Genomic DNA, 57,671 nt, shown 5'->3' on the forward strand with positions numbered 1-57,671 from the left:
GCGGGGCTGGTTGGTGATGGGGCGCGCCCTGGCGCGCGCGGTCTGCCCCGCCCCCCCGCCCCCGCAGCGCCGTACCGAATACCCGCCCGGGGGGCGGCCCTGTCGGGGCCGCACGCCATTGCCCCGGGGGGACACCCGTATGCCCGACACCGCCCGTGCCCGCCTCGCCGACGCCTCGCTGTACCTGTGCACGGACGCCCGCAGGCGCCAGGGCGACCTCCCGGAGTTCCTCGACGCCGTCCTCGCGGGCGGTGTCGACATCGTCCAGCTGCGCGACAAGGGCATGGAGGCCGGTGAGGAGCTGGAGCACCTGAGGGTGTTCGCCGACGCCTGCGCCCGCCACGGCAAGCTGCTCGCGGTCAACGACCGCGCGGACGTCGCCCACGCCGCCGCCTCCGACGTCCTCCACCTCGGCCAGGGCGACCTGCCCGTGCCCGCGGCCCGCGCGATCCTCGGCGAGGGCGTGCTGATCGGCCGCTCCACGCACAGCGAGGCGGAGGCCGCCGCGGCCGCCGTCCAGGAGGGCGTGGACTACTTCTGTACGGGCCCCTGCTGGCCCACCCCCACCAAGCCCGGCCGCCCCGCCCCTGGACTCGGCCTCGTCCGGTACACCGCCTCCCTGGGGACCGACCGCCCCTGGTTCGCCATCGGCGGCATCGACCTGGGCAATCTCGACGAGGTGCTGGAGGCGGGCGCCCGGCGGGTGGTCGTGGTCCGCGCGATCACCGAGGCGGACGACCCGGGAGCGGCGGCGGCGGAGATCGCGAAGCGGCTGCGGACGGCCTGAGCGGGCCGGTCGCCCGTAGCGCTCAGAACGGCCGGTTGTCCGATAGGTGGACAACAAGCGGACAATTCGGTCAAATTTCCGCGCCTTGGTTGGGGGACCGGCACACCCTGACTAACCTGCGGGTATGGCCCTCGGAACCGCATCCACCAGGACGGACCGCGCACGCACCGTGCGCGACATCCTGGCTGCCGGCAAGACGACGTACTCGTTCGAGTTCTACGCGCCGAAGACCCCCAAGGGCGAGCGGAGCCTGTGGAACGCGCTCCGCAGGGTCGAGGCGGTGGCCCCCGACTTCGTCTCGGTGACCTACGGCGCCGGCGGCTCCACCCGGGCGACCACGGTCAAGGAGACCCAGCAGATCGTCGTCGACACCACGCTCACCCCGGTCGCCCACCTCACCGCCGTCGACCACTCCGTCGCCGAGCTGCGCAACATCATCGGCCAGTACGCCGACGCCGGGATCCGCAACATGCTCGCCGTGCGCGGCGATCCGCCCGGCGACCCCATGGGCGACTGGATCCCGCACCCCCGGGGCCTGACCTACGCCGCCGAACTCGTCCGGCTCATCAAGGAGTCGGGCGACTTCTGCGTGGGCGTCGCCGCCTTCCCCGAGATGCACCCGCGCTCCGCCGACTGGGACACGGACGTCGCGCACTTCGTCGACAAGTGCCGGGCCGGCGCCGACTACGCCATCACCCAGATGTTCTTCCAGCCCGAGAGCTATCTGCGGCTGCGCGACCGTGTGGCGGCGGCCGGCTGCGACACCCCGGTGATCCCCGAGGTCCTGCCGGTGACCAGCGTGAAGATGCTGGAGCGACTGCCCAAGCTCAGCAACGCCCACTTCCCGGCCGAGCTGAAAGAGCGGATCCTCACATCCAAAGACGATCCGGCCGCTGTACGCTCCATTGGCATCGAGTTCGCCACGGAGTTCTGCGCGCGGCTGCTGTCCGAGGGAGTGCCCGGGCTGCACTTCATCACGCTCAACAACTCCACGGCGACCCTGGAAATCTACGAGAACCTGGGCCTGCAGCACCCTCCGCGGGCCTAGACCGGTCGCCTCGCGGTACGACACACTGCGTAGCGGCCACTGGGAGAGGGGCGTACATGGGCTGGACGGTCCTCTACATCGCGTTCGGCATCGTCGCGCTGTGGCTGCTGGGCGAGGTGCTGCTGCAGTACAAGGCACGGCTTCGCTGGCGGCTGCTGGCGTTCGCCGGCTTCCTCGGTGTCGTCGTGGGCGTGCTGATCCCGTCCGTCATCGTCATCGCGCTGGGCGCGGCCGCGTTCGCCGTCGGCCAGACCTATGTCACGCTGTCGTTCCGCCGTGGCTTCGCGTCGGGCTGGGCGGTCAAGCGCCCCGACGGCGAGGCGTTCGTGACCAAGCGCCGCCGCGGCAGGTCCGAGGACGCGGACGCCCCGCTGGAGGCACCCGCGACCGCCCCCGGCCGGGACACGGACGGTTACGGCGACGAGGCCCTCGGCTACGACCAGGACCGCACCCCGTCCTACGACGACGACTACGACCGCGACGACGTGTTCACGCCCGCCCCCCGGGCGCAGCAGCCCACCGCCGCCGAGACCACCGCCGTCTACGAGCCGCAGCCCCTCCCGGACGACACCGGCTCCTACGGCATATACGGCGACACCGCCTACGCCGCCACCACGGGCGGGCCCCAGGACCAGTACGCCGGCTCAGGCCAGGGCACCGACCAGAACTACGGCTACGACGGCTACCAGGGCTACGGCCAGCAGAGTTACGACTACGACACCTCCGGCGGGCAGCAGCAGTACGCCGCCTACTCCGACCCGTACATCGGCACGCAGACCTACGGCGGCGCCACCTACGACACCGGCTACGACCAGCAGAACTACGCCGACCAGTACGGCACCGGCGGCTACGGCGAGACGCCGGCCGGCGGCGTCTGGGTCCCGCAGCAGCGCACCACCGACGACCCCCTCGGCGGCGAACTCCCGCCCGAGCAGCAGGAGTACCCCTACCAGGGGGGCGGGCAGCAGGGGAACGGGTACGACGAGCAGTATCGGTTCTGAGTCGGCGACACCGGCGTCGGACGCGGCCCCCGAGCGTCCCGCACCATCGGAGGGCGGGGCCCACCGCTCACTGCGAGCCCCTGAACTGCGGCCCCTCCACGATCAGTCCGGACACCAGCGCGCCCGACATCCCGGCATGCGGCAGACCGCCCCCGGGATGTGACCAGCCGCCGACGGTGAACAGGCCCGACACCCCCGTGGAGTTGGACGGGTGCAGCAGCCGCCCCTCGGCCGCCGCCAGCGCCGGCGCCGGTACCGCCCCGCCCTCCGCACCAGTCGCCTCGGCGATGTCGGCCGGGGTACGCACCTCGTGCCACAGCAGCCGGTCACGCAGGCGGGGTATCGCGCGCTCGGCGGCGGCGAGCATCCCCTCGACGCGGTCCTCGGTCCGGCCGTCCGCGCCCGCGCGGACCACCGCGGACAGCACGACCGCCTCATGACCGGCGTCCGGGGCCAGCGCGGGATCGTCGGGGCGCAGCACGGTGACGGTGGGGGCGAAGGGCGCGTCGGACTCCGTACCGAACACACCGGCCAGCTCGCCCTCACGGTCCGCCGCGTGCACCACCGTCCGATGAGCCACCCCCTCCGGCCGCCCGCCCCGCAGCGCCAGCAGCACCGCGAGTCGGCTGGGCAGCCCCCGCTGGGGCGCGACCTCGTCGGCGGCGCGGACGGGAAGTCCCCTTTCCAGCGCTCCGGGTGCGACACCGGCGACCACGAAATCGGCCTCCGCCACGCTCCCGTCGGCGAGCTCGACACCCGCCGCCCGGCCGTCCTTCTCCACGACCCCCGTGACCTCGGACCCGAAGACGAACTCGACCCGCCGGGCCAGACACCGCTCGTACACCGCGCGGGCCAACTCCCGTATCCCGCCCCGGACATACCACATCCCGAAGGCGTGCTCCATGTACGGCAGCACGGCCGCGCTCGCCGGGGTGACCCGGGGGTCCAGGCCGTACGCGAGCGCGTGGCTCTCCAGCAGGGCGGCCAGCCGGGGGTCACGCAGCTCCCAGGCGCCGACCTCGGCCAGCGTGGCCGCCCGGCGGGTGCGCAGCAGCCTCTTGTGCGGGACCGCCGGATACGGCTCGCGGTCGGCCAGCACCGACCAGTTGGGCCACAGCGGCTCCTCCAGGAGCGGCCGGCGGGTGCGGTCCCAGGACTCGCGGGCGCGGACCAGGAAGTCCCCCCAGCGCCGCCCGACGCCCGCCCCGAGCGCCTCGTCCAGCGCCGAGACGACGCCCGCGCGTGAGGCGTTCGGCAGGGACACCTCGGTGCCGTCCGCGAAGACGTGGTGCGCGCAGGGGTCGACCTGGACCAGCTCGACGCACCGCTCCAGCGGCTCCTTGCCGGTCTTGACGAACAGATCGCGGTACACCGCGGGCAGGGGCAGCAGCCCCGGTCCGGTGTCGAAGACGAAGCCGTCCCGCTCGGCCCGGCGCACCGCCCCGCCGTACGTCCGCGTCCGCTCATGGACCACCACCCGGTGGCCCGCGACGGCCAGCCGGGCAGCAGCCGCCATCGCGCCCATCCCGGCGCCGACCACCACAATCCGTGCCATGCCTGCGACCCTATCCGCCGCCACTGACAACGCGACCGGCGGCCGGTGCCCGGCGGGCGGGCGTCACCCGGGCGTCGCGCCCGCCCCGGCCGCGACGCGGCGCTCCTGCCGGCGCTCGGCCCTGCGGCGCAGGAAGCGGCGGATGCGGGAGACGAGGAAGAACAGGGTCACCACGCCGAGCAGCAGCAGCGAGCCCGCGATGACCGCCGCCGCCGTGGGGTGGAATATCGCGAAGGTGATGAGGCCGCCGACCGCGAGATCCTCGGCGAGACTCACGATCACATTGCTGAACGGCTCCGGCGAGGAGTTGACCGCCATCCGAGTCCCCGCCTTGACCAGATGGCTGACCAGCGCCGTCGAACCGCCGAGCGCGCCCGCCGCCACCTCGGACAGCGAGCCGCTCTGCCCGGCCAGCAGCGCCGCGACCCAGGCGCCGGCCGCCGGCCGGATCAGCGTGTGCGCGGTGTCCCACGCCGAGTCGACGTACGGGATCTTGTCGGCGACCGCCTCGCACAGGAACAGCACCCCGGCGATCGCGAGCACCTCCGGGCGCTGCAGGGTCTCCGGGACGTCGTCGCTCACGCCGGTCGCGCCGAAGACACCGAGCAGCAGCACCACCGCGTACGCGTTGACACCGCTGGCCCAGCCACTGGTGAAGAGCAGAGGGAGTACGGACACGGAGGTGATCGTATCCAGGCGGTGCGCGGCCGTCGTGGGGATGCGCACACAGGTCTGAGTACACATACCTAGGCGGGGAGATGAGTACGCGCGCGGATGGGGGGCCACCTGCGGGAACGGGAGAGTGGAGGCACGGGAAGGGGCCCGGCGCCGGCACCGCCGACACGGGGCGGCGGAACGGCGCCGGTCCTGGACCGCTCCTTCCGCCGACCCGGTCGGCGGGAGCGAGACAACGGGGGAAGTGAAGGGGGGAAGCAAGGAAACGACCGGGCGGGGGAAACGGGGAACGGGGGAGCACCAGGAAGCGCCGGTTCGCGGCGGCCGTGGGGGATGCGGCCACCTCGGACCGGCGTTTTCGTGCGGCACGGCGAGGCTAGGCCCGCCGCGGTCCGCTCACCCGCCCCTGCAGCAGCCGCGACAGCGCCGCGTGGACGTCGTCCAGGGACCGCTCCGGCTGGAACGCCTGCCAGTCCAGCGCGGCCACCAGCACCATGCCGACCAGCGCGGCCGCGGTCAACTGCACATCGATCTCCTCGCTGAACTCCCCGCCCTCGACGCCCCTGCGCAGCACGTCCTCGACGACGGACACCGCCTCCCGCCGGACCACCGTCAGCGTCGACTGCCAGGCCCGGTTGGTCCGCCACAGCTCGGCCACGTACAGCTGGGTGAAGGACGGATAGCGGTCGATGAAGACCAGCCCCGCGCGGATCATCGCGTCCAGGGCGTCCACCTGGGAACCGCCCCCGCGCGCGTTGTCCTCGGCGGCCTGCCGCAGGGAGGCGGTGAGCAGGCCCACGCCGTGCCGCAGCAGCTCCTCGAAGAGGACCGACTTGCTCGCGAAGTTGTAGTAGACCGTGCCCTTCGCGACCCCGGCCCGCTCGGCGATCTCGTCCACCGTGGTGGCGGAGAAACCCTGCTCCGCGATGAGGGTGACGGCCGCCTCGTAGAGCTTCTGTCGGGTGGCCTCGCGGCGGGTGCCGCCGCCCGACGTGGTGCTGCTTTCCATGCGTCTGATTGTGCCCCCGAATGTCACAGCCTCGGCCCGAACCTCCCTTCGGGGGAAAAGCCCAGGTCAGAACGGATTGTCAGTGGTATACCGCACGATGGGCACATACGGCACCACCGGACAGTGCGTGCCGTCACCAGACGACAGGAGGTTCGTCATGGCCAGCTCCCACGCAGCCGCCGCCCGCCGGCGCCGCGCCACCGGCCCTGCCCCCTCACTGACCGGCCCCGCGAGCGATGTGCACCCCGTGCTCCGCCGGACCACGGCCCCGCCCGCCGCCCTCGACCTGCTCACCCAGGCACGCGCCGGACTGGACGAGGCGGCCGCCCTGGAAACCCCCAACGAGCGCTACGCGACGGCCCATCTCGCGGCCCTGCGCACCGCCGCCGCCGTCCTCGCCGCCCGCGCCCGTCCGGAGCCCACGCCCAGGCGCCGGACCCGCATCCGGAGCGCCTGGGAAGTGCTGCCCGAGATCGCGCCCGAACTGACCGAGTGGAGCGCGCTGTTCGCCTCCGGAGCCCGGCGCCGTGCCCGGGCCGAGGCGGGCATCGCGGGCGCGGCGAGCCAGCGCGACGCCGACGACCTGATACGCGACGTGGCGATGTTCATCCGCCTCGTCGAGCGCATGCTGGTCCTCCAGCCGGTCCTGCCCCCGCCACGCCAGGCCGGGGACGACCCGGACGGCCCCGCCGCGCGACCGGACCTGCCGGACGCGGGCTGACCCCGGCGGCGGGGCCGGACCGGGCGACCGGCGATGACCAGGTACGGCGGTCGAGGCAATAGGGTGGAAGGCGCCTGAAGCCTTCCCCCTCCGGCAGCCCGGGGCCGGGGAGGCAGCCCGTTCGCTCCGCCGCACACAAGGCGGTGCCGCGCCGAGGAGTCAACTGCCGTGTCGGACCCGCAGCGCCCCCGCGCCTCCCTCCGTACCGCCGTGGTCTGGGAGGTCCTCCAGGACGCCCTCGACCGCCGCGTCAAGGCCACGGGCCGGGAGTCCCTGGACGTCCTCGACACCGGCGGCGGCAGCGGCAACTTCGCGGTGCCCGTCGCCCGTCTGGGGCACCGCGTCACCGTCGTCGACCCCAGCCCCAACGCGCTGTTCGCCCTGGAGCGCCGCGCCGCCGAGGCCGATGTCGCCGACCGGGTGCGCGGTGTGCAGGGCGACGCCCACGGCCTGTTCGACGTGGTCGAGCGCGGCGGCTACGACGCCGTGCTGTGCCACGGCGTCCTGGAGTACGTCGACGACCCGGCCGAGGGCATCCGCAACGCCGTCGCCGCGCTGCGCCCCGAGGGCGTGCTCAGCCTGCTCGCCGCCGGTCTCGGCGGAGCCGTGCTCGCACGGGCCCTCGCCGGCCACTTCAAGGAGGCCCGCCAGGCTCTCACCGACCCGCACGGCCGCTGGGGCACCGGCGACCCCGTCCCGCGGCGCTTCACCGCCGAGCAGCTCACCGAACTGGTCGAGGGCGCGGGCCTGCGGGTCGGGGCGGTGCACGGCGTGCGGGTCTTCGCCGACCTCGTCCCCGGCGTCCTGGTGGACACCGAGCCCGGCGCCCTGGACGCCCTGCTGAAGCTGGAGGAGGCCGCGGCCGAGCTGCCCGCCTTCCACTCCGTGGCCACACAGATTCATGTGCTCGGTGAGACAGATGGGGCAGAAGAGGGCTGAGTGCCCTCCCGCCTCATGTGGCGTAGCCGCTGATCAGCATCTCCGCAGCGGATGGAGTGCGCCACAGGACCCCCGTTCACGCCTTGGGCGCCGTATGATCGAAGGAGACCGCCCCGGCATGACGGGCCGGCCGCTGGGGAATGGAAGCCTCAGCGAGCCGGGACGGCCATGACGGGTACCGGTTGGCCAATTGGCGTAGAGGGGCGGGTTTCATGGGGGCGATTCCCTGCCTATCCTGAAGGGACCCCCCGGGTCGCCCCGGCGACTGCACGATGAGGAGGACTCCGTGCCGCTCTCGGAGCACGAGCAGCGCATGCTCGAGCAGATGGAGCGAGCGCTGTACGCCGAAGATCCCAAGTTCGCGTCGGCGCTTGAGGGAAGCGGGCTGCGTACGTACACCCGGCGGCGGGTCTACCAGGCGGTCGCTGGCTTCCTCGTAGGTATCGCGCTCCTCATGGCCGGTATGGTCGCCAAGCAGGTCTGGCTCAGTGTGGTGGGCTTCCTCGTCATGCTGGGCTGCGCGGTTCTCGCCGTGACCGGCTGGCGCAAGGCCCCCAAGCCGGGCGAACAGCCCGCCGGTGCCCCGCAAGCCCGCGGTCAGGGACGGCGGCCGAAGCGCTCCATGATGGACCGCATCGAGCAGCGCTGGCAGCGCCGCCGTGACGAGCAGGGTCACTGACCACTTCCTACGGCTCCTGACTGACGCCGCTCAGACGTTTCTGAGGGGGTGACCACCCAGCCGGGCGGTCACCCCCTCAGGCATGCGCGCGAACAGTGCGACACGCAGCCCGTCGACCGCCCGCAGCACTCGGCCCCGGTCCCCTGGGAATCCCAGGGGACCGGGGCCGGTCTGTATGGCGGCGTCAGCCGCCCTGGTGCTGGCCCCACGGGCGTCGGATGAGCTGCGCCCAGCGCACGGCCCAGCTCGACCTGAGGGCCTGCAGGCGGTCCGTGAGGTCCCAGACCGCGCGGACGGCCGAACGCGGTGCGAGCACCGCACGCACCCTCGTGCGCCGGCTCACCCGCGCCCGCAGGGCCGCCTGCACGGTGCGCACCTCGCCCGCCAGCCCCGCCTCGGCCCGCGGCTCGGGCGCGAACAGCACCTGCTCCACGGCGCCCGCGACCCGGTGCACCGACCGCGCCGCCGCCTCGTCCAGCTCCCCGATCCGCACGATGCGCTCGGCAGCCCGGCGCGGGGTCAGTGCCTCGTCCGGCTCGATGCCGTAGTCCCACGCCGTGTCGATCAGCTCGCGCCACACCGCCAGCACATGCCCCACGGCAGCCTCGCTGACCACCTGAGAGGAGCCGTGCACGGCAGGCATCGCACCGGCCGCCCCGCCACCGCGGCCCGGGGACGCCGTGGTCACCGCGGCCGCGGAGTGCTGGGCCGACGCCAGCCGCACCGACCGCCGTCTCAGCCGCCACACCATCGGCAGCAGCGGCAGGACCACAGCCGCCAGCCCGAGCGCGCTCCAGCCGGCGATCTGGTACCAGGGCGGGCCACCGCCGCCCTTCTCCTCCGGGCCCAGCGGCAGCGCCAGGTCGCAGCCACCCTCCCGGCGGTCGGCCACCGCACAGCTGCTGCTCGCCGAGGGCGCGGTCGACGGGGCCGCGTCCGCCGAGCGGGACGCCTGCGGCAGGTCCGGCACCGGCTGGCCGGAGGTGTCCGGCACCGTGTACGTGGGCGTCGTGCCCCGGGTGGGCGTCGGCTCGAAGCGGGTCCAGCCCACGCCCTCGAAGTACAGCTCGGGCCAGGCGTGCGCGTCCTTCAGGCTCACCGCGACCGTGCCGTCCGACTGCGGGGAGCCGGGCGCGAAGCCCACCGCGACCCGGGCCGGTATGCCCAGCGTGCGGGCCATCGCGGCCATGGAGAACGAGAAGTGGACACAGAAGCCCTGCTTGTCCCGCAGGAAGCGGGCGATCGCGTCCCGGCCCTCGCCGACCGCCACCTCGGTGTCGTACTGGAAGCCGCCCGTCGCCGCGAAGTAGTCCTGGAGGGCGACCGCCTTCTCGTAGTCGGTCGTGGCGTCCTTGGTGATGTCCAGGGCCGTGCGGTACACCACCGGCGGCAGCGAGTCCGGGACCCGGGTGTACTCGCCGCGCAGCGAGCCCGGGGCCTCCGGTGCCTTCCTCAGCTGGTCCGCCGTCGGCCGCACCTCAAGGCTGCGCACCTCGTAGGTCTTGCCGCGGGTGGTCTCCCGGTGGTCGCCCACGAGGGTCATGCCGACCGGTTCGTACCGCCAGGCGCCGCTGACGGTGACGGTGCTGGGCGGATACGGCATCGGCAGCCAGTCCTGGGCGTACCAGTCGGCCGCCCGGATGCGGGTGGCGATCTCCGTGCGCCTGATGTCCGGGCCCAGGCCGACGGGCGTGGGCAGCTGCTCGGGGACGGCGACGACGCGCCGCTTCGACGGCTTCCAGGTGGTGCCGTCGAAGTCGTCCAGGGAGACGATCCGCAGATACAGGTCGGAGAGGTTGGTGCTGGTGGTGCGCAGGGTGAGGACCGTGCGGTCCTCCTCCACGTTGAGACTGTCGCGCAGGGACACCAGAGGGTTGACCGCGGAGATCGTGCCCCCGCCGCCGGAGCCCGCGCCGACGCCCGACCCCGTGCCGCCCAGCAGGCCGCCCTGGATGGCGGGCAGCGGCAGGAGCGGCACCGCGAGCGCGACACCCAGGGCGGCCACGCCGATACGCCGGCCGGTGCGCACGGGGGCCACCGGGCCGGACGGCTCGCCGGGCGCGCGCGGGGCGCCGCCGAAGACCCGGCCCCACTGCGAGAGCCGCTCACGGCCCTCGGCCAGCAGCAGCATCAGATAGCCGGCCGCGGCGGCCAGGAACCACAGCCAGTCCCGGTCGCCGGTGGACAGCCCCGCCGCGACCGAGTACAGCGCGAGCAGCGGCAGACCGGCCGGCGCGGCATTGCGGAAGGTGACCGCGATGGTGTCCACCGCCAGACCGATCACCAGCACACCGCCGACCAGCATCAGCCGGATTCCGGGGGACAGCGGGGCCGGGGCCGCGAACCGCGTCACGTCGTCCGCGCCGGCCCGGAGCAGGTCGCCGAAGTGCTGGAACGCCTGCGGGCCGGGGATCAGCCCGGCGATCGCCGACTCGCGGACGAAGGCCACGGTCAGCAGCACGATCATCACCAGCGTCTGCGCGACCACGGTCAGCACACGGGGCAGCGTCATCCGCCGGGCCGCCGCGCCGACCGCGGACTGGATCGCCAGCAGCAGGGCCGCCTGCGGGAACCACGAGTCGGGGTCCACCAGGGGGAACAGGGCGGTGCCCGCCAGCAGTGTGGCCACCGCCGAGCACAGGGTCACGCGTGCCCGTCCGCTGATCATCCGGCCTCCCCCCGGTTCGCGCCGCCCGCCGTCACGACCCCGGTGCGCTCCCGGTCCGCCTGGCGCCACAGCTCCTGCAGCGAGGCACCCCGCGGCACGCTCAGGGCCGTCCAGCCCGCCTCGCGCAGCATCCGCAGCCGCTCCTCCTGCCCGTTCACCGGATCGGGCCCGCCCATCGGTTCACGCGTCCACGTCTCGCTGTCCAGCACGAAGGCGATGGCGCCGCCGCTGCGCCGGCGCATCCTCGCCGCGATCGCCGCCTGCTCCTCGTCGAGGTCGCCGAGGAAGGCCACCAGCAGCCCCTCGCCCCCGCCGCGCAGCACGTCGTGGGCGCGGGACAGGCTCGCGCCGTCGGAGTGGTCGATCACCGCGAGGGTGTCCATCATCAGTCCGGCCGCGTCCGCCGACTCCTGGCCGGACCCGGCGAACCCCTCGGCGCCCTCCCCGGGCACCGAGCTGCCGGTGTCCGTCAGCAGCCGCACCGAGTAGCCCCGCTCCAGCATGTGCACCAGCACCGACGCGCAGCCCGCGACCGCCCACTCGAACGCAGAGTCCGGGCCCGCGCCCAGGAAGGCGACGGCCCGGGTGTCGAGCAGGACCGTGCAGTGGGAGCGCTGCGGCTGCTCCTCGCGGCGCACCATCAGCTCGCCGTGGCGGGCGGTGGAGCGCCAGTGCACCCGGCGCAGGTCGTCGCCGTAGCGGTAGCCGCGCGGGATCACGTCGTCCTCGCCGGCCAGAGCGAGGGAGCGTTGCCGCCCGTCGCCGTACCCCTGGGCCTCGCCGCCGAGGCGCACCGGTGGCAGCGGCTCGACGCGCGGGACCACGGTCAGCGTGTCGTACGTCGAGAAGGAGCGGGTCAGCTCGCACATGCCGAACGGGTCGCTCAGCCGCAGCTGGAGCGGGCCCAGCGGATAGCGGCCGCGCAGGTCGGAGCGGACCCGGTAGGACACCTCGCGGCGGCCGCCCGCCTCGACCCGGTCCAGGACGAAGCGGGGGCGCGGGCCGAGGACGTAGGGCACCCGGTCCTGGAGCATGAGCAGGCCGGTGGGCAGCCGGGAGACGTTGTCCATCCGCAGATGGACGCGGGCCTCGCTGCCGGCCGACACACGCGCCGGGGAGAGCCGGCGGCTGCCGGCCACCCGGTAGCGGGTGCGGTAGAGCACGGCCGCGCAGATCAGGGGCAACGCCGCCAGCAGCAGCCCGACCCGGAGCAGGTCGGGCTGGCCGAGGACGTAGGCGCAGATGGCGGCCGCGACACCGGCGGCCAGGAAGGAGCGCCCGCGGGTGGTCAGACCGGCCAGGGCCGTGCGCACTCCGCCCTTGTCGCCCCGGCCGCTATCGTCCGCCGGCCCGGCCGCGCCGGTGGTCATCCGAGCCTCCCGGGCGGCTGCTGGCCGTAGCCCGATATCCCGCCCGGGACGCCGTAGCCGTGCTGCTGGGGCGTCGTGGGCACCGGGGTGCGCTGCAGGATCTCCTGGACGACCTGCTCGGAGGTGCGGCGGTTGAGCTGGGCCTGGGCGGTGGGCAGCAGACGGTGGGCCAGGACCGGGACCGCGAGGTGCTGGACGTCGTCCGGCAGCGCGTAGTCCCGGCCGCTCAGGGCCGCGGACGCCTTCGCCGCGCGCAGCAGGTGCAGTGTCGCGCGCGGGGAGGCGCCGAGTCTGAGGTCGGGGTGGGTGCGGGTGGCGGCGACCAGGTCGACCGCGTAGCGGCGGACGGTTTCGGCGACGTGCACCCCGCGGACCGCGTCGATCAGCTTCACGATCTCGTGGGCGTGCGCGACCGGCTGGAGGTCGTCTAGGGGGCTCACCCCGCCGTGCACGTCCAGCATCTGCAGCTCGGCCTCGGGGCTCGGGTAGCCCATCGAGACACGGGCCATGAAGCGGTCGCGCTGGGCCTCGGGCAGCGGGTAGGTGCCCTCCATCTCGACCGGGTTCTGCGTGGCCACCACCATGAACGGCGCGGGCAGCTCGTAGGACTGGCCGTCGATGGTGACCTGGCGCTCCTCCATGGACTCCAGCAGTGCCGACTGGGTCTTGGGCGAGGCGCGGTTGATCTCGTCGCCGATCACGATCTGGGCGAAGATCGCGCCCGGCTTGAACTCGAAGTCCCGGCGCTGCTGGTCCCAGATGGACACACCCGTGATGTCCGAGGGCAGCAGGTCGGGAGTGAACTGGATGCGCCGCACCGAGCAGTCGATGGACTGCGCCAGCGTCTTGGCGAGCATCGTCTTGCCCACGCCCGGGACGTCCTCGATCAGAAGATGTCCCTCGGCGAGCAGCACTGTCAGCGAAAGCCGTACGACCTCGGGCTTGCCCTCGATCACTCCCTCCACCGAACTGCGGATCCGCTCCACAGTGGCAGTCAGATCTGTAAGGCTTGCTCGATCGTCATAGGTCGTCACCGGCCCTCCTCGGCCCGTTCTTTCTCCGGGCCGACACTCCGCGCACTCCGCGCCGGGGACGGCCCACCCCGAATCACGAGCACCGCGCGCGAAAAGTTCCGCGGGGCGCCCCACCGGCATTCTTGCCGCCGTTACCGATTCGTGTCACTCGCCTGTGGACAACTGCCCGTGATATGTCCGGCCCTAGGGCCTTTGACCGCACTGATGACAGCTTTCTGACAGCCGGCCGCGTGCGGGGCGGCCGGTTCGTCAGCTGGGGTCGATCTCCCGCAGCAGTCCCGTGCTCACGTCGAAGACGAAGCCGCGCACGTCGTCGGTGTGCAGCAGGAACGGCGAGGTCCGCACGCGCTGCATGGACTGCCGTACGTCCTGTTCGACGTCCCGGAACGCCTCCACGGCCCAGGCCGGGCGCTGGCCGACCTCCATCTCCAGGTCGTGCCGGAACTCCTCGGTGAGGGTCTCCAGACCGCAGCCGGTGTGGTGGATCAGGACCACGCTGCGGGTGCCCAGGGCGCGCTGGCTGATGGTGAGGGAACGGATGACGTCGTCGGTGACGACACCGCCCGCGTTGCGGATGGTGTGACAGTCGCCGAGCTCCAGGCCGAGCGCGGCGTGCAGGTCGAGACGGGCGTCCATACAGGCCACGACGGCGACCTTGAGGACGGGCCGGGCGTCCATGCCCGGGTCGGTGAAGTCGGCGGCGTACCGCTCGTTCGCCTCCACGAGGCGGTCGGTGACGGTGCCGGTGCGAGCTATGGCGTCGCCGGAGCCGGTGGGTACCGATGCGGAAGTCGTCATAGTCATGACGTTACTGGTCACAGTCGGTCGGGTCGCGTTGTGAGAGTGGGAAAAGAGCGGGAAAAGAGAGTCAACGCGCCCCCTGTGACATAACCCACACGAGTGGCGGCAGGACGTCCGTAGGGGTGAAATTCCTGGATTCGCCGCTTCACGCCCACCCTGGGCCGCGACGCGCAGGCCGGTTGATTGACCGCGAGACAGGGTGGACTAAAGTGACGCGAAGCGGGAGGCGAGACGCTCCCTGCACCGAATTCCCCCTGCGAGACCCCGGCGCGGCCGGATGTCTCCCCCGCGTGCGCGGCGCGTACGTACGGCTCGGTCTCCTCCCGGCGGTGCGGACCGCCCGCCGGACCTGAGAGGGCCCCTTGAGCGACAGTCGACACGTCCCGGTGATGCTCCAGCGCTGCCTGGACCTGTTGGCCCCCGCCCTCCAGCAGCCCGGAGCGGTGGTCGTCGACTGCACCCTCGGCCTCGGCGGCCACAGCGAGGCCCTCCTGCACACCTTCCCCGAGGCCCGGCTCATCGCCCTGGACCGCGACAAGGAAGCCCTGCGCCTGTCCGCCGAGCGCCTCGCACCCTACGGCGAGCGCGCCACCCTCGTGCACGCCGTCTACGACGAACTGCCCCGCGTCCTCGAACGGCTCGGCATCGCGCGCGTGCAGGGCGTCCTGTTCGACCTCGGGGTCTCCTCCATGCAGCTCGACGAGGCCGACCGCGGCTTCGCCTACGCCCAGGACGCCCCGCTCGACATGCGCATGGACCAGACGACCGGCATCAGCGCCGCCGAGGTCCTCAACACCTACCCGCCCGGCGAACTGGTGCGCATCCTGCGCGCGTACGGCGAGGAGAAGCAGGCCAAGCGGATCGTCTCCGCCATCGTGCGCGAGCGTGAGAAGGAGCCGTTCACGAACAGCGCGCGGCTCGTGGAGCTGATCCGCGGCGCGCTGCCGCAGGCCGCCAAGCGCACCGGCGGCAACCCGGCCAAGCGCACCTTCCAGGCGCTGCGGATCGAGGTCAACGGCGAACTCGCCGTCCTGGAGCGGGCGATCCCGGCCGCCGTGGAGGCGCTCGCCGTGGGTGGGCGGATCGCCGTGCTGTCGTACCACTCGCTGGAGGACCGGCTGGTCAAGCAGGTCTTCGCGGCCGGCGCCGCCTCCACCGCCCCGCCCGGGCTGCCCGTCGTCCCCGAGCGCTACCAGCCCCGGCTCAAGCTGCTGACGCGCGGTGCCGAACTTCCCACCGAGGACGAGATCGCCGAGAACCGCCGGGCCGCCCCGGCGCGTCTTCGGGGGGCCGAGCGGATCAGGGAGTCCATTGAATGAGGGGCGTGAGGGCGGTGCCGCAGGCATGCGGGCGCGGACCCGGGGAGGGCCGATGAGCGGGAGACGCGAACTCAAGGGGCGGGCCGCCCGGCTCGCGCGGCTGTTCCCCGCGCGGCCCACGCAGGCTGCCCGTACCCCCTTCGTGCTCCTCGTGGTGCTGCTGCTGGGCGGCGGCCTGATCGGTCTGCTGGTGCTCAACTCGGCGCTCAGCGAGGGCTCGTTCCGCATGGACGACCTCAAGCGGGACACCAAGAGCCTCACCGACGAGGAACAGGCCCTGCAGCGGGACATCGACTCCTACTCCGCCCCCGACGCCCTGCAGCGCCGGGCCCGGGAGCTCGGCATGGTGCCCGGCGGTGATCCGGCCTTCCTGAACCCCGACGGCACCGTCAAGGGCGTTCCCTCGCCCGCCGCCGGCCGGTCCGGCGCCGGTGCCTCCGGCGCCGTACGCCCGCCGGAGGCCATCACGCTCACGGAGGCCCTGGAGCAGACGCCCCCCGCCCCCACGCCCACCCCGACCCCGGCAGGTGACGGAAGTGGCTGACATCCCCGGCAGGCAGCCGCCGCGCCGCCGCGTGCCAGGCCCCGCCCGGCCCTCCCGCCCCGCGTCCGCGCAGAGCGGGCGCCCAAGCCGCCCGGGCCCCGGCGCCCGGCCCGCCCGCCGCCCCGCCGTGCCCCGCCCGGCGGCCCCGCGCGCCCTCAAGCTCGGCAGCCCCCGCCCCCGGCTGCGCCTGGTCGGCGTCGCGCTGACCCTCGTCCTGCTCGCCTTCGTCGTACGACTGCTCCAGGTGCAGGCCGTCGACGCCGGCACCTACGCCGCCAAGGCCGAGCAGAACCGCTACGTCGGCCAGGTGCTGGCCGCCGAACGCGGCCAGATCACCGACCGCAGCGGACTCGCCCTCGCCACCAGCGAGGACGCCTACGACATCACCGCCGACCCCACGATGTTCGCCGCCGGGCAGCTGAAGGTCGACGACGGCCCCGAGCAGGCCGCCGCCCTCCTCGCCCCGATCCTCGGCCAGGAGCAGTCCGCGATCGTCGCGAAGCTGCGCCCCGAGAACAAGAACGCGCGCTACACCAAGCTCGCCGGCCGGCAGACCCCGCAGGTCTGGAAGCAGATCAAGGACCTCAAGAGCGCGCTCGCCACCAAGGCCGACAGCGACGGGTCGACCGTCAACGTCCTCGCCGGTGTCTTCGCCGTGCCCAGCAGCAAGCGTGTGTACCCGAACGGCACCCTGGCCGCCGGGATACTGGGCTGGGTCAACGCCGAGGGCAAGGGCGGCGGCGGGATCGAGCAGCAGCTGGACGAGACCCTCGCCGGCAAGGACGGCAAGATCCGCTACGCCCAGTCCGGCGGCCGCCAGGTGCCCACCGCGGGCTCCACCGAGACGCCCGCCGTGCCCGGCTCCGACGTCGAGCTGACCATCGACCGCGACATCCAGTGGGCCGCGCAGAGCGCCATCACCGAGCAGGTGAAGAAGTCCAAGGCCGACCGCGGCTACGTCATCGTCCAGGACACCCGCAGCGGCGAGATCCTCGCCATGGCCAACTCGCCCGGCTTCGACCCCAACGACCTGTCCACGGCCTCCTCGGCGAACATGGGCAACGCGGCCCTGCAGGACGCCTACGAGCCCGGCTCCACCGCCAAGGTCATCTCCATGGCCGCCGTGCTGGAGGAGAATGCCGCGACCCCGCTCACGCACGTCACCGTGCCCAACCGGCTGCACCGCGGCGACCGGCTGTTCCAGGACGACATCGACCACGAGACCTGGTACCTCACGCTCAACGGCGTGCTCGCCAAGTCGTCCAACATCGGCACCATCCTGGCCACCGGGCAGCTCGGCGAGACCCAGCCCGAGGCCAACCAGGTCCTCTACTCCTACCTGCGCAAGTTCGGCATCGGCAGCCCCACCGGGCTCGGCTTCCCCGGCGAGACCAGAGGCATCCTCGCCCCGGCCGACACGTGGTCGACCTCGCAGCAGTACACGATTCCTTTCGGCCAGGGCGTGTCCGTCAACGCCGTGCAGGCGGCCTCCGTCTACTCGACCATCGCCAACGGCGGCGTCCGTGTCGAACCGACCCTGGTCCGCGGCACCAAGGGACCGGACGGACGCTTCACCCCCGCGCCGGAACCCCGGAAGACCAGGGTGGTCAGCGACAGCACGGCGAAGACGCTCGCCCAGATGCTGGAGTCGGTGGTGGACGACCGGGAGGGCACGGGCACCAAGGCGCGCATCCCCGGCTACCGCGTCGCGGGCAAGACGGGTACGGCCAACCGCGTGGATCCGGCCACCGGCACCTACAAGGGCTACACCTCGTCCTTCGCCGGGTTCGCACCCGCCGACAACCCCCGGGTCACCGTCTACTGCGCGATCCAGAACGCCACCAAGGGCAGCTACTTCGGCGGCCAGATCTGCGGCCCCATCTTCAAGCAGGTGATGGAGTTCGCCCTCAAGACCCTCCAGGTCCCCCCGACCGGCGCCCAGCCCGCGAACCTGCCGGTCACCTTCACGCCCTGAGTCCCCGTCCGCCCATGTTCAGCGCCGAACAGCCAGGAACCAGCCCGTGACCATGATCACTCCCGATCCCGGGAACCGCACACCGCACGCTCCCTCGCTTCGCTCCCAGGCGGGTCAGCCCGGTACGCTCACCGCCGTGCCACACGCTGATCAGTCCCGAACCACCCAGAAGGGCGCTTCCGTGACATACCCGGGGCCGCCGCGACCGGTCCAGGTCTCCGCCACACCCCTCGCGGAACTCGCCGGTCAGCTGGGTGCGCCAGCGCCGGGCGGCGCCGCCGGGGTCACCGGGATCACCCATGACTCGCGCGCCGTCCGCCCCGGCGACCTCTACGCCGCGCTCCCGGGCGCCCGGCTGCACGGCGCCGACTTCGTCACCCAGGCCGCGGGCCTGGGCGCGGTCGCCGTACTGACCGACCCGACCGGAGCCGAACGCGCCTCCGCGACCGGCCTGCCGGTCCTGGTGGTCGACGACCCGCGCGGGCGCATGGGTGAGCTGGCGGCCACCATCTACGGCCATCCGGGCCGCGACCTGCTCCAGATCGGCATCACCGGCACCTCCGGCAAGACCACCACCGCCTACCTCGTCGAGGGCGGGCTCAGGACGGTCAAGGCCACCGGCCTCATCGGCACCGTCGAGATGCGCATCGGCGACGAGCGCATCAAGTCCGAGCGCACCACCCCCGAAGCCACCGACCTGCAGGCACTGTTCGCCGTCATGCGCGAACGCGGCGTCGAGGCGGTCGCCATGGAGGTCTCCAGCCATGCCCTGGTCCTCGGCCGGGTCGACGGCTGCGTCTTCGACATCGCGGTCTTCAACAACCTCAGCCCGGAACACATGGAGTTCCACTCCGACATGGAGGACTACTTCCGGGCCAAGGCACAGCTGTTCACACGCAAACGCAGCCGGCTCGGCGTGATCAACCTCGACGACGAGTACGGCCGCCGGCTCGTGACGGAGGCCGAGGTGCCCGTCGTCACCTTCTCCGCCGAGGGTCACCCCGACGCCGACTGGCGTGCCGTGGACGTCGAGGTCGGCCCGATGGACTCCACCTTCACAGCCGTAGGACCGAAGGGCGAGCGGATCCCCGCCAGGTCGCCGCTGCCGGGGCCGTTCAACGTGGCCAACACCCTCGCCGCGATCGTCGCCCTCGCCGCCGCCGGACTCGACCCGCGGGCCGCCGCCGACGGCGTCGCCGCCGTGCCCGGGGTGCCGGGCCGGCTGGAGCGCGTGGACGCCGGGCAGCCCTACCTCGCGGTCGTCGACTACGCGCACAAGACGGACGCCGTCGAGTCGGTCCTCAAGGCGCTGCGCAAGGTCACCAAGGGCCGGCTGCACGTCGTACTGGGCTGTGGCGGCGACCGCGACCGGACCAAGCGGGCGCCGATGGGCGCCGCCATGGCGCGGCTCGCCGACACCGCCGTACTGACCTCCGACAACCCCCGCTCCGAGGACCCCCTCGCGATCCTCGCCACCATGCTCGAAGGCGCGGCCTCGGTGCCCGCGCACGAGCGCGGCGAGGTGCTGCTGTTCGAGGACCGGGCGGCCGCCATCGCCGCCGCCGTGGCCCGCGCGCACGCCGGGGACACCGTGCTTGTCGCGGGCAAGGGCCACGAGCAGGGCCAGGACATCGCCGGAGTGGTCCGTCCCTTCGACGACCGCCAGGTGCTTCGCGAAGCTATCCAGAAGACCCAGGGATGAACTTGTGATCGCCCTCTCCCTCGCCGAGATCGCCACAGTCGTCGGCGGGCAGACCCACGACATACCGGATCCGGCCGTCCAGGTCACCGGTCCCGTCGTCCGGGACTCCCGCGAGGCGGTGCCCGGCAGCCTCTTCGTCGCCTTCGTCGGCGAGCGCGTCGACGGCCACGACTACGCGGCGCAGGTCGTCGAGGCGGGCGCCGTCGCCGTGCTGGCGTCGCGGCCCGTCGGCGTGCCCGCGATCGTCGTGGACGACGTCCAGACGGCGCTCGGCGCGCTCGCCCGGCACGTCGTCCAGCGGCTCGGCACCACCCTCGTCGCCCTCACCGGCTCCGCAGGCAAGACCAGCACCAAGGACCTCATCGCCCAGGTGCTGCGGCGCAAGGCGCCGACCGTCTTCACGCCCGGCTCGCTCAACAACGAGATCGGGCTGCCGCTGACCGCCCTGTCCGCCACCGAGGAGACGAAGTTCCTCGTGCTGGAGATGGGCGCGCGCGGCATCGGCCACATCCGCTACCTCACCGGCCTCACGCCCCCGAGGATCGGCCTCGTCCTCAACGTGGGCACGGCCCACATCGGCGAGTTCGGCGGCCGCGAGCAGATCGCGCAGGCGAAGGGCGAACTCGTCGAGGCGCTGCCCTCCCTGGAGGACGGGGGTGCCGCGATCCTCAACGCGGACGACCCGTTGGTCCGGTCCATGGCCTCCCGTACGAAGGCGAAGGTGGTCCTTTTCGGAGAGTCCGACGAAGCGGACGTACGCGCCGAGAACGTGCGACTCACGGACAGCGGACAGCCCTGCTTCAGGCTTCACACACCCTCCGGTGCAAGCGATGTGACCATGCGCCTGTACGGTGAGCACCACGTGTCGAACGCGCTCGCCGCGGCCGCCGTCGCCCATGAGCTGGGCATGTCCGCGGAAGAGATCGCCACCGCGCTCTCCGAGGCGGGCTCCCTCTCCCGCTGGCGGATGGAGGTCACCGAGCGCCCGGACGGCGTGACGATCGTCAACGACGCCTACAACGCGAACCCCGAGTCCATGCGAGCGGCCCTGCGTGCGCTGGCGGCCATGGGCAAGGGGCGGCGGACCTGGGCGGTGCTCGGCAAGATGGCCGAGCTCGGGGACGAGGCGCTCGCCGAGCACGACGCGGTCGGACGGCTCGCCGTCCGGCTCAACGTCAGCAAGCTCGTCGCGGTCGGCGGCAGGGAAGCCGCCTGGCTGCAACTGGGCGCATATAACGAGGGTTCGTGGGGTGAGGAGTCGGTGCACGTGTCCGACGCACAGGCGGCGGTCGACCTGTTGCGCAGCGAGTTGCGCCCGGGAGACGTCGTACTCGTGAAGGCGTCCCGTTCGGTCGGCCTCGAGGGCGTCGCGCAGGCGCTGCTCGCGACCGGTGCCGAGGGTGAGGTCGCAGCCCGATGATGAAGCAGGTTCTGTTCTCCGGTGTCATCGGGCTCTTCCTGACACTGATCGGCACTCCGCTGCTGATCAAGCTGCTCGCACGCAAGGGCTACGGCCAGTACATCCGTGACGACGGCCCGCGGGAGCACGCCAGCAAGCGCGGTACGCCCACCATGGGTGGTATCGCCTTCATCCTGGCGACGGTGGCCGCGTACTTCCTGGCGAAGGTCATCACCGGCTACCCGCCCTCCTATTCGGGCCTGTTGGTGCTCGGCCTGATGGTGGGCATGGGCCTCGTCGGCTTCCTCGACGACTACATCAAGATCGTCAAGCGGCGCTCGCTGGGTCTGCGGGCCAAGGCGAAGATGGCCGGCCAGCTGATCGTCGGTATCGCCTTCGCGGTGCTCTCGCTGCAGTTCGCGGACTCCCGCGGCAACACCCCGGCCTCCACGAAGCTGTCGTTCATCACCGACTTCGGCTGGTCGATCGGCCCGGTGCTGTTCGTGGTCTGGGCACTGTTCATGATCCTGGCGATGTCCAACGGCGTGAACCTGACCGACGGTCTGGACGGCCTCGCCACCGGCGCCTCCGTGCTGGTCTTCGGCGCGTACACCTTCATCGGCGTGTGGCAGTTCCAGGAGTCCTGCGCCAACGGCGAGACCCTGACCAACCCGGGCGCCTGTTACGAGGTGCGCGACCCGCTGGACCTCGCGGTCGTCGCCTCCGCGCTGATGGGCGCCTGCCTCGGCTTCCTGTGGTGGAACACCTCGCCGGCCAAGATCTTCATGGGCGACACCGGTTCGCTCGCGCTCGGCGGTGTCCTCACGGGCCTGGCCATCCTCTCCCGCACGGAGCTGCTGGTGGCCATCATGGGCGGTCTGTTCGTCCTCATCACCATGTCGGTGGTCATCCAGGTCGGCTCCTTCCGACTCACCGGCAAGCGCGTCTTCCGGATGGCGCCGCTGCAGCACCACTTCGAACTCAAGGGCTGGTCCGAGGTCCTGGTCGTGGTCCGCTTCTGGATCATCCAGGGCATCTGCGTGATCGTCGGACTGGGCCTCTTCTACGCGGGATGGGCAGCGGAGAAGTGACCGACTGGCAGGGGAAGAACGTCACCGTCGCCGGACTCGGCGTGTCCGGCGTCCCGGCGGCCAAGGTGCTGCACGGGCTCGGCGCGACGGTCACCGTCGTCAACGACGGCGACGACGCACGCGCGCGTGAGCAGGCCGCCGAGCTGGAGTCGCTCGGCGTGACCGTGCGACTGGGCGACGGCGCGACCCTGCCCGAGGGCACCGAGCTGATCGTCACCGCGCCCGGCTGGAAGCCGGACAAGCCGCTGTTCGCGGCGGCCGCCGCGGTCGGTGTGCCGGTCTGGGGCGACGTCGAACTGGCCTGGCGGCTCCGGGGTCCGGACGCCGCGCCCTGGCTGTGCGTGACGGGCACCAACGGCAAGACGACGACCACACAGATGCTCGCGTCGATCCTGAAGGCCGCGGGGCTGCGCACGGCCGCCGTCGGCAACATCGGCGTCTCGCTGCTCGACGCGGTCCTCGGCGACGAGGAGTACGACGTCCTCGCCGTGGAGCTGTCCAGCTATCAGTTGCACTGGGCGCCCTCCCTGCGCGCCCACTCGGCCGTCGTCCTCAACCTCGCCCCGGACCACCTCGACTGGCACGGCTCCATGGAGGCGTACGCCCACGACAAGGGCCGCATCTACGAGGGCAATCGGGTCGCCTGCGTCTACAACGTCGCCGACAAGGCCACCGAGGACCTGGTGCGGGAGGCCGACGTCGAGGAGGGCTGCCGGGCCATCGGCTTCACCCTCGGCACCCCGGGACCCTCCCAACTCGGCGTCGTGGACGGCATCCTGGTCGACCGCGCCTTCGTCGAGAACCGGCAGAAGAACGCGCAGGAGCTCGCCGTGGTCTCCGACGTCAACCCGCCGGCCCCGCACAACATCGCCAACGCCCTTGCCGCGGCGGCCCTCGCACGCGCCTTCGGGGTGCCCGCCAGGGCCGTACGGGACGGTCTGCGGGCCTTCACCCCGGACGCCCACCGCATCGCCCACGTGGCCGACGTGGACGGCGTGGCGTACGTCGACGACTCCAAGGCCACCAACACCCATGCGGCACAAGCCTCGTTGGCGGCCTACGACTCGATCGTGTGGATCGCCGGCGGGCTCGCCAAGGGCGCGACCTTCGACGAGCTGGTCGCCAGGTCGGCCAAGCGGCTGCGCGGTGTCGTCCTCATCGGTGCCGACCGTGCGCTGATCCGTGAGGCGCTGGCGCGACACGCGCCGGAGGTCCCCGTGGTGGACCTCGACCGGACGGACACTGGGGCGATGCTCCAGGCCGTCCAGGAGGCGCGACGGCTCGCGGAGGCGGGCGACACGGTGCTTCTCGCCCCGGCCTGCGCCTCCATGGACATGTTCGCCAACTACAACAAGCGCGGTGACGCGTTCGCGGAGGCGGTTCGCGAACTCGGCTCCTGACCGACGTAGCGGAGGCGCTGATGCCCAGTAGCCGTACCGGCCGCCGGCCGCCCGTCCAGCGGGCCCCCAGGCGGCCCGGCGCACCCCGCCCGCCGCGCGACAACCCCGTCCTACGGCTCTACACGCGCGCGCGTAGGGCGTGGGACCGCCCGCTGACCGCGTACTACCTGATCCTCGGCGGCAGCCTGCTGATCACCGTGCTCGGGCTGGTGATGGTCTACTCGGCCTCGCAGATCAAGGCGCTGCAGATGTCCCTGCCCGGGACGTTCTTCTTCCGCAAGCAGTTCCTGGCCGCCCTGATCGGCGCCGGGCTGCTGCTGCTCGCCTCCCGGATGCCGGTGAAGCTGCACCGGGCGCTGGCCTACCCGATCCTCGCCGGGGCCGTCTTCCTGATGGCCCTGGTGCAGGTGCCCGGGATAGGGGTGGCGATCAACGGCAACCAGAACTGGATCGCCGTCGGCGGCTCCTTCCAGATCCAGCCCAGCGAGTTCGGCAAGCTCGCCCTGGTGCTGTGGGGCGCGGACCTGCTCGCCCGCAAGCAGGACAAGAAGCTGCTCACGCAGTGGAAGCACATGCTGGTGCCGCTGGTCCCGGTGGCGTTCATGCTGCTCGGGCTGATCATGCTCGGTGGCGACATGGGCACGGCGATCATCCTGTCGGCGATCCTGTTCGGCCTGCTGTGGCTGGCGGGCGCGCCGACCCGGCTGTTCGTCGGGGTGCTGGCCATCGCCGGCACCATCGGGCTGATCCTGATCAGGAGCAGCTCCAACCGGATGGCCCGGCTGGCCTGCATCGGTGCCACCGAACCGAAGTCCGGGACCGTCGACTGCTGGCAGGCCGTGCACGGCATCTACGCCCTCGCCTCGGGCGGAATCTTCGGCTCCGGGCTCGGTGCGAGTGTGGAAAAATGGGGCCAACTCCCCGAAGCGCACACCGACTTCATCTTCGCCGTCACCGGTGAGGAACTGGGCCTCGCGGGGACGCTGTCGGTGCTCGCCCTGTTCGCGGCTCTAGGCTATGCGGGTATCCGCGTGGCCGGTCGCACGGAGGACCCCTTCGTGAGGTATGCCGCGGGAGGCGTGACCACCTGGATCACCGCACAGGCGGTGATCAACATCGGTGCGGTGCTCGGCCTGCTGCCGATCGCCGGTGTCCCCCTCCCGCTGTTCTCCTACGGAGGATCCGCCCTGCTGCCGACCATGTTCGCCATCGGGCTGCTGATCGCCTTCGCACGCGACGAGCCCGCTGCGCGGGCGGCGCTTGCGATGCGGCAACCGCGCTTTGGTAGAAAGCGGGGGGCCGGGGGTCCTGCGGGGCCCAGGAGATGGAACACGATGCGACGGCGTGCCTCGGCGGCGCGTTCGTCCGGAGAGCGGTGAATTTCGGTGCATGTCGTACTCGCCGGTGGGGGGACCGCCGGCCACATCGAGCCCGCGCTCGCCCTCGCGGACGCCCTGCGCAGGCAGGACCCGACCGTGGGGATCACGGCCCTGGGCACGGAGCGCGGCCTGGAGACCCGGCTCGTGCCGGAGCGGGGCTATGAGCTCGCGCTGATCCCGGCGGTGCCACTGCCGCGCAAGCCCACCCCCGAGCTGATCACCGTCCCGGGCCGGCTGCGCGGCACGATCAAGGCGACCGAGCAGATCCTGGAGCGCACCAAGGCGGACTGCGTGGTCGGCTTCGGCGGCTATGTCGCCCTGCCCGGCTATCTGGCGGCCAAGCGCCTCGGCGTGCCGATCGTGATCCACGAGGCCAACGCCCGTCCCGGACTCGCCAACAAGATCGGCTCCCGGTACGCCGCCCAGGTCGCCGTCGCCACCCCGGACAGCAAGCTGCGCAACTCCCGCTACATCGGCATCCCGCTGCGCCACTCCATCGCCACCCTGGACCGGGCCGCGGCCCGCCCCGAGGCCCGCGCGATGTTCGGCCTCGACCCGAACCTGCCGACGCTGCTGGTCTCCGGCGGCTCGCAGGGCGCCCGCCGGCTCAACGAGGTCGTCCAGCAGGTCGCGCCCTACCTCCAGCAGGCCGGTATCCAGATCCTGCACGCCGTCGGCCCGAAGAACGAACTGCCGCAGGTCCACCAGATGCCGGGGATGCCCCCCTACATCCCGGTAAGTTACCTGGACCGGATGGACCTCGCGTACGCCGCGGCCGACATGATGCTCTGCCGCGCGGGCGCGATGACCGTCGCCGAACTCTCCGCCGTCGGACTCCCGGCCGCCTACGTCCCGCTGCCCATCGGCAACGGTGAACAGCGGCTGAACGCCCAGCCGGTGGTCAAGGCGGGCGGCGGACTGCTGGTCGACGACGCGGAACTGACCCCCCAGTGGGTGCAGCAGAACGTCCTGCCCGTCCTCGCCGACCCGCACCGGCTGTACGAGATGTCCCGCGCCGCCGGCGAGTTCGGCCGCCGGGACGCCGACGACCTGCTCGTCGGCATGGTGTACGAGGCGATCGCCGCGCGCCGATAGGCGCGGTCGACGAAGGGCAGGGGAGCGTGGCCGGACCCACCACCACCGCCGAACGCGGTGCACAGCGGGAGGAGTCGTCCGGCCCGCCCCTCGTCCGGGGACTGGGGCCGCGTCGACTCCGTATGATCATCATTCTTGTCGTCGCGGTCCTCGCTCTCGGCGGCGGCTGCGTCTGGGCGTTGTACGGCTCCCAGTGGCTGCGGGTGGAGCGGGTCTCCGTCTCCGGTACGGCTGTTCTGACGCCGGCGCAGGTCCGTGAGGCGGCCGCGGTCCCCGTCGGGTCGCCGTTGGTCTCCGTGGACACCGGGGCGATCGAGTCGCGGCTGCTGAGCGGACTGCCCCGGATCGACCATGTCGAGGTCGAGCGTTCCTGGCCGGACGGAATCAGCCTGAAAGTGACCGAGCGGACGCCGGTCGTGCTCATCCGCAAGGACGGGGAGTTCGTGGAGGTGGACGACGAGGGCGTCCGTTACGCCACGGTCCCCCAGGCGCCCAAGGGCGTGCCGCTGCTGGAGATGGCCACCGGCTCCGCCGAGTCGGCGGACGCCAGCCTGCGCCGCTTCGGGGAGAACCGGCTCGTCCGCGAGGCGGTGCGGGTGGCCGGCGACCTCCCCGCCGCCGTCGCCCGCGCCACCCGGACGGTCAAGGTCCGTTCCTACGACGATATCCAGCTGCGGCTCGGCGACGGCCGGACCGTGGCGTGGGGGAGCGCCGAGAAGGGCGCCGCGAAGGCCCGTACACTCACCGCTCTCATGAAAGCCTCCCCGGACGCACGGCACTTCGACGTCAGCGTCCCCACCGCCCCGGCGTCATCGGGGAGTTGACGCACATCCGCGCAGGCCAGCACCCTGGTTGGCTAGTGACACGGCTGATCACATAGGGTGAAAAGAAAAACGGGAGGTTCGGCGTGTTCGTTGAACGGGCGCCACTTGTCGACTTAGTGTCCTGTTCAGAAGACTTCAACGGACAGAAACACTGGTAACCCTAAACTTCAGCGTTAGGGTTCGGGTCGGCGAAACGGACCGTCCCATTCGGCATCCGTCGTCGGATCGCGTCAACCGCGGGACGGCGACACGTAACTCGAGGCGAGAGGCCTTCGACGTGGCAGCACCGCAGAACTACCTCGCAGTCATCAAAGTCATCGGTGTCGGCGGCGGTGGTGTCAATGCCATCAACCGGATGATCGAGGTCGGTCTCAAGGGCGTCGAGTTCATCGCCATCAACACCGACGCGCAGGCGCTGTTGATGAGCGACGCCGACGTCAAGCTCGACGTCGGCCGCGAACTCACCCGCGGACTCGGCGCCGGAGCCAACCCGGCCGTCGGCCGCAAGGCCGCCGAGGACCACCGTGAGGAGATCGAGGAGGTCCTCAAGGGGGCCGACATGGTCTTCGTGACGGCCGGTGAAGGCGGCGGCACCGGCACCGGCGGCGCGCCCGTCGTGGCCAACATCGCCCGCAACCTGGGCGCCCTCACCATCGGCGTGGTCACCCGCCCGTTCACCTTCGAGGGACGGCGCCGCGCCAACCAGGCCGAGGACGGCATCGCCGAGCTCCGCGAAGAGGTCGACACCCTCATCGTGATCCCGAACGACCGGCTGCTGTCCATCTCGGACCGCCAGGTCTCGGTCCTGGACGCCTTCAAGTCGGCCGACCAGGTCCTGCTCTCCGGTGTCCAGGGCATCACCGACCTCATCACCACGCCCGGTCTGATCAACCTGGACTTCGCCGACGTGAAGTCGGTCATGTCCGATGCCGGTTCGGCCCTCATGGGCATCGGCTCGGCCCGCGGCGACGACCGCGCGGTGGCCGCGGCCGAGATGGCCATCTCCTCGCCGCTGCTGGAAGCCTCCATCGACGGCGCCCGCGGTGTGCTGCTGTCCATCTCCGGCGGCTCCGACCTCGGTCTGTTCGAGATCAACGAGGCCGCCCAGCTGGTCAGCGAGGCCGCCCACCCCGAGGCCAACATCATCTTCGGCGCGGTCATCGACGACGCCCTCGGCGACGAGGTCCGCGTCACCGTGATCGCGGCCGGCTTCGACGGGGGCCAGCCCCCGGCCCGCCGGGACAACGTCCTCGGCTCGACCTCGTCCACCGCCACCCGCCGCGAGGAGCCGGCTCCGGTGCGGCAGCCGGAGTCCCGGCCGACCTTCGGCTCGCTCGGCAGTGTGACCCCGAAGGAGGAGCCGGAGCCCGCGCCGGAACCGGTGGCGGACATTCCGGTCGGCCCGCCGGTCCCGCCGTCGCGGACCTACGCGGACAGCGCGGCCGAGGAACTCGACGTACCGGACTTCCTGAAGTGATAGGACGGCGCGAGAGCGTGGGCGGCGCCCACTTCGCCTTCACCGACCGGTGGGGCGGGGTGAGCGCCGCTCCGTATGAGGAGCTCAATCTGGGCGGCGCGGTCGGCGACGACCCCGCGGCCGTGCGGACCAACCGGGAGCTGGCCGCCAAGTCGCTCGGCCTGGACCCGGCCCGGGTGGTCCTGATGAACCAGGTGCACGGCGCGGATGTCGCGATCGTCGACGAACCGTGGGGTCCGGCGGACGAGGTGCCGGCCGTCGACGCGATCGTCACCGCCCGGCGCGGACTCGCCCTCGTCGTCCTCACCGCCGACTGTGTGCCCGTCCTGCTCTCCGACCCGGTCGCGGGCATCGCCGCCGCGGCCCACGCCGGACGCCCGGGCATGGTCGAGGGCGTGGTCCCCGCCGCGCTACGCGCGATGATGGAGCTGGGCGCCGACCCCGCCCGGATCGTCGCCCGCACCGGACCCGCCGTCTGCGGCCGGTGCTACGAGGTGCCGGAGGCGATGCGCGCCGAGGTGGCCGCCGTGGAGCCGACGGCGTACGCCGAGACGAGCTGGGGCACGCCGGCGGTCGATGTCGCCGCCGGGGTGCACGCGCAACTGGAGCGGCTCGGGGTGCGCGACCGGGAGCGGTCGCCGGTGTGCACGCTGGAGTCGGGGGATCATTTCTCGTACCGCCGCGACCGCACCACCGGGCGACTCGCGGGATACGTGTGGCTGGACTGATGGGGCATGACGGACCGTAAGGACGAACTCGCCGGAAACCTGGCGAAGGTGGAACGGCGTATCGCCGCCGCTTGTGAGGCCGCCGGCCGCAAGCGGGAGGACGTGACCCTGATCGTGGTCACCAAGACCTACCCGGCGAGCGATGTGCGGATCCTGTCGGAACTCGGTGTGCGCCATGTCGCCGAGAACCGCGACCAGGACGCGGCGCCCAAGGCCGCCGCCTGTTCGGATCTGCCCCTCACCTGGCACTTCGTCGGTCAGCTTCAGACCAACAAGGTGCGCTCGGTGGCCGGTTATGCGGATCTCGTGCAGTCCGTCGACCGCTCCCGGCTGGTGACGGCCCTGTCGAAGGAGGCCGTACGACAGGAGCGCGAGCTGGGCTGTCTGATCCAGGTCGCGCTCGACGCGGGGGAGCCTGCGGCGGGAACGGGTGAGCGGGGCGGTGTGGCGCCGGGCGGAATCGAAGAGTTGGCCGATCTGATCGCCGGCTCGCCGGGGCTGCGGCTCGACGGGCTGATGACCGTCGCCCCGCTGACCGGAGAGTACGCCGGTCGTCAACGGGCGGCGTTCGAGCGGTTGATGGATTTGTCGACTGACCTGCGCCGAGCCCATCCGGCTGCGAACATGGTCTCGGCAGGGATGAGTGCGGACCTCGAACAGGCCGTGGCCGCCGGGGCGACACATGTGCGCGTCGGCACTGCGGTACTCGGAGTCCGCCCCAGGCTCGGGTAACGTCGCCAGGAAGTCGGACCACAGCAGAAAATATGGTCATTTACGTCGAAAGACGGGCAGAAGGCCACGTGGATCGCGGGACTTGGCAGTCGTCAGCCGATCCACCACAGAGCGGAGGACTCAGAGCATGGCCGGCGCGATGCGCAAGATGGCGGTCTACCTCGGCCTCGTGGAGGACGATGGGTACGACGGCCGGGGTTTCGACCCCGATGACGACTTCGAACCCGAACTCGACCCGGAGCCCGAGCGGGATCACCGTCGGCATGAGCCGGCACACTCGTCCCATGGGGCACATCAGTCCCAAAGGGACGAAGAGGTACGCATCGTGCAGCCTCCCGCGCCCCGTGAGTCGATCGCCAGATCGACTTCGCTCGCCGCGGAATCCGGCCGCCCGGCGCGCATCGCGCCCGTGGCGTCCATCACACAAGAACGTCAGTCCCTGGAGAAGAACGCACCGGTGATCATGCCCAAGGTCGTGTCCGAGCGAGAGCCGTACCGGATCACCACGCTTCACCCGCGGACCTACAACGAGGCCCGTACCATCGGGGAACACTTCCGTGAGGGCACCCCGGTGATCATGAATCTGACTGAGATGGATGACACAGATGCGAAGCGACTTGTCGACTTTGCGGCCGGTTTGGTGTTTGGTCTTCATGGAAGCATCGAGCGGGTGACCCAGAAGGTGTTCCTGTTGTCTCCTGCTAACGTCGATGTCACGGCGGAGGACAAGGCCCGCATCGCAGAGGGCGGGTTCTTCAACCAGAGCTGAGACGCAAGACCGGAACACAGCAGTACCAGCAGTACCGACCAGCACGAAACAGGGGAGAGGGAAGCACAGACCATGAGCGTGTTCGCGCAGGTGATCTACATCGCGCTGATGGTGTTCCTCATCGTGCTCATCTTCCGGTTGGTCATGGACTATGTCTTCCAGTTCGCCCGCTCGTGGCAACCCGGCAAGGCGATGGTGGTCGTTCTGGAGGCCACCTACACTGTCACCGATCCACCGCTGAAGCTTCTGCGGCGGTTCATCCCGCCGCTGCGTCTCGGGGGCGTGGCGCTCGACCTGTCCTTCTTCGTACTGATGATCATCGTCTACATCCTGATCTCGATCGTGGGCAACCTCGCGAGGTGAGTGTGGACGATACGGTCTTGCCGACTGCCGATGACTACGTTGAGGTGAAGAGATGCCGTTGACCCCCGAGGACGTGCGGAACAAGCAGTTCACGACCGTCCGCCTCCGAGAAGGCTATGACGAGGACGAGGTCGATGCCTTCCTCGACGAGGTCGAAGCCGAACTGACCCGCCTGCTCCGCGAGAACGAGGACCTGCGCGCCAAACTGGCCGCGGCCACACGCGCGGCCGCGCAGAACCAGCAGAACATGCGCAAGCCCCCCGAGGGTCAGGGGCCTGGTCCCCAGGATCAGCAGCAGGGCATGCCGCAACAGGGCATGCCACCGCAGGGAATGCCCCAGCAGGGTATGCGCGGTCCTGGTCCCGGCGCCCCGGTGCCCGCCGGCATATCGGGCCCGCCGCAGCAGCAGATGGGCGGCCCCGGCCCCATGGGTGGCCCGCCCCAGCTGCCGAGCGGTGCCCCGCAGCTGCCCGCCGGTCCCGGCGGCCAGGGCGGTCCGCAGGGTCCCGGCCCGATGGGTCAGGGTCCGATGGGCCAGGGCCCGATGGGTGGTCAGCCTCCCATGCAGCAGATGGGCGGCCCCATGGGCGGTCCGATGGGCGGCCCCATGGGCGGTCCCGGTCAGGGCCCCGGTGGCGACAGCGCCGCCCGTGTCCTCTCGCTGGCCCAGCAGACCGCCGACCAGGCGATCGCCGAGGCCCGTTCCGAGGCCAACAAGATCGTCGGCGAGGCGCGTTCGCGGGCCGAGGGTCTGGAGCGGGACGCCCGCGCCAAGGCTGACGCGCTGGAGCGGGACGCGCAGGAGAAGCACCGTGTCGCGATGGGCTCCCTGGAGTCCGCCCGCGCCACGCTGGAGCGCAAGGTCGAGGATCTGCGCGGCTTCGAGCGTGAGTACCGTACGCGGCTGAAGTCCTACCTGGAGTCCCAGCTGCGTCAGCTGGAGACCCAGGCCGACGACTCCCTCGCGCCGCCGCGTACGCCCGCCACGGCCTCCCTGCCGCCGTCCCCGGCGCCCTCCATGGCACCCGCCGGTGCCGGCGCCCCGTCCTACGGCGGCAACCAGACCATGGGGGGTGCGCCGAGCCCCGCTGCCCCGTCCTACGGCGGCCAGCAGCAGATGTCTCCGGCGATGACCCAGCCGATGGCACCGGTGCGGCCGCAGGGGCCGTCGCCGATGGGGCAGGCCCCGTCGCCGATGCGTGGCTTCCTGATCGACGAGGACGACAACTGACGGCCTCTAGTACGCCTTAGGCGTCGGCAGCGTTCAAAGGGGCGGGCCCTGGATTTCGATCCGGGGCCCGCCCCTTTTACGCGCGTTGACGGTGCCCGCAGCTACGCGGCGACCTGTGAGCGTGGCTGAGGCTGATCAACCTCAGGGGCGCGGGGAACTGCGCGATCAGCCCCGATGCGCCCGCGGCCGGCGACGAACGGACAGGCGAACGGCGGCTGCCCCGCAAGGCAGCCGCCGCTTTCATGTGAGTCACACCTTGCGGAGGCGGAACGTCAGGGTGAGGGCCTCGTCCGTGAACGGGGTGCCGTACGTGTCGTCGGCCTCGCCCCGGGCGAAGTCGGTGGACAGGACCTCGTCGGCGATCAGTCCGGTGTGCTCGGTGAGGGCGGCGATCGTGGCCGCGTCCGTCGCCGTCCAGCGGAGCGCGATGCGGTCGGCCACGTCGAGGCCGCTGTTCTTGCGGGCCTCCTGGATGAGGCGGATCGCGTCACGGGCCAGGCCCGCCCGGCGGAGTTCCTCGGTGATCTCCAGATCCAGGGCGACCGTCGCGCCCGAGTCGGACGCCACCGACCAGCCTTCGCGCGGGGTCTCGGTGATGATCACCTCGTCCGGTGCCAGCGTGACCGCCTCACCGTCGACGTCCACCGACGCCTTGCCCTCGCGCAGGTCCAGCGACAGCGCGGCCGCGTCCGCGTTCGCGATCGCCTTGGCCACGTCCTGCACCCGCTTGCCGAACCGCTTGCCGAGCGCACGGAAGTTGGCCTTCGCGGTGGTGTCGACCAGGGAGCCGCCGACCTCGGAGAGGGACGCCAGCGACTCCACGTTCAGCTCCTCCGTGATCTGCGTGTGCAGTTCGGGGGAGAGCGCCTCGAAGCCCGTCGCCGCCACCAGCGCCCGCCGCAGCGGCTGCCGCGTCTTGACACCCGACTCCGCGCGCGTGGCGCGGCCCAGCTCCACCAGGCGGCGGACCAGGACCATCTGCTTCGACAGCTCCGGGGCGATGGCGGAGAGGTCCGCCTCCGGCCAGGAGGCGAGGTGCACGGACTCCGGAGCGCCGGGCGTGACCGGAACCACCAGGTCCTGCCAGACCCGCTCGGTGATGAACGGGGTCAGCGGGGCCATCAGCTTGGTGACGGTCTCCACGACCTCGTGCAGCGTGCGCAGCGCCGCCTTGTCGCCCTGCCAGAAGCGGCGCCGCGAGCGGCGGACGTACCAGTTGGACAGGTCGTCGACGAACGCGGACAGCAGCTTGCCGGCACGCTGGGTGTCGTACGCCTCCAGGGACTGGGTGACCTGGTCGACCAGCGCGTGCAGCTCGCTCAGCAGCCAGCGGTCGAGGAGCGGGCGGTCGGCCGGGGCCGGGTCCGCCTCGCTGGGCGCCCAGTTCGACGTACGGGCGTACAGGGCCTGGAAGGCGACCGTGTTCCAGTACGTCAGCAGGGTCTTGCGGACGACCTCCTGGATGGTGCCGTGGCCGACGCGGCGGGCCGCCCACGGGGAACCGCCCGCCGCCATGAACCAGCGGACCGCGTCCGCGCCGTGCTGGTCCATCAGCGGGATCGGCTGCAGGATGTTGCCCAGGTGCTTGGACATCTTGCGGCCGTCCTCGGCGAGGATGTGGCCGAGGCACACGACGTTCTCGTACGACGACTTGTCGAAGACGAGCGTGCCGACCGCCATGAGGGTGTAGAACCAGCCGCGGGTCTGGTCGATCGCCTCGGAGATGAACTGCGCCGGGTAGCGGCTCTCGAACAGGTCCTTGTTCTTGTACGGGTAGCCCCACTGCGCGAACGGCATGGAACCCGAGTCGTACCAGGCGTCGATGACCTCCGGCACGCGCGTGGCCGTCTTTCCGCAGCCCTCGTGCGGACAGGCGAAGGTGACCGAGTCGATGTACGGCCGGTGCGGATCCAGCTCCGACTGGTCGGTGCCGGACAGCTCGGTCAGCTCCGCGCGGGAGCCGACGCAGGTGAGGTGGTTCTCCTCACAGAGCCAGATCGGCAGCGGGGTGCCCCAGTAGCGGCTGCGGGACAGCGCCCAGTCGATGTTGTTGTTCAGCCAGTCGCCGAAGCGGCCGTGCTTGACCGTGTCCGGGAACCAGTTGGTGTTCTCGTTCTCCTGGAGGAGGCGGTCCTTGACAGCCGTGGTGCGGATGTACCAGGACGGCTGCGCGTAGTAGAGGAGCGCGGTGTGGCAGCGCCAGCAGTGCGGGTAGCTGTGCTCGTACGGCAGGTGCTTGAAGAGGAGGCCGCGCTGCTGGAGGTCCTCGGTGAGCCTTTCGTCCGCCTTCTTGAAGAAGACACCGCCGACCAGCGCGACGTCCTCGGCGAACGTGCCGTCGGGGCGGACCGGGTTGACCACGGGCAGGCCGTAGGCGCGGCAGACCTTGAGGTCGTCCTCACCGAAGGCGGGGGACTGGTGGACCAGACCCGTACCGTCCTCGGTGGTGACGTACTCGGCGTTGACGACGAAGTGGGCCGGCTCCGGGAACTCCACCAGCTCGAACGGACGTTGGTACGTCCAGCGCTCCATCTCGGCGCCGGTGAAGGTCTGGCCGGTGGGCTCCCAGCCCTCGCCGAGCGCCTTGGCGACGAGCGGCTCGGCGACGACGAGCTTCTCCTCGCCGTCGGTGGCGACCACGTAGGTCACCTCGGGGTGGGCGGCCACCGCCGTGTTGGAGACCAGGGTCCAGGGGGTCGTCGTCCAGACCAGCAGCGCGGCCTGGCCGGCGAGGGGACCGGAGGTGAGGGGGAAACGGACGTACACGGACGGGTCGACGACCGTCTCGTAGCCCTGGGCCAGCTCGTGGTCGGACAGGCCGGTGCCGCAGCGCGGGCACCAGGGGGCGACGCGGTGGTCCTGGGCCAGCAGGCCCTTGTGGAAGATCTCCTTGAGCGACCACCAGACCGACTCGACGTACTCCGGGTCCATGGTGCGGTAGGCGTCGTCGAGGTCGACCCAGTAGCCCATGCGGGTCGTCAGCTCGGCGAAGGCGTCGGTGTGCCGAGTCACCGACTCGCGGCACTTGGCGTTGAACTCGGCGATGCCGTACGCCTCGATGTCCTGCTTGCCGGAGAAGCCCAGCTCCTTCTCCACCGCAAGCTCCACCGGGAGGCCGTGACAGTCCCAGCCGGCCTTGCGGGCCACGTGGTAGCCGCGCATGGTGCGGAAGCGGGGGAAGACGTCCTTGAAGACGCGCGCCTCGATGTGGTGGGCGCCCGGCATGCCGTTGGCGGTGGGCGGGCCCTCGTAGAACACCCACTCGGGGCGGCCCTCGGACTGCTCCAGGCTCTTGGCAAAGATCTTCTGCTCGCGCCAGAAGTCGAGCACGGCGTGCTCGAGCGCGGGCAGGTCGACCTGGGCGGGCACCTGGCGGTACTGCGTCATCGATCTTCCTCCGGCGGACTTGCTGCCTTCCGTCCGGAGGGACGAGAGCTACGTCATGTCCTACGCCGCCTTCGGCGCGCTCCCGCGGTACCACCCTCCTTGGCCCGCCGACACGGGGTGTGTGTCGGTGAGCCCCCTCATTGGGGTCGCGAAGCCGGTTCTACTGACCGCGGCCGGCTGTGCTGCCCGGCTGCGGCTTTCTTCCGGCGGCTCCGGGGTGATCTTCACGTCGCGCTCGCCCCCGGGCTTCCACCGTCCCCGGGTCGCTACGGGCTGCGTACGCCGCTACTCGTCCCCATCCACGCTTCTCGCTCCGCCCAGTGTACGGCGCGAGCGGGGGCGGGGCCGACCGGATTTCCCGCGGGGCGCGGGTGACTCGAATGGGGCGGTACGGCGGCGCGGGTTCCGGGGCTTTCCCGGGACGTCCGGCAGGTCGGATTACCCGGCGGGGAGCTGGGCACAACGGATGCAGGCTCGCTGCGGGGCGTGTGCGAGGCGGGCGAATCGGGCGGTGTGCCCCGTTGCCGCGGGACCCGGGTCGATTTATCGTCCCAGCACGATTCGCGCGCAAGATCACAATATGTGAAGGGGCCGCGGCCATGGTGGCGAAGAAGACCGCCGTACAGCAGTCGGCGTCCGGCAGGCCCACGGATGCCTCCGGCGGTGCGGCCAAGGACGTCGGCGGCAAGAAGAGCACCCAAGGGAAGGCGGCCACCACCGCCAGGAGCCGAACGGTGAAGACCGCCCGACCGGCCACGGGCGGCGCGGCGAGGAAACCGGCTGGGGGAAGGGACAGAGCCGAGGGCAGGCGGGCGACGGCCAAGGCTCCGCCGGAGAAGGGGGCGGCCGGGAAGGCAGAGGCGGGGAAGGGGCCGGCTGGGAAGAAAGCGGCGGGGAAGGCAGAGGTCGGGAAGACGGCGGCTGAGAAGGCGGCGGGGAAGACCACGGTCTCGAAGAAGGCGCCTGCCAGGGAGACGGCCTCCAAGGCGACGTCCGCCGAGCAGACGGCCTCCAAGGCGACGTCCACCAAGCAGACGTCCGCCAAGCAGTCGGCCTCCAAGACGACGGCCGCCAAGCAGACGGCCTCCAAGGCGACGGCCTCTCAAGCGACGTCCGCCAAGAAAGCAGCCGCGAAGAAGGCAGCCGCGAAGAAGACGTCGGCGAAGGAGGCGACCGCCACGGCGAAGCCTGCCAAGAAGGCGGCCGGGAAGGAGACGGCTCCGGATAGGGCGGGTGCGAAGAGGGCGGCTGCGAAGAAGACGACGACCGCCAAGAAAGTGACCGGGGAGACGGCGGCCGCGGAGAAGGAGGCGGCGGCAGGGACGCCCTCGGCCGCGAGGGCGGCCAAGACGGGTGCCGGGAAGGCGACGAGCAGGAAGGCCGCACGGGTGAAGGCGAGCCCTGAGGCGGCGAGCTCTGAGAGGGCCGGAAGGAAGGCGGGCACACAGGCCGAGGGCGGGAAGGCCGCTGCCGAGAAGGCCGGCGCAGAGGCGGCCCGTGGGGATGCGGTCGGCCGTGAGGCGGGCGGTCGGGATGCGGTCGGTAGGAAGACGGCTGGTGTGAAGGCAGGGGGGAGGAAGGCAGCTGGCGAGGCGGTAGACGCGGAGGCAGCCCGTACGGGGGCGGCTGGTGGGGATGCGGGCGGTCCGGAAGCGGGCGGTAGGAAGGCGGCTGGTGTGAGGGTGGCGGGGAGGAAGGCCGCTGGCGAGGCGGTCGGCGCGGAGGCAGCCCGTACGGAGGCGGCTCGTGGGGAGGCGGTCGGCCGTGAGGCGGGCGGTCGGGATGCGGTCGGACCGGAGGCAGTCGGTAGGAAGGCGGCTGGTGTGAGGGTGGCGGGGAGGAAGGCCGCTGGCGAGGCGGTCGGCGCGGAGGCAGCCCGTACGGAGGCGGCTCGTGGGGAGGCGGTCGGCCGTGAGACGGCCGGACCGGAGACAGTCGGCCCTGAGGCTATGAGCCCTGAGGCGGTCGGCCCTGAGACGGCCGGACCGGAGGGTCCGGGGGCGGGCGGTCCGGGGGTGGCTGGGGTGGATGTGGGGGGTGTGGAGGTGGTCGGTCGGGCGGGTGGGGGTGGGCGGGGGGTGGTGGGGCGGAAGAGCGATGTGAAGAAGAGCAGGGCCAAGAAGGCGGGTGCGGCCTCGGCCGCGGAGCAGACGGGAGCCACGACAGTGGTTGCGAAGAAGACTCCTGGCACGGCCACGGCGGCGAAGACCGCCGTCCCCAAGGCACGGCTCGCCGCGGTGGAGCCCGGCGAGCTCGCGGTGCGCCCCGGTGAGGAGCCCTGGACACCGGAGGAGGTCGAGGAGGCCCGTACGGAGCTGATGGCGGAACTGGAGCGGCTGCGCACGGAGATCCACGACTCCGAGGAGTCCCTGGTGGGCCTGATGCGCGACTCGGGGGACGGCGCGGGCGACGACCAGGCGGACACCGGCACCAAGAACATCACCCGCGAACAGCAGCTGGCGCTCGCCGCCAACGCGCGCGAGATGCTGCTCCAGACGGAGCGCGCCCTGGAACGCCTGGACGCGGGCACCTACGGACTCTGCGAGAACTGCGGCAATCCCATCGGCAAGGCACGCATGCAGGCGTTCCCGCGCGCGACCCTGTGCGTGGAGTGCAAGCAGAAGCAGGAACGCCGGTACTGATGCGCCCATGAGGCGTGTCGTACCCTCGTCCTCAGTCAGGCACCTAGGTTGAGGGACTCACGTGGCAGAGGCGGAGCGCATCATCGGTACGCCGGGCATTCCGGAGGCGGCGCGGACCGAGCAGGAGCAGCCCGGCGAGTCCGGCGAGACCGGCGAGTCCGGTGTCGGGGAGACGGAGGCGGCGCCTGCCGAGCAGCCGCGCGGCAAGCGCCGTATCGCCGTGCTGTTCGCGGTCGCCGCGTTCGCGTACGTGCTCGACCTGGTCAGCAAGATGATCGTGGTCGCCAAGCTGGAGCACCACGAGCCGGTCGAGATCATCGGCGACTGGCTGAAGTTCGAGGCGATCCGCAACGCGGGCGCCGCCTTCGGCTTCGGCGAGGCGTTCACCGTGATCTTCACGGTGATCGCGGCGGCGGTGATCGTCGTGATCGTACGACTCGCCCGCAAGCTGTACAGCCTGCCCTGGGCGATCGCCCTCGGCCTGCTGCTCGGCGGGGCGCTCGGCAATCTCACCGACCGGATCTTCCGGGCGCCCGGCGTCTTCGAGGGCGCGGTCGTGGACTTCATCGCGCCGAAGCACTTCGCGGTCTTCAACCTCGCCGACTCCGCGATCGTGTGCGGCGGCGTCCTGATCGTGCTGCTGTCCTTCAGGGGGCTCGATCCGGACGGGACCGTCCACAAGGACTGAGCGCGCGTTCGGGACCGTCTCACCCGTCCGGCATACTCGACGGGTGAGCACGATTCCCGAGATCCGTACCCTGCCCGTGCCCGACGGCCTGGAGGGCGAGCGCGTCGACGCCGCCATCTCCCGCATGTTCGGCTTCTCCCGTACCAAGGCGGCCGAGCTGGCCGCGGCGGGGAAGGTCACGGTCGACGGGTCGGTGGTCGGGAAGTCGGAGCGCGTCCACGGCGGTGCCTGGCTGGAGGTCGAGATGCCGCAGGCGCCCGCGCCGGTCCAGATCGTCGCCGAGCCGGTCGAGGGCATGGAGATCGTCCATGACGACGACGACGTGGTCGTCATCGTCAAGCCGGTCGGCGTCGCCGCCCACCCCTCGCCGGGCTGGAGCGGGCCGACCGTCATCGGCGGGCTGGCCGCCGCCGGCTACCGCATCTCCACCTCCGGCGCCGCCGAGCGGCAGGGCATCGTGCACCGCCTCGACGTCGGCACGTCCGGGCTGATGGTGGTCGCCAAGTCCGAGTACGCGTACACGTCGCTCAAGCGGCAGTTCAAGGAGCGCACGGTCGACAAGCGGTACCACACGCTCGTCCAGGGCCACCCCGATCCGACCAGCGGCACCATCGACGCGCCGATCGGGCGGCATCCGAACCACGACTACAAGTGGGCGGTCACCGCCGACGGGAAGCCGTCCGTCACGCACTACGACCTCATCGAGGCGTTCCGGGCCGCCTCGCTGCTCGACGTGAAGCTGGAGACCGGGCGCACGCATCAGATCCGCGTCCACATGGCCGCGCATCGCCACCCGTGCGTGGGTGATCTGACGTACGGCGCCGATCCGACCCTGGCCAAGCGGCTGCGGCTGACCCGGCAGTGGCTGCATGCCGTGCGGCTCGGGTTCGAGCATCCGGGGGACGGGCAGTGGGTCGAGTTCGGGTGTGATTATCCGGCCGATCTGCAGGAGGCGTTGGACCAGGTCCGCGAGGAGACGTACGGCTGAGCACAGAGATCTCCCACCTGCGCACCACCGGTTTCCAGTGGGCTGAAAGGTGCCCTCTCCCGCTGTGGTCGCCCGCCGTCGGCGGCTTTCCGATCGTACGATCGGATCATGTCTCGTAATGTCGTGATCAGTGGTGGTGGGAGCGGGATCGGGCTCGCCGCCGCGTATGCCTTCGCCGCCGACGGGGACCAGGTGCTGTTGGTCGGGCGGCGGGGGGCGGTGCTGGAGAAGGCCGGGGTGCCCGGGGCGCTGACCTTCGCCGCCGATCTCCGGGAGACGGCCGGGGCGCGGGAGGTCGCGCGGTTCGTCGCTCAGGAGCTGGGGACCGTGGATGTGCTCATCCACAGCGCCGGGGGCGCGGGGTATCTGGAGGAACCGGCCGGGAGCGAGGATCCGCTCGACGTCGTCGAGCACAACTGGTCCCTGAACTTCCGGCTCAACACCCTGACCGCCGTGCTGCTCACCGAGGCGCTCAAGGCGCGGCTCGCCGAGCCCGGCGGGCGGGTGCTGTTCCTCAGCTCCATCGCCGCCTACCGGGGGTCCGGCAGCGGGGCGTACGCGGGGTCCAAGGCCGCGCTGCATCCGTACGCCCATGATCTGGCCCGGCAGTTGGGGCATCGCGGGATCACGGTGAACGTCGTGGCGCCCGGCTATGTCGAGGACACCGGGTTCTTCGGGGAAGCGATGACCGACGCGCGCCGCGAGAAGCTCATCGCGGAGACCTCCACCGGGCGGGCCGCGACGCCCGGGGACGTCGCGGCCACCCTGCACTGGCTGGCCTCCCCGGCCGCCGGGCACATCACCTCACAGATCATCCAGGTCAACGGCGGGGCCGAGCGCGGCCACTGAGGCGGCCGGTCAGGGCCGGTCCGGGCGGGGGTGGTGGTGCGTGCGCAGCGCGCGCACGGCCTCGGGGGCCCGCCGGCCAGGAGGCAGGACCGCGTCGGCCGCGTTGACGCGTGGCAGCGCGTACGGGTGTTCCTCGGCCAGCCAGCGCAGCAGCTGCTCGCGGACCGTGACCCGTACGGTCCAGATGTCGTTCGGGTCCTTCGCGGTCACCAGGGCCCGTACCTCCATGGTGCTCGGGGTCGAGTCCGTGACGGCCAGGCCGTAGTCGCGGCCGTCCCAGGCCGGGCACTCGCGCAGGATGTCGCGGAGCTTCTCCCGCATCACGTCCAGGGGCGCCGAGTGGTCCAGCTGCAAGAAGACGACACCGGTGATCTGGGCGCCGCCGCGCGACCAGTTCTCGAAGGGCTTGGAGGTGAAGTACGACACCGGCATGGTGAGCCGGCGCTCGTCCCAGGTGCGGACGGTCAGGAACGTCAGGGTGATCTCCTCGACGGTGCCCCACTCGCCGTCCACCACGACCGTGTCCCCGATGCGCACCATGTCGCCGAAGGCGATCTGCAGACCGGCGAACATGTTGCCCAGCGTGGACTGGGCGGCCACACCGGCGACGATGCCGAGGATGCCCGCCGAGGCCAGCAGGGACGCGCCGGCCGCGCGCATCGCCGGGAACGTCAGCAGCATGGCGGCCGCGGCCACCACGCCGACGATCGCCGACACCACCCGCATGATCAGCGTCACCTGGGTGCGTACCCGGCGGACCCGGGCGGCGTCGGTGCTGGCGCGGGCGTACCGGGTGTAGGTCGTCTCGACGACCGCCGACGCGATCCGGATCACCAGCCAGGCCGCCGCACCGATGAGGATCAGCGTCAGCGCCCGGCCGATGCCCTCCCGGTGCTCGTGCAACGGCTTCACCTGGTCGTACGAGCCTCTGAGCAGCGCGGCGAACAGCAGGAACTGGTAGGGGATGCGGCCACGGCGCAGCAGCCCCCACAGGGGCGTCTCGGGGTGGCGTCGGTCGGCCTTGGACAGCAGTAGGTCGGTGGCCCAGCCGATGAGCAGCGTCAGTACGACCGAGCCGCCGACCACGATCACGGGACGGAGCACGTTCTCCATGCCTGAGAACGTAACCGGCCGACGGCGGCTGGCACCATGGGCCCATGAACATCATGCTCTTTCACTCGACCTACGGACTGCGGCCGGCGGTGCGCGCGGCGGCGGACCGGCTGCGTGCCGCCGGGCACGAGGTGTGGACGCCGGACCTCTTCGAGGGGCGCACGTTCGACACGGCCGAGGAGGGCATGGCGTACCAGGAGGAGACCGGCAAGGACGAGCTGCTGAAGCGGGCCGTGCTGGCCGCCGCGCCCTATTCGGAGCGGGGGCTGGTGTACGCCGGGTTCGCGCTGGGGGCCTCCGTCGCGCAGACCCTGGCGCTGGGCGACGAGAAGGCGCGGGGGCTGCTGCTACTGCACGGCACCTCGGATCTCGCGCCGAACGTCTCGGTGGACGAGCTGCCGGTCCAGCTGCATGTGGCCGAGCCGGACCCGTTCGAGACGGACGACTGGCTGAGTGCCTGGTATCTGCAGATGCGGCGCGCGGGCGCGGACGTCGAGATCTACCGGTACGCCGGGGCCGGCCATCTCTACACCGACCCCGACCTGCCGGACCACGACGCGGAGGCCGCCGAGGCCACCTGGCGGGTGGCACTCGGCTTCCTCGAGTCGCTGTAGGCGCCGGACAGGCTCTAGGCGCGGTAGGCCGCCCAGTTCTGCTGCATGCGCGTCACCTGGCCCGCGGTGAACTGGTACATGCAGGAGTCGTACGTGTAGTCCATGAAGTTGTGGATCGGGTCGGCGCCCGCCTTGCGGGTGCACGTGTCGCGGCCCTCGGGGCACTCGTAGGCGGCGCTCTTCTCGGCGGGCGTGTCGTCGACGTAGTCGCCGTTGCCGTTACAGCCGCCCTGGAAGGTGTGGTAGAGGCCCATCCAGTGGCCGACCTCGTGGGTCGCGGTGTCGCCCTCGTTGTAGTTGGCCGCCGAGCCGCCCGGCAGCGAGGCGTCGAGGAGGACCACGCCGTCCATGGAGGGGCTGGAGTTGTAGGAGCTGGGGAAGGTGGCCCAGCCGAGGAGGCCGCCGCCGAGGTTGGCGGTGTAGACGTTGAGCGCGTTGGCGCCGCCCTTGCGCAGGGCGGACTTCATCGCCTTCTCCTCCTGCGAGCCGTAGCCGACGTTGTACCAGGCGGCGTTGTTCGTGTAGTCGGTGCCGGCCAGCGTGAACTGGAAGCCGGAGTCGGTGTTGCCGGTGCCCTGGCCGCCGAACGCCGCGTTGAGGACGTTCATCTGGGCGTTGATGTCGGCGGAGCTGAGCTGGCCGGCCGTGCCGTTGTGGATGACGTGGAAGTACACCGGGATGCTGGTGCCGGCGGCGAGTGCGGAAACGTTCCTTCCGCTGGTGCGCAGCCGGTCCACCTTCTTGCGCAGATCGGCGTCCATGGCCTGGGCCCTGGCCTCGCTGATCTCGTTGGGCTCGGCGACGCCCGCGCCGTGTCCCGGGTGGGCCTCGCGGGCCGCGGAGTGGGTCTCCTCGACGCACTCGGCGGCCGTGGTGCCGGCCGCGGCGACACCTGTCGGTGCCGACAGGGGAGTGAGCATCAGTGTTCCGGCCACGACGGCCGTGCCGAGAACTCGTCTGCGCGTCAGGGGAGATATCCGGGCAAGCGCACGCATGCTGACTCCTGGTGGAAGCGGTGGGGAGAGGGGCACAGGGGTCTTCCTGGCCGCCGCCCGGAGATTACGTGGACATGCCCATGGCGGAAGAGGATCGATCAGGCCCAATCGAACAGCGGGCAAACGGGGGTGAATGGGGTGGCGAAATCTTTCGCCGCCCGGAGTTTGAGATCCGGACGTAACGAGTTTCGTGACCCGGGCGGGTGGTGTGTCCGGATTCGGAACGCGGCGCGCACCACCCGCCGTAGCGATGTGATCTTGCGTTAACAGGCTTCGGCCGGTCTGTCGTTGGCCGAAAATCGCCCCTGGGGCTCAGAGGTCACCCAGGGACCTACACGGGGTCGTACGTCCGCTCGACCTTCTGGGTACCGGTGCGGGTGCGGTAGGAGCGGGCCCAGGAGGAGGTGGCGTCCGGCTTGGTGCGATCGGACAGGACGTAGTAGTCCATCTGTGCGCGGTGCGCGGTGATGTCCAGGACGCCGTAGCCGTGGCGGTCGGTGTCGACCCAGTGGACGTGCCGGTTGGCGGCCTTGATGATCGGCGCGGCCACGGCGGAGACCGTGCCCTCGGGGACCTTCACCAGGTCGTCGAGGTTGTCGGAGGTGACGGACGTGACCACGAACTCGGTGGCCGCCGACGCCGACAGGGGATACGTTCCGGCGTTGACCGGCACGTCGTTGGCCCAGGCCATGTGGATGTCGCCGGTGAGGAAGACGGTGTTGCGGATGGCGTTCGACCGCAGATGGGCGAGGAGTTCGCGGCGGTCGTCGGTGTAGCCGTCCCACTGGTCGGTGTTGAGGGCGAGGCCCTCCTTCGGCAGTCCGAGCAGCTCGGCCAGCGGCTTGAGCAGGTCGGCGGTGAGGGAGCCGATGGCGAACGGCGAGATCATCACCGGGTTGCCGACCAGCCGCCAGGTGGTGTCGGAGGACGCCAGCCCCGCCTTGAGCCAGTCGAGTTGGGCGCGGCCGGTGAGCGTGCGCTCCGGGTCGTCGACCTGGCCGTTGCCGACGCCTACCTGCTGGGAGCGGAAGGAACGCAGGTCCAGCAGGGAGAGATCGGCCAGCTTGCCGAAGCGCAGCCGGCGGTAGGTGGTGCCGGCGATCGCCGGGCGGACCGGCATCCACTCGAAGTACGCCCGCTTGGCGGCCGTCTGACGGGCCGCCCAGTCGCCCTCGGTGCCCTCGGTGTGGTTCTCGGCGCCGTCCGTCCAGGCGTCGTTGGCCATCTCGTGGTCGTCCCAGATCGCCACGACCGGCGCCTTGGCGTGCAGCGCCTGGAGGTCCGGGTCGGTCTTGTACTTTCCGTGCCGTACGCGGTAGTCGGCGAGGGTGACGATCTCGTGGGTGGGCGCGTGCTGCCGTACGACCTTGTCGCGGGTGCCGTACTCGCCGGTGCCGTACTCGTAGATGTAGTCGCCCAGGTGCAGCCAGGCGTCCAGGTCGGAGCGGGCGGCGAGATGGCGGTACGCGGCGAAGTGGCCGGCCTCCCAGTTGGCGCAGGAGACCACGCCGAAGCGCAGGCCCGAGACGGCCGCGTCCGCCGCCGGCGCGGTGCGGGTGCGCGCCACCGGGGAGTCGGTGCCGCCGGCCGAGAAGCGGAACCAGTAGTCGGTGGCCGGGGCCAGGCCGCGCACGTCCGCCTTGACGGTGTGGTCGGAGGCGGCCGTGGCGGTCACGGAACCCTTGGCGACGATGTCCGTCAGCGACCTGTCCCGGGCGACGATCCACTCGACCTCGGTGTCGGGGCCGAGGCCGGAGCCGGGCGTCGCCGCGGCGGTCGGGGTCACCCGGGTCCACAGCAGGACACCGTCGGGGAGCGGGTCGCCGGAGGCGACGCCGTGCAGGAAGGCCGGCGCGTCGTCGGCGGCGCGGGCCGAGTGGGTGGCGGCGAGTGGAGCGGCCAGAACAGCGGTGGCCGCCGCGGCCTTGACGACCGTACGGCGGCGGGGGGTAAGCGAGTTGGGGCCTTCGGAGGCTCTGTATCGACTGGTCACGAGTGATCAGGTTACTGATCGGTATGAACAAAGGCGGGCGAACTCCGGAAAGTTCGCCCGCTCTTCGCGTGCCGGTCGGGGCCGGGCCGCTCGCTACTCCTTCAGCGCCGCGTCCACCACCGTGTTGAAGTCCTCCACCGTCATGGGCTGGTTGCCGGCCTCGGTGACGAGCTTCTTGCCGTCCATGGTGAAGGTCGGGGTCCCCCGCACGTCCTCCTTGTTGGTGTTGAAGGTCTGCGACATCGCCACCGCCCAGGCGTCGTACGTGCCGCCCCGCACCGCGTCCTGGAACGTGGCGTTGTCCTTCAGCGCGTCGACGGAGTTCCCGATCTTGATCAGGTAGTCGTCGCTCTTGAACTTGTCGTCGGACTCCTGCGGGTGGAACTCCGCCGAGTAGAGCGCGGCCTTGTACTTCAGGAAAGCCTCCGGGCTCACGTTCAGCGCGGCGCCCAGGGCGCTCATCGCGTTCTTCGAGCCCTCGCCGTTCGCGCCGACCTTGAAGCCGCCGTCGTCGGTGTCGCCGTCCAGGAAGGTGCCGCCGATGAACTGGAGCTTGTACTTGCCGGCCTCGACGTCCTTCTCCACGGTCGCGCCGACGGTCTGCTCGAACTGGGCGCAGACCGGGCAGCGCGGGTCCTCGTAGAGCTTGAGGGTCTTCTTCGCGGTGTCCTTGCCGATGACGACCGTGGTGCCGTTCTCACCCGTGGTGTTGGCGGGCGCGACGATCTTCTCGTCCGCCGCGGCCTCCCAGTGGCCGGGCTTGTTGGCCTGGACGACGGCGAAGCCTATGCCGCCCGCCGCCGCCAGCACGCCGACGACGGAGAGGGCGACGATGACCTGCCGCTTCGCCTTCGCCTTCTTCGCCTGGCGCTCGCGTTCGAGGCGCAGCCGCTCCCGGGCCGCCGTCTTCGCCGCCTGGCTGTTGCGCTTGCTCATGTCGATGATCTCCCTGTGGAACGCGCACGGGTCCGTGTGCGCGGAGCGATATGGGTAACGCCCGGGTCACTGTCGACGCCGGGGGCGCGGCCGCGCTGCCGGAGGCCGCGGGGGTGGCGTCCGACGACCGCGGGCGCGGTGTCGGAGAGCCTTGGTCGGGTGTCCGACGTCCGCTGGGTGCGGTTGTCGGACGACTGCGGGTGTGGTGTCTGACGGCCTTGGTCGGGGTTTCTGACGTCCGCTGGGTGCGGTTGCCGGACGACCCGCGGGTGTGCTGTCGGACGGGTCGCGGGCGCGTGTCTGACGACCGTGGTCGGAGTCTTCGACGACCGCCGAGGAGATGTCCGACGACCGCGGGTGCCGTGTCCGACGACCGCCGAGGGGCTGTCCGACGACCGCGGGTGCGGTGTCTGACGACTGCGGGTGTGGTGTCACGGGCCGCGGGTGCGGTGACGACCGTGGTCGGAGTCTCCGGCGACCGCTGAGGGGCTGTCCGGCGACCGCCGAGGGGACGTCCGACGACCGCTGGGGCGGTGTCCGACGGCCTTGGGTGCGGTGTCGGACGGGCCGCGGATGCGGTGCCGACCGTGGTCGGGGTCTCCGGCGACCGTCGCGGAGCTGTCCGGCGACCGCCGAGGAGATGTCCGACGACCGCTGGGGCGGTGTCCGACGGCCTGGGGTGCGGTGTCTGACGTCCGCTGGGTGCGGGCTGTCGGACGACTGCGAGTGGGGTGTCGGAGGGGCCGCCACGGGTGACGTGTTGGACGTCGGTGGCCGGGGTGCTGGACGGCCCGTGGTTGCGGTGTCGGACGGCCGTCAGACGGCCGCGGGTGCGGTGGGTGGGCCGCGGCGGGCAAGGGAGTGGACCAGGGCGCGGCCGGGGGAGAAGGTGGCCCGCGTGGTGGGGCGGGGACCGCCGGGTGCCGCCGGGGCGGGCGGGACCGTCACCGCGGCCACCGCGAGCAGCAGTGGGCGGAACGTCGTCGCTGTCGCCGCGCACAGCAGCCGGCCCAGGGCGCGCTCGCCCCGACGCAGCCAGGCCGCGGCGAGGAGACCGACGGCGACATGGGCGCCCAGCAGCAGCCAGGCGGTCGCCGGAGTGGCGTGGGCGAGGAGCCCGGCCAAACCGTCGGTGTCGGAGCCGGTCACCCGGACCAGCGGGGTGCCGACCTGGCTGCCGTCGCCGCACAGGACGTCCCAGCCCACCGAGCGCAGCGGGCCTCGGACGGGTCCGCCGGCCGGGCCGTAGCAGACGTGCTGGCCGGTGGTGAACACCGTGTCGGCCGCCAGCTCCAGCGGGACGAGCAGGGCCGCGATCCGCCCGAAGTCGCGCTCACGTCCCGCGAGGGCGTACGCGACCACGAACACGGTGGCGGCGACGGCGGCCACCGTGTTCAGCGGCAGGGGGGCCCGCGACAGCAGCACGTGTGACGCGGTGCTGAGGGTCACGACGAAGGCCGTGAACAGCGCCGCGCGTACGGCTCTGAGGCGGGTCCCGGATATGTCCATAGCGGAGGAGAGTGTGTCATGGGCCCGTGTAAGGCACCCCTAAAGGGTGCCTGTGAGCGGCCCGTCCGTCACAGACCCGGTATGCGGTCGTTGCGGAAGAGGTCGACGAAGATCTGGTGGTCCGCACGCGCGCGTGCGCCGTAGCTGTGCGCGAAGTCGACCAGGAGCGGTGCGAAGCCGTCCTCGTCGGCGGCGATCGCCGCGTCGATGGCCCGCTCGGTGGAGAAGGGAACCAGCGACTCGCCGGAGGTGTCGTCCGCCGCCGAGTGCATGCCGGCCGTGGCGCGGCCCAGGTCGGCGACGACGCCCGCGATCTCCTCCGGGTCGTCGATGTCACCCCACTCCAGGTCGACGGCGTACGGCGAGACCTCCGCGACCAGCTGGCCCGCGCCGTCCAGCTCGGTCCAGCCCAGCCACGGGTCGGCGTGCGCCTGAAGCGCGCGCTGGGAGATCACCGTGCGGTGGCCCTCGTGCTGGAAGTAGTCGCGGATCGCCCGGTCGGGGACGTGCCGGGAGGCGGCCGGGGTCTGGCCCTGCTTGATGTAGATCACGACGTCGTTCTCCAGGGCGTCGGTGCGGCCCTCCAGCAGGATGTTGTACGACGGCAGCCCGGCCGAGCCGATGCCGACGCCGCGGCGGCCCACGACGTCCTTGACGCGGTAGGAGTCCGGGTGGGACAGGGCGGACGCCGGCAGCGTCTCCAGGTAGCCGTCGAAGGCCGCGAGCACCTTGTAGCGGGTGGCGGCGTCCAGCTCGACGGAGCCGCCGCCGGGGGCGAAGCGGCGCTCGAAGTCACGGATCTCCGTCATCGACTCCAGCAGCCCGAAGCGGGTCAGCGAGCGCGCGTCGCGCAGCGCGTCCAGCAGCGGGCCCGTCGCCGTGTCCAGGGTGAAGGGCGGCACCTCGTCGCTCTTGGCGCCTGTCGCCAGCGCGTGGATCCGCTCCCGGTACGCGCCCGCGTAGATCTCCACCAGCTCGGTGATCTGCTCGTCGCTGAGCGCCTTCGCGTACCCGATCAGGGCGATGGAGGCGGCGAAGCGCTTCAGGTCCCAGGTGAAGGGGCCGACGTACGCCTCGTCGAAGTCGTTGACGTTGAAGACCAGGCGGCCGTTGGCGTCCAGGTAGGTGCCGAAGTTCTCGGCGTGGAGGTCGCCGTGGATCCACACGCGCGAGGTGCGGTCGTCCAGGTAGGGGCCGTCCTGCCGGCCGAGGTCGAGATCGTGGTAGAAGAGGCACGCCGTCCCCCGGTAGAACGCGAAGGCCGAGGCCGCCATCTTGCGGAACTTCACCCGGAACGCGGCCGGGTCGGCGGCCAGGAGCTCGCCGAAGGCGGTGTCGAAGACGGTGAGGATCTCCTCGCCGCGTCGCTCGGCGCTGAGCTGCGGAACCGACATCGCTGGGGCCTCCTGCTGCGTGACATGGGTGACAGGCGTTCCGCCACCTCAACGTCCGACGGTACGTATGAGTGCCCCCGGAGTGTCACTCGCGAGGCATAGACTTCGAGGCTGTCCCCCCAGACTGCCCGCAGCCTGTCGCCGAGTGTTTCCGCTGGAGGCCACACCGTGTCGAAGCCGCCGTTCACGCACCTGCACGTCCACACCCAGTACTCGCTGCTGGACGGTGCCGCGCGGCTGAAGGACATGTTCAACGCCTGCAATGAGATGGGCATGACGCACATCGCCATGTCCGACCACGGCAACCTCCATGGGGCGTACGACTTCTTCCACACCGCGAAGAAGGCCGGGATCGTCCCGATCATCGGCATCGAGGCGTATGTCGCCCCCGAGTCCCGGCGCAACAAGCGCAAGATCCAGTGGGGCCAGCCGCACCAGAAGCGGGACGACGTCTCCGGTTCCGGTGGTTACACCCACAAGACGATGTGGGCCGTGAACAGGACCGGCCTGCACAACCTCTTCCGGCTGTCCTCGGACGCGTACGCCGAGGGATGGCTGCAGAAGTGGCCCCGTATGGACAAGGAGACGATCTCCCAGTGGTCCGAGGGGATCGTCGCCTCCACCGGCTGCCCCTCCGGCGAGGTGCAGACCCGGCTGCGCCTCGGCCAGTTCGACGAGGCCCTGAAGGCCGCCGCCGACTACCAGGACATCTTCGGCAAGGACCGCTACTTCCTGGAACTGATGGACCACGGCATCGACATCGAGCACCGGGTCCGTGACGGCCTGCTGGAGATCGGCAAGAAGCTGGGCATCCCGCCCCTGGTCACCAACGACTCGCACTACACGTACGCGCATGAGGCGGGCGCCCACGACGCCCTGCTGTGCATCCAGACCGGCAAGAACCTCTCCGACCCGGACCGCTTCAAGTTCGACGGCACCGGCTACTACCTGAAGTCCACGGACGAGATGTACGCCATCGACTCCTCGGACGCCTGGCAGGAGGGCTGCGCCAACACGCTCCTCGTCGCCGAGATGGTCGACACCTCCGGCATGTTCGAGAAGCGCGACCTCATGCCCAAGTTCGACATCCCCGAGGGCTACACCGAGGTCACCTGGTTCAAGGAGGAGGTCCGCCGCGGCATGGAGCGCCGCTACCCGGACGGCATCCCCGAGGACCGCCAGAAGCAGGCCGACTACGAGATGGACACCATCATCTCGATGGGCTTCCCCGGCTACTTCCTCGTCGTCGCCGACTTCATCATGTGGGCCAAGAAGCAGGGCATCGCGGTCGGCCCCGGCCGAGGCTCCGCGGCCGGTTCGATCGTCGCCTACGCCATGGGCATCACCGACCTCGACCCCATCCCGCACGGCCTGATCTTCGAGCGGTTCCTCAACCCCGAGCGCATCTCGATGCCCGATGTCGACATCGACTTCGACGAGCGCCGGCGCGTGGAGGTGATCAGGTACGTGACCGAGAAGTACGGCGCCGACAAGGTCGCCATGATCGGCACGTACGGCACCATCAAGGCCAAGAACGCCATCAAGGACTCCGCGCGCGTGCTGGGCTACCCGTACGCGATGGGCGACCGCATCACCAAGGCCATGCCCGCCGACGTCCTCGGCAAGGGCATCCCGCTGTCCGGCATCACCGACCCCTCCCACCCCCGCTACTCGGAGGCCGGCGAGGTCCGCTCGATGTACGAGAACGAGCCGGACGTGAAGAAGGTCATCGACACCGCGCGCGGTGTGGAGGGCCTGGTCCGGCAGATGGGTGTGCACGCGGCCGGCGTGATCATGTCCAGCGAGACCATCACCGAGCACGTCCCCGTCTGGGTCAGGCACACCGACGGCGTCACCATCACCCAGTGGGACTACCCGAGCTGTGAGTCGCTCGGCCTGCTGAAGATGGACTTCCTGGGCCTGCGCAACCTCACGATCATGGACGACGCCGTCAAGATGGTGAAGGCCAACAAGGGGATCGACATCGACCTCCTGGGCCTCCCGCTCGACGACCCCACGACCTTCGAGCTGCTCCAGCGCGGCGACACCCTCGGCGTCTTCCAGTTCGACGGCGGCCCCATGCGTTCGCTGCTGCGCCTGATGAAGCCGGACAACTTCGAAGACATCTCCGCCGTGTCGGCCCTGTACCGCCCGGGCCCCATGGGCATGAACTCCCACACCAACTACGCCCTGCGCAAGAACGGCCAGCAGGAGATCACGCCCATCCACCTCGAGCTGGAGGCCCCGCTCAAGGAGGTTCTGGACGTCACCTACGGCCTGATCGTCTACCAGGAGCAGGTCCAGAAGGCCGCCCAGATCATCGCCGGCTACTCGCTCGGCGAGGCCGACATCCTCCGCCGCGTGATGGGCAAGAAGAAGCCGGAGGAGCTGGAGAAGAACTTCGTCATCTTCCAGGCGGGTGCCCGCAAGAACGGCTACAGCGACGAGGCCATCCAGGCCCTGTGGGACGTGCTGGTCCCGTTCGCCGGCTACGCGTTCAACAAGGCCCACTCCGCCGCGTACGGCCTGGTGTCGTACTGGACCGCCTACCTCAAGGCGAACCACCCGGCCGAGTACATGGCCGCGCTGCTGACGTCCGTCAAGGACGACAAGGACAAGTCGGCGATCTACCTCAACGAGTGCCGCCGCATGGGCATCCGGGTGCTCCCGCCGAACGTCAACGAGTCCGAGGCCAACTTCGCCGCCCAGGGCGACGACGTGATCCTCTTCGGCCTCTCCGCCGTCCGCAACGTCGGCACCAACGTGGTCGAGTCGATCATCAAGTGCCGCAAGGCGAAGGGGAAGTACTCGTCCTTCCCCGACTACCTCGACAAGGTGGACGCGGTGGTCTGCAACAAGCGGACCACGGAATCGCTGATCAAGGCCGGCGCCTTCGACTCCATGGGCCACACCCGCAAGGGCCTCACCGCGCAGTACGAACCGATGATCGACAACGTGGTCGCGGTCAAGCGCAAGGAGGCCGAGGGCCAGTTCGACCTCTTCGGCGGCATGGGCGAGGAGAGCAGCAGCGAGCCCGGTTTCGGACTCGACGTGGAGTTCACCACCGAGGAGTGGGACAAGACGTACCTGCTCGCCCAGGAGCGGGAGATGCTCGGTCTCTACGTCTCCGACCACCCCCTCTTCGGCCTGGAGCACGTGCTGTCCGACAAGGCCGACGCGGGCATCGCCCAGCTCACCGGAGGTGAGCACGCGGACGGCGCGGTGGTCACCATCGGCGGCATCATCTCCGGCCTGCAGCGCAAGATGACCAAGCAGGGCAACGCCTGGGCGATCGCCACCGTGGAGGACCTCGCGGGCTCCATCGAGTGCATGTTCTTCCCGGCGACCTACCAGTTGGTCTCGACCCAACTCGTCGAGGACGCCGTGGTGTTCGTCAAGGGCCGCCTCGACAAGCGGGAGGACGTGCCCCGGCTGGTCGCGATGGAGCTGATGGTCCCCGACCTGTCCACCGCCGGCACCAACGCGCCGGTGATCCTCACCATCCCCGCCGTGAAGGTCACCCCGCCGATGGTCAGCCGGCTCGGTGAGATCCTCACCCACCACAAGGGCGACAGCGAGGTCCGGATCAAGCTCCAGGGCCCGACCAGGACCACCGTCCTGCGGCTCGACCGGCACCGGGTCAAGCCCGACCCGGCGCTGTTCGGCGACCTGAAGGTGCTGCTCGGCCCGTCCTGCCTGGCGGGCTGACGCACGACGACGTACGAGGGGCGCATCCACGGTCGCGGATGCGCCCCTCGGTGGGTCTGGGCCGCAAAGCCCTCCATGGGAATGTCAGTTGTGACCGAAGCTCTTCTGCCGGCCCTTGCGGGCCATGTCGCCCGGCGTGACCTGTGCGACGTGCTGCTCGGCCTGCGCCTCCATCGAGGTCTGCTGGGCCTGCTGCGGAGCACGCTCGGACTGCGGCTGCTGCTTACGGTTCTGCTTCTTGTTCTTGGCCATGGGGAAGCCTCCTGTGGGGGATCTAGGGGCCAGGGCCGGGACCAGATTCACATAGGCTGAGTTACAGCGCATTTCAGACAATTACCCTGTGTGACGGTGCTCGTCGTCGACGCGCGCCCCTGAAACGCCACGCCGAAGATCGAGTTCCGGCCGTTAACCTCCGCACGGTCGGGCAGACTCGAAGGAAGCCCGAAGCAAACCTCCCGGGAAGAGGGTGAGTCGTGTGGACCGCTGCGTCGTCCTGGTGGACGCCGGGTATCTGCTGGGGGCCGCCGCCAGCCTCCTCGCCGGGGAGCCCTCGCGCTCCCGGATCACCGTCGACCACGCCGCCCTCGTCCAGGGCCTGCGCGAACAGGCCGAGTCCGACACCGAGCGGCCCCTGCTGCGCATCTACTGGTTCGACGGCGCCCCCGACCGCGTCCCCCAGCCCGAGCACCGCAGGCTGCGCGTGATGCCCCGGGTCACCGTGCGGCTCGGCGCACTGACCCGCAGCGACGGCCGCTGGGCCCAGAAGGGCGTCGACGCCGCCATGCACGCCGAGCTGACCGAGCTGGCCCGCAACCGCGCCTGCTCCGACGTCGTCCTCGTCACCGGCGACGGCGACCTCCTGCCCGGCATGATGGCCGCCAAGGAACACGGCGTCGCCGTCCACCTGTGGGCCGTACAGGCCGCCGACGGCGACTACAACCAGTCCGAGGACCTCGTCGCGGAGGCCGACGAACGACGCGTCCTGGACCGTACGTGGATCACCAAGGCCGTCCGCGCCAAGGAGCTCGGCGGGGTGTGCGCGCCGCCGCCCGCGCCCCGGCCCGAGATCGCCGCGATCCTCTCCGCGCCGCTGCCCGACGCCACGCTCGCACCCGCCGCCGAGCGGTCCGCCCAGGAGCGCGAACACGCCCCCGCGGCGCCCGCCGCCGACAGCACCGCCCCCGAGCGCGTCCCCGCCCCCAAGGGCGTGCCCACCCCCAAGGACCTCGCCGCCCTGCGCGCACCCGGCACCCACCCCGCGCAGCACCCGCCCACCGCCACCCTGCGCTGGTCCTCCGACAAGGGCTGGGTGGACCGGCCCGGCACCGCCGCCGAGCCCCCCGACATCGCCGCCATGCCGACGCTCGCACAGCTGACCACCGCCGAGCAGCGGTGGGCCGACCGCGAGGAGGACATCACCACCGTGGGCGGCGACCCCTACGAGGTCGGGCAGGTCTTCGCACGGCGCTGGATGGAGCGCCTCGGCGACCAGGGCCATCTGCAGAAGCTGTCCGGGATGTACCCGCGCATCCCGCACCGCATCGACGGCGAGCTGCTGCGCTACGCGGCCCGCTTCGGCCTTCTCGCCCACAAGGACGACCAGATCGACGAACACGACCGGTACGCGATCCGGGCGGGCTTCTGGCGGGAGATCGACGTACGGACGGCGGCGGAGCACGCGCCCGCGGCTGAATAGCCGGGCGTGGCGGATCGCGGTGGGCTCCGTACCGCCGGATTCCGCCGCCGGATTCCGCCGCCGTGGTGCGGCGCCGGCGCGGCGGATCCGGGTGGGTGGGCGCGATCGCGGCGGCGGGCGTCCGGCTGTGTCGACTGGCCGCCCCGAGGACGACCGGGGGCCGCCGACCCCTTAGGCTCGTCCCTTGTGAACACGCGCGCGGCGCCGGTAACCCGGCACAGGGACGAGGTCGTGTGCGCCGTGCGCGGGCTGAGCAAGACCTATCCGGCGGTACGGGCCCGGCGGGGCACCCCGGCGACACCCGAGGTGCGCGCCACCGACGCGGTGACCCTGGACATCCGGCGCGGCGAGATCTTCGGGCTGCTCGGCCCGAACGGCGCCGGCAAGTCCACCCTCGTACGCCAGCTCACCGGGCTGATGCGGCCCGACACGGGCAGCGTCGAGATCCTCGGCCACGACATCGTGCGCCACCCCGAGCGCGCCGCGCGGATCCTCGCCTACCTGGGGCAGGAGTCCACCGCCCTCGACGAACTGACCGTGTCCCTGGCCGCCGAGACCACCGCACGGCTGCGTGGCCTCCCCGTACGGCAGGCGCGCGCCGAGCGGGACGCCGTCCTCGACGAACTGGGCCTCACCCCGCTCGCCGGACGGCCGCTGCGCAAGCTCTCCGGCGGACAGCGGCGGCTCGCCTGCTTCGCCACCGCGCTGGTCGGACAGCGGCCGCTGCTGGTGCTGGACGAGCCGACGACCGGCATGGACCCGGTCGCGCGGCGGGCCGTGTGGTCGGCCGTGGACCGGCGGCGCGCCGAGCGCGGGACCACCGTGCTGCTGGTCACCCACAACGTCATCGAGGCCGAGACCGTCCTCGACCGGGTCGCCGTCCTCGAACAGGGGCGTATCATCGCCTGCGACACCCCCGCCGGGCTCAAGGAGCAGGTCGCCGGCGAGGTACGGGTCGAGCTGGTGTGGCGGGAACGGGCGCCGCTGGACGTGCCGGAGGTCGCCGCGCTGCGTGAGCGGGCCGCGGAGTCCGGGCGACGCTGGACGCTGCGGCTGGCCCCCGAGGAGGCCCGCGCGATCGTCGCCACCGTCACCGGCGGCGCCGCCTTCGCCGCCCTCGACGACTTCACCCTGGCCACGCCCAGCCTGGAGGACGTGTACCTGGCGCTGGGCGGGGCCGCACGGCAGGGGCTGGTACGGGCGTGAGGGGCAGGCGTGAGCGTGCGGGCGGCCGGGCCCGTAAGGGACGGTACGAGAGCCGTGGGGACTGTATGAGAACCGTAGGGAAGAGGAGCAACGCCACGTGAGTGTCGTACCCGCCGAGGTTCTTCCGGGCAGCGCCGCGGCCGTCGCCGAGACGGACCGGGGCGCCGTCGAGCTGGGGCCACGGGCCCGGCTGTGGCCGTCGCTGGTGGCCGTGTACCGGGCGCAGCTGTCGCGCGCGCGGGTGGCGCGGATCCCGCTGCTGTTCGTCGCCACCTTCCAGTCGGTCGGCATCCTGATCATGATGCGGGGCGTCGTGGACGGCGGCAGCGAGGCGGAGTCCGTGGTGGCCGGGTCGGCCGTCCTGGTCGTCGCCTTCGTCGCGCTGAACCTGCTCGCCCAGTACTTCGGGCAGCTGCGGGCCAGCGGCGGGCTCGACCACTACGCGACGCTGCCGGTGCCGCCGGCCGCCGTGGTGCTCGGCGCGGCGGGCGCCTACGCGTCCTTCACCGTGCCGGGGACCGTGCTGACCGCGGTGTTCGGGTGCGTGCTGTTCGGACTGCCGCTGACGCACCTGTGGGTGCTGGTCGCGGTGATCCCGCTGGCCGGCGCCGCGCTGTCCGGGCTGGGGGCGGCCTGCGGGCTGCTCGCGCCGCGGCCGGAGCTGGCGACCGTGCTGGGGCAGCTGGGCATGTCGGCGGCACTGCTGCTGGGGGTGCTGCCGCCGGAGCGGATGCCGGAGCCGGTGCTGTTCCTGCGGGATCTGCTGCCGTCGACGTACGGCGTGGAAGCGCTGGCCCGGACCTTCGGGGAGCGGCCGGAGTGGGCGCTGGTGATGCGTGACCTCGCGGTGTGCGCCGGGGTGGGTGTGGTGTCGCTGGCCGTGGCGACCTGGGCGTACCGGCGGGCCGCCGTCCGGTGACGCGCCGCGCGGGCGGGCCTGGCACGATGTCAGGGTGACCGCACCGCTGACTCCTTCTCCGCCGCCACATGAGCCGTCTTCGCAGGGGGCCTGGCCGCCGCCCTCCGGGGGGTATCCGTCCGTGGCCGCCGCGCCGCCGCGGGAGTCCCTGCCGGAGGAGGGGCCCGGGATGAAGACCGAACTGCGTGAGGCAGCCGTGGTCGCGGTGGCGGTGGCCGTCGCGGGCGCGCTGCTCGGGCTGCTGTGGGTGTGGCTGGCGCCGCGGGTGCCGCTCGTCGGCGATGTCGTGGACGGCAACTGGGTCGTGTACCTCAAGGACACCGAGGGGGAGCAGGCGGTGGGGGTGGACGGGACGTTCACGCTCCTGGCGCTGGGCTTCGGTGTGGTGAGCGGGGCGCTGGTGTTTCTGTGGCGGCGGCGTGGGGGTGTGCCGCTGGTGGTCGGGCTGGGTGCCGGGGGGTTGCTCGGGGCGTTGCTGGCGTGGCGGGTGGGGGTGTGGCTCGGGCCCGCGGAGGATGTGCTGGCCCAGGCGAAGAGCGTGGGGAAGGGGGTGACCTTCTCGGCGCCGCTGAAGCTCGGGGCGAAGGGGGCGGTGCTGGCGTGGCCGCTGGCGGCACTGATGGTCCACCTCGGCCTCACGGCACTGTTCGCTCCACGGGATCCCGAGGTGTACGGGCCGCCGCCGTACGGTGGGCCGCCGGCGTAGGTCCGCCTGTCAG

General features: G+C 71.5%; 47 protein-coding genes. 32 read left to right on the plus strand and 15 right to left on the minus strand.

Translation table 11 applies throughout. The annotated features are described in order from the left end of the window. The first annotated feature begins 139 nt into the window (after positions 1-139). From thiE to ACH5AC_RS19630, 3 genes are all read left to right on the plus strand, one after another. Complete coding sequence (thiE, locus tag ACH5AC_RS19620; protein WP_398863179.1) at positions 140-787, plus strand: thiamine phosphate synthase; 648 nt, start codon at positions 140-142, stop codon at positions 785-787. 124 nt (positions 788-911) lie between these two features. Then, positions 912-1,835, plus strand: a complete 924-nt coding sequence (metF, locus tag ACH5AC_RS19625; protein ID WP_398863180.1) for a methylenetetrahydrofolate reductase [NAD(P)H] — start codon at positions 912-914, stop codon at positions 1,833-1,835. A gap of 56 nt (positions 1,836-1,891) precedes the next feature. Continuing rightward, positions 1,892-2,836 (plus strand): hypothetical protein, encoded by a 945-nt coding sequence (locus ACH5AC_RS19630; RefSeq protein WP_398863181.1) that lies wholly within the window; start codon positions 1,892-1,894, stop codon positions 2,834-2,836. A gap of 67 nt (positions 2,837-2,903) precedes the next feature. Here ACH5AC_RS19630 and ACH5AC_RS19635 read toward each other — a convergent pair whose 3' ends face one another. The 3 genes from ACH5AC_RS19635 to ACH5AC_RS19645 all read right to left on the minus strand — a co-directional run bounded on the left by ACH5AC_RS19635 (position 2,904) and on the right by ACH5AC_RS19645 (position 6,075). Beyond that, the gene (locus ACH5AC_RS19635) at positions 2,904-4,391 is read right to left on the minus strand and encodes a phytoene desaturase family protein (protein WP_398863182.1); all 1,488 of its coding nucleotides are present in this window, start codon (positions 4,389-4,391) and stop codon (positions 2,904-2,906) included. 63 nt (positions 4,392-4,454) lie between these two features. Continuing rightward, positions 4,455-5,069 carry a DUF4126 domain-containing protein gene (locus tag ACH5AC_RS19640; RefSeq protein WP_398863184.1) on the minus strand — a complete coding sequence of 205 codons (615 nt, stop codon included), beginning with the start codon at positions 5,067-5,069 and terminating at the stop codon, positions 4,455-4,457. Positions 5,070-5,442: 373 nt separating this feature from the next. After that, positions 5,443-6,075 (minus strand): TetR/AcrR family transcriptional regulator, encoded by a 633-nt coding sequence (locus ACH5AC_RS19645; RefSeq protein ID WP_398863185.1) that lies wholly within the window; start codon positions 6,073-6,075, stop codon positions 5,443-5,445. 157 nt (positions 6,076-6,232) lie between these two features. On the opposite strand from ACH5AC_RS19645, the gene ACH5AC_RS19650 reads away from it, so the two are divergent. The 3 genes from ACH5AC_RS19650 (at position 6,233) to ACH5AC_RS19660 (ending at position 8,414) form a co-directional block, all read left to right on the plus strand. After that, positions 6,233-6,796, plus strand: a complete 564-nt coding sequence (locus ACH5AC_RS19650) for an SAV_6107 family HEPN domain-containing protein (protein WP_398863186.1) — start codon at positions 6,233-6,235, stop codon at positions 6,794-6,796. Between the two features lie 168 nt (positions 6,797-6,964). After that, positions 6,965-7,735 (plus strand): methyltransferase, encoded by a 771-nt coding sequence (locus tag ACH5AC_RS19655; protein ID WP_398863187.1) that lies wholly within the window; start codon positions 6,965-6,967, stop codon positions 7,733-7,735. A gap of 286 nt (positions 7,736-8,021) precedes the next feature. Continuing rightward, entirely contained in the window at positions 8,022-8,414 is a 393-nt protein-coding gene (locus ACH5AC_RS19660; RefSeq protein ID WP_398863188.1) for a DUF3040 domain-containing protein, read from the plus strand. Between the two features lie 184 nt (positions 8,415-8,598). On the opposite strand, the gene ACH5AC_RS19665 is transcribed toward ACH5AC_RS19660, so the two are convergent. The 4 genes from ACH5AC_RS19665 to ACH5AC_RS19680 form a co-directional block, all read right to left on the minus strand. Continuing rightward, positions 8,599-11,082 (minus strand): transglutaminaseTgpA domain-containing protein, encoded by a 2,484-nt coding sequence (locus tag ACH5AC_RS19665; protein WP_398863190.1) that lies wholly within the window; start codon positions 11,080-11,082, stop codon positions 8,599-8,601. Further along, on the minus strand, positions 11,079-12,452 hold the full coding sequence (locus tag ACH5AC_RS19670; RefSeq protein ID WP_398863191.1) for a DUF58 domain-containing protein: 1,374 nt from the start codon (positions 12,450-12,452) through the stop codon (positions 11,079-11,081). Before ACH5AC_RS19670 ends, ACH5AC_RS19665 begins: the two co-directional genes overlap by 4 nt. Further along, a complete protein-coding gene (locus ACH5AC_RS19675) occupies positions 12,449-13,486 on the minus strand; it encodes an AAA family ATPase (protein ID WP_398863192.1) in 1,038 nt (345 codons plus the stop codon). The genes ACH5AC_RS19670 and ACH5AC_RS19675 overlap by 4 nt, the downstream gene beginning before the upstream one ends. A gap of 249 nt (positions 13,487-13,735) precedes the next feature. Beyond that, positions 13,736-14,284 (minus strand): beta-class carbonic anhydrase, encoded by a 549-nt coding sequence (locus ACH5AC_RS19680; RefSeq protein ID WP_398863193.1) that lies wholly within the window; start codon positions 14,282-14,284, stop codon positions 13,736-13,738. 365 nt (positions 14,285-14,649) lie between these two features. Here ACH5AC_RS19680 and rsmH point away from each other — a divergent pair, with 365 nt between their 5' ends. The 16 genes from rsmH to ACH5AC_RS19760 all read left to right on the plus strand — a co-directional run bounded on the left by rsmH (position 14,650) and on the right by ACH5AC_RS19760 (position 32,315). Further along, complete coding sequence (gene rsmH, locus ACH5AC_RS19685; protein WP_398863195.1) at positions 14,650-15,606, plus strand: 16S rRNA (cytosine(1402)-N(4))-methyltransferase RsmH; 957 nt, start codon at positions 14,650-14,652, stop codon at positions 15,604-15,606. A 52-nt stretch (positions 15,607-15,658) separates the two neighbouring features. Then, the gene (locus ACH5AC_RS19690; RefSeq protein WP_398863197.1) at positions 15,659-16,150 is read left to right on the plus strand and encodes a septum formation initiator family protein; all 492 of its coding nucleotides are present in this window, start codon (positions 15,659-15,661) and stop codon (positions 16,148-16,150) included. Further along, entirely contained in the window at positions 16,143-18,125 is a 1,983-nt protein-coding gene (locus ACH5AC_RS19695) for a penicillin-binding transpeptidase domain-containing protein (RefSeq protein WP_398863198.1), read from the plus strand. Before ACH5AC_RS19690 ends, ACH5AC_RS19695 begins: the two co-directional genes overlap by 8 nt. A gap of 46 nt (positions 18,126-18,171) precedes the next feature. Then, positions 18,172-19,827 carry a UDP-N-acetylmuramoyl-L-alanyl-D-glutamate--2,6-diaminopimelate ligase gene (locus ACH5AC_RS19700; RefSeq protein ID WP_398863199.1) on the plus strand — a complete coding sequence of 552 codons (1,656 nt, stop codon included), beginning with the start codon at positions 18,172-18,174 and terminating at the stop codon, positions 19,825-19,827. A gap of 4 nt (positions 19,828-19,831) precedes the next feature. Next, the gene (gene murF, locus ACH5AC_RS19705; protein ID WP_398863201.1) at positions 19,832-21,247 is read left to right on the plus strand and encodes a UDP-N-acetylmuramoyl-tripeptide--D-alanyl-D-alanine ligase; all 1,416 of its coding nucleotides are present in this window, start codon (positions 19,832-19,834) and stop codon (positions 21,245-21,247) included. Continuing rightward, complete coding sequence (gene mraY / locus ACH5AC_RS19710; RefSeq protein WP_398863555.1) at positions 21,247-22,317, plus strand: phospho-N-acetylmuramoyl-pentapeptide-transferase; 1,071 nt, start codon at positions 21,247-21,249, stop codon at positions 22,315-22,317. The genes murF and mraY overlap by 1 nt, the downstream gene beginning before the upstream one ends. Further along, positions 22,299-23,717, plus strand: coding sequence for a UDP-N-acetylmuramoyl-L-alanine--D-glutamate ligase (gene murD / locus ACH5AC_RS19715; RefSeq protein WP_398863202.1), 1,419 nt, complete (start codon positions 22,299-22,301; stop codon positions 23,715-23,717). Before mraY ends, murD begins: the two co-directional genes overlap by 19 nt. Positions 23,718-23,737: 20 nt before the next feature. Next, positions 23,738-25,096, plus strand: a complete 1,359-nt coding sequence (gene ftsW, locus ACH5AC_RS19720) for a putative lipid II flippase FtsW (RefSeq protein WP_398863203.1) — start codon at positions 23,738-23,740, stop codon at positions 25,094-25,096. A 6-nt stretch (positions 25,097-25,102) separates the two neighbouring features. After that, a complete protein-coding gene (gene murG / locus ACH5AC_RS19725; RefSeq protein WP_398863205.1) occupies positions 25,103-26,191 on the plus strand; it encodes an undecaprenyldiphospho-muramoylpentapeptide beta-N-acetylglucosaminyltransferase in 1,089 nt (362 codons plus the stop codon). Between the two features lie 26 nt (positions 26,192-26,217). Further along, a complete protein-coding gene (locus ACH5AC_RS19730; RefSeq protein ID WP_398863207.1) occupies positions 26,218-27,015 on the plus strand; it encodes a cell division protein FtsQ/DivIB in 798 nt (265 codons plus the stop codon). 277 nt (positions 27,016-27,292) lie between these two features. Continuing rightward, entirely contained in the window at positions 27,293-28,492 is a 1,200-nt protein-coding gene (ftsZ, locus tag ACH5AC_RS19735; protein WP_398863208.1) for a cell division protein FtsZ, read from the plus strand. Then, positions 28,489-29,220: a peptidoglycan editing factor PgeF gene (gene pgeF, locus ACH5AC_RS19740; RefSeq protein WP_398863209.1), complete on the plus strand. Its 732-nt coding sequence runs from the start codon at positions 28,489-28,491 to the stop codon at positions 29,218-29,220. Before ftsZ ends, pgeF begins: the two co-directional genes overlap by 4 nt. 6 nt (positions 29,221-29,226) lie before the next feature. Further along, the gene (locus ACH5AC_RS19745; RefSeq protein WP_398863210.1) at positions 29,227-29,952 is read left to right on the plus strand and encodes a YggS family pyridoxal phosphate-dependent enzyme; all 726 of its coding nucleotides are present in this window, start codon (positions 29,227-29,229) and stop codon (positions 29,950-29,952) included. Between the two features lie 127 nt (positions 29,953-30,079). Further along, positions 30,080-30,721, plus strand: a complete 642-nt coding sequence (locus tag ACH5AC_RS19750; protein ID WP_398863211.1) for a cell division protein SepF — start codon at positions 30,080-30,082, stop codon at positions 30,719-30,721. 72 nt (positions 30,722-30,793) lie between these two features. Then, entirely contained in the window at positions 30,794-31,084 is a 291-nt protein-coding gene (locus tag ACH5AC_RS19755) for a YggT family protein (protein WP_004932337.1), read from the plus strand. A gap of 52 nt (positions 31,085-31,136) precedes the next feature. Beyond that, a complete protein-coding gene (locus ACH5AC_RS19760) occupies positions 31,137-32,315 on the plus strand; it encodes a DivIVA domain-containing protein (protein WP_398863212.1) in 1,179 nt (392 codons plus the stop codon). A 249-nt stretch (positions 32,316-32,564) separates the two neighbouring features. Here ACH5AC_RS19760 and ileS read toward each other — a convergent pair whose 3' ends face one another. Then, positions 32,565-35,702 (minus strand): isoleucine--tRNA ligase, encoded by a 3,138-nt coding sequence (ileS, locus tag ACH5AC_RS19765; RefSeq protein WP_398863213.1) that lies wholly within the window; start codon positions 35,700-35,702, stop codon positions 32,565-32,567. A 599-nt stretch (positions 35,703-36,301) separates the two neighbouring features. Between ileS and ACH5AC_RS19770 the strand changes: the two genes are divergently transcribed. From ACH5AC_RS19770 to ACH5AC_RS19785, 4 genes are all read left to right on the plus strand, one after another. Then, positions 36,302-38,344, plus strand: coding sequence for a TraR/DksA C4-type zinc finger protein (locus tag ACH5AC_RS19770; RefSeq protein ID WP_398863214.1), 2,043 nt, complete (start codon positions 36,302-36,304; stop codon positions 38,342-38,344). Positions 38,345-38,405: 61 nt separating this feature from the next. Then, complete coding sequence (lspA, locus tag ACH5AC_RS19775; protein WP_398863215.1) at positions 38,406-39,032, plus strand: signal peptidase II; 627 nt, start codon at positions 38,406-38,408, stop codon at positions 39,030-39,032. 43 nt (positions 39,033-39,075) lie between these two features. Continuing rightward, complete coding sequence (locus ACH5AC_RS19780; RefSeq protein WP_398863216.1) at positions 39,076-40,020, plus strand: RluA family pseudouridine synthase; 945 nt, start codon at positions 39,076-39,078, stop codon at positions 40,018-40,020. Between the two features lie 108 nt (positions 40,021-40,128). Continuing rightward, on the plus strand, positions 40,129-40,869 hold the full coding sequence (locus ACH5AC_RS19785) for an SDR family NAD(P)-dependent oxidoreductase (protein WP_398863217.1): 741 nt from the start codon (positions 40,129-40,131) through the stop codon (positions 40,867-40,869). Positions 40,870-40,878: 9 nt separating this feature from the next. On the opposite strand, the gene ACH5AC_RS19790 is transcribed toward ACH5AC_RS19785, so the two are convergent. After that, positions 40,879-41,982 carry a mechanosensitive ion channel family protein gene (locus ACH5AC_RS19790; RefSeq protein WP_398863218.1) on the minus strand — a complete coding sequence of 368 codons (1,104 nt, stop codon included), beginning with the start codon at positions 41,980-41,982 and terminating at the stop codon, positions 40,879-40,881. A gap of 44 nt (positions 41,983-42,026) precedes the next feature. Between ACH5AC_RS19790 and ACH5AC_RS19795 the strand changes: the two genes are divergently transcribed. Further along, the gene (locus tag ACH5AC_RS19795) at positions 42,027-42,596 is read left to right on the plus strand and encodes a dienelactone hydrolase family protein (RefSeq protein ID WP_398863219.1); all 570 of its coding nucleotides are present in this window, start codon (positions 42,027-42,029) and stop codon (positions 42,594-42,596) included. Between the two features lie 14 nt (positions 42,597-42,610). On the opposite strand, the gene ACH5AC_RS19800 is transcribed toward ACH5AC_RS19795, so the two are convergent. The 5 genes from ACH5AC_RS19800 to ACH5AC_RS19820 all read right to left on the minus strand — a co-directional run bounded on the left by ACH5AC_RS19800 (position 42,611) and on the right by ACH5AC_RS19820 (position 49,423). Further along, positions 42,611-43,591 carry a zinc metalloprotease gene (locus tag ACH5AC_RS19800; protein WP_398863220.1) on the minus strand — a complete coding sequence of 327 codons (981 nt, stop codon included), beginning with the start codon at positions 43,589-43,591 and terminating at the stop codon, positions 42,611-42,613. Between the two features lie 331 nt (positions 43,592-43,922). After that, positions 43,923-45,584 carry an alkaline phosphatase D family protein gene (locus ACH5AC_RS19805; RefSeq protein ID WP_398863221.1) on the minus strand — a complete coding sequence of 554 codons (1,662 nt, stop codon included), beginning with the start codon at positions 45,582-45,584 and terminating at the stop codon, positions 43,923-43,925. A 93-nt stretch (positions 45,585-45,677) separates the two neighbouring features. After that, on the minus strand, positions 45,678-46,520 hold the full coding sequence (locus tag ACH5AC_RS19810) for a thioredoxin domain-containing protein (protein ID WP_398863222.1): 843 nt from the start codon (positions 46,518-46,520) through the stop codon (positions 45,678-45,680). An 816-nt stretch (positions 46,521-47,336) separates the two neighbouring features. Then, entirely contained in the window at positions 47,337-48,029 is a 693-nt protein-coding gene (locus tag ACH5AC_RS19815; RefSeq protein ID WP_398863223.1) for a hypothetical protein, read from the minus strand. Between the two features lie 68 nt (positions 48,030-48,097). Beyond that, positions 48,098-49,423 (minus strand): DUF2252 domain-containing protein, encoded by a 1,326-nt coding sequence (locus ACH5AC_RS19820; RefSeq protein WP_398863224.1) that lies wholly within the window; start codon positions 49,421-49,423, stop codon positions 48,098-48,100. Positions 49,424-49,591: 168 nt separating this feature from the next. Between ACH5AC_RS19820 and dnaE the strand changes: the two genes are divergently transcribed. Beyond that, positions 49,592-53,131, plus strand: coding sequence for a DNA polymerase III subunit alpha (gene dnaE, locus ACH5AC_RS19825; RefSeq protein ID WP_398863225.1), 3,540 nt, complete (start codon positions 49,592-49,594; stop codon positions 53,129-53,131). Positions 53,132-53,215: 84 nt separating this feature from the next. On the opposite strand, the gene ACH5AC_RS19830 is transcribed toward dnaE, so the two are convergent. Then, positions 53,216-53,383 carry a hypothetical protein gene (locus tag ACH5AC_RS19830; protein WP_398863226.1) on the minus strand — a complete coding sequence of 56 codons (168 nt, stop codon included), beginning with the start codon at positions 53,381-53,383 and terminating at the stop codon, positions 53,216-53,218. A 223-nt stretch (positions 53,384-53,606) separates the two neighbouring features. Here ACH5AC_RS19830 and ACH5AC_RS19835 point away from each other — a divergent pair, with 223 nt between their 5' ends. From ACH5AC_RS19835 to ACH5AC_RS19850, 4 genes are all read left to right on the plus strand, one after another. Next, complete coding sequence (locus tag ACH5AC_RS19835; protein WP_398863227.1) at positions 53,607-54,827, plus strand: NYN domain-containing protein; 1,221 nt, start codon at positions 53,607-53,609, stop codon at positions 54,825-54,827. Between the two features lie 231 nt (positions 54,828-55,058). Continuing rightward, the gene (locus tag ACH5AC_RS19840) at positions 55,059-56,033 is read left to right on the plus strand and encodes an ABC transporter ATP-binding protein (protein WP_398863558.1); all 975 of its coding nucleotides are present in this window, start codon (positions 55,059-55,061) and stop codon (positions 56,031-56,033) included. Positions 56,034-56,130: 97 nt separating this feature from the next. Then, on the plus strand, positions 56,131-56,952 hold the full coding sequence (locus tag ACH5AC_RS19845; RefSeq protein ID WP_398863228.1) for an ABC transporter permease: 822 nt from the start codon (positions 56,131-56,133) through the stop codon (positions 56,950-56,952). Positions 56,953-56,986: 34 nt separating this feature from the next. After that, positions 56,987-57,658 (plus strand): AAA family ATPase, encoded by a 672-nt coding sequence (locus ACH5AC_RS19850; RefSeq protein WP_398863229.1) that lies wholly within the window; start codon positions 56,987-56,989, stop codon positions 57,656-57,658. Positions 57,659-57,671 lie beyond the last annotated feature (13 nt).

Origin of the sequence: Streptomyces sp. NPDC018693, assembly GCF_044391385.1 — a bacterium.
Lineage (GTDB): Bacteria > Actinomycetota > Actinomycetes > Streptomycetales > Streptomycetaceae > Streptomyces.

What these genes read in the sequence shown, in the direction of transcription:
- ACH5AC_RS19670 (WP_398863191.1), bottom strand. Translation starts at nt 12,452, where the DNA reads ATGACCACCGGCGCGGCCGGGCCGGCGGACGATAGCGGCCGGGGCGAC.
- ACH5AC_RS19645 (WP_398863185.1), bottom strand. Translation starts at nt 6,075, where the DNA reads ATGGAAAGCAGCACCACGTCGGGCGGCGGCACCCGCCGCGAGGCCACC.
- ACH5AC_RS19830 (WP_398863226.1), bottom strand. Translation starts at nt 53,383, where the DNA reads ATGGCCAAGAACAAGAAGCAGAACCGTAAGCAGCAGCCGCAGTCCGAG.
- ACH5AC_RS19680 (WP_398863193.1), bottom strand. Translation starts at nt 14,284, where the DNA reads ATGACGACTTCCGCATCGGTACCCACCGGCTCCGGCGACGCCATAGCT.
- ACH5AC_RS19820 (WP_398863224.1), bottom strand. Translation starts at nt 49,423, where the DNA reads ATGTCGGTTCCGCAGCTCAGCGCCGAGCGACGCGGCGAGGAGATCCTC.
- ACH5AC_RS19755 (WP_004932337.1), top strand. Translation starts at nt 30,794, where the DNA reads ATGAGCGTGTTCGCGCAGGTGATCTACATCGCGCTGATGGTGTTCCTC.
- ACH5AC_RS19760 (WP_398863212.1), top strand. Translation starts at nt 31,137, where the DNA reads ATGCCGTTGACCCCCGAGGACGTGCGGAACAAGCAGTTCACGACCGTC.
- metF (WP_398863180.1), top strand. Translation starts at nt 912, where the DNA reads ATGGCCCTCGGAACCGCATCCACCAGGACGGACCGCGCACGCACCGTG.
- ACH5AC_RS19665 (WP_398863190.1), bottom strand. Translation starts at nt 11,082, where the DNA reads ATGATCAGCGGACGGGCACGCGTGACCCTGTGCTCGGCGGTGGCCACA.
- ACH5AC_RS19785 (WP_398863217.1), top strand. Translation starts at nt 40,129, where the DNA reads ATGTCTCGTAATGTCGTGATCAGTGGTGGTGGGAGCGGGATCGGGCTC.
- ACH5AC_RS19745 (WP_398863210.1), top strand. Translation starts at nt 29,227, where the DNA reads ATGACGGACCGTAAGGACGAACTCGCCGGAAACCTGGCGAAGGTGGAA.
- mraY (WP_398863555.1), top strand. Translation starts at nt 21,247, where the DNA reads ATGAAGCAGGTTCTGTTCTCCGGTGTCATCGGGCTCTTCCTGACACTG.
- ACH5AC_RS19750 (WP_398863211.1), top strand. Translation starts at nt 30,080, where the DNA reads ATGGCCGGCGCGATGCGCAAGATGGCGGTCTACCTCGGCCTCGTGGAG.
- ACH5AC_RS19635 (WP_398863182.1), bottom strand. Translation starts at nt 4,391, where the DNA reads ATGGCACGGATTGTGGTGGTCGGCGCCGGGATGGGCGCGATGGCGGCT.
- ACH5AC_RS19790 (WP_398863218.1), bottom strand. Translation starts at nt 41,982, where the DNA reads ATGGAGAACGTGCTCCGTCCCGTGATCGTGGTCGGCGGCTCGGTCGTA.
- ACH5AC_RS19770 (WP_398863214.1), top strand. Translation starts at nt 36,302, where the DNA reads ATGGTGGCGAAGAAGACCGCCGTACAGCAGTCGGCGTCCGGCAGGCCC.
- thiE (WP_398863179.1), top strand. Translation starts at nt 140, where the DNA reads ATGCCCGACACCGCCCGTGCCCGCCTCGCCGACGCCTCGCTGTACCTG.
- murD (WP_398863202.1), top strand. Translation starts at nt 22,299, where the DNA reads ATGGGCAGCGGAGAAGTGACCGACTGGCAGGGGAAGAACGTCACCGTC.
- ACH5AC_RS19800 (WP_398863220.1), bottom strand. Translation starts at nt 43,591, where the DNA reads ATGCGTGCGCTTGCCCGGATATCTCCCCTGACGCGCAGACGAGTTCTC.
- ACH5AC_RS19690 (WP_398863197.1), top strand. Translation starts at nt 15,659, where the DNA reads ATGAGCGGGAGACGCGAACTCAAGGGGCGGGCCGCCCGGCTCGCGCGG.
- ftsW (WP_398863203.1), top strand. Translation starts at nt 23,738, where the DNA reads ATGCCCAGTAGCCGTACCGGCCGCCGGCCGCCCGTCCAGCGGGCCCCC.
- ACH5AC_RS19630 (WP_398863181.1), top strand. Translation starts at nt 1,892, where the DNA reads ATGGGCTGGACGGTCCTCTACATCGCGTTCGGCATCGTCGCGCTGTGG.
- ACH5AC_RS19650 (WP_398863186.1), top strand. Translation starts at nt 6,233, where the DNA reads ATGGCCAGCTCCCACGCAGCCGCCGCCCGCCGGCGCCGCGCCACCGGC.
- ACH5AC_RS19815 (WP_398863223.1), bottom strand. Translation starts at nt 48,029, where the DNA reads ATGGACATATCCGGGACCCGCCTCAGAGCCGTACGCGCGGCGCTGTTC.
- ACH5AC_RS19795 (WP_398863219.1), top strand. Translation starts at nt 42,027, where the DNA reads ATGAACATCATGCTCTTTCACTCGACCTACGGACTGCGGCCGGCGGTG.
- ileS (WP_398863213.1), bottom strand. Translation starts at nt 35,702, where the DNA reads ATGACGCAGTACCGCCAGGTGCCCGCCCAGGTCGACCTGCCCGCGCTC.
- ACH5AC_RS19810 (WP_398863222.1), bottom strand. Translation starts at nt 46,520, where the DNA reads ATGAGCAAGCGCAACAGCCAGGCGGCGAAGACGGCGGCCCGGGAGCGG.